At 60.1% G+C, this 57,288-nt stretch carries 50 protein-coding genes, 3 tRNA genes and 2 pseudogenes (2 of these 55 only partly in view); 24 read left to right on the forward strand and 31 right to left on the reverse strand.

Annotated features, from left to right (window positions below):
• Positions 1–536, forward strand: partial view of a sensor domain-containing diguanylate cyclase gene (locus MCB86_RS06320; protein ID WP_239610335.1) — the 3' portion only. It extends 418 nt beyond the left edge of the window; the window shows 536 of its 954 coding nt (coding positions 419–954); the start codon falls outside the window, past its left edge; the stop codon is at positions 534–536.
• A 16-nt stretch (positions 537–552) separates the two neighbouring features.
• Here MCB86_RS06320 and MCB86_RS06325 read toward each other — a convergent pair whose 3' ends face one another.
• The 7 genes from MCB86_RS06325 to MCB86_RS06355 all read right to left on the reverse strand — a co-directional run bounded on the left by MCB86_RS06325 (position 553) and on the right by MCB86_RS06355 (position 5,778).
• Positions 553–1,656, reverse strand: coding sequence for a DNA topoisomerase IB (locus MCB86_RS06325; protein ID WP_239610336.1), 1,104 nt, complete (start codon positions 1,654–1,656; stop codon positions 553–555).
• Positions 1,657–1,755: 99 nt separating this feature from the next.
• Entirely contained in the window at positions 1,756–1,920 is a 165-nt protein-coding gene (locus tag MCB86_RS06330) for a hypothetical protein (RefSeq protein ID WP_196298660.1), read from the reverse strand.
• A gap of 107 nt (positions 1,921–2,027) precedes the next feature.
• Positions 2,028–2,720, reverse strand: a complete 693-nt coding sequence (locus MCB86_RS06335) for a DUF421 domain-containing protein (protein WP_045162087.1) — start codon at positions 2,718–2,720, stop codon at positions 2,028–2,030.
• A gap of 24 nt (positions 2,721–2,744) precedes the next feature.
• Positions 2,745–3,032 carry a hypothetical protein gene (locus tag MCB86_RS06340; RefSeq protein ID WP_045162088.1) on the reverse strand — a complete coding sequence of 96 codons (288 nt, stop codon included), beginning with the start codon at positions 3,030–3,032 and terminating at the stop codon, positions 2,745–2,747.
• Positions 3,033–3,058: 26 nt separating this feature from the next.
• Positions 3,059–3,340, reverse strand: a complete 282-nt coding sequence (locus tag MCB86_RS06345) for a hypothetical protein (RefSeq protein WP_045162089.1) — start codon at positions 3,338–3,340, stop codon at positions 3,059–3,061.
• 154 nt (positions 3,341–3,494) lie between these two features.
• Positions 3,495–3,764, reverse strand: coding sequence for a hypothetical protein (locus MCB86_RS06350; RefSeq protein ID WP_045162090.1), 270 nt, complete (start codon positions 3,762–3,764; stop codon positions 3,495–3,497).
• 379 nt (positions 3,765–4,143) lie between these two features.
• Entirely contained in the window at positions 4,144–5,778 is a 1,635-nt protein-coding gene (locus tag MCB86_RS06355) for a methyl-accepting chemotaxis protein (protein WP_239610337.1), read from the reverse strand.
• Between the two features lie 288 nt (positions 5,779–6,066).
• Between MCB86_RS06355 and MCB86_RS06360 the strand changes: the two genes are divergently transcribed.
• The gene (locus MCB86_RS06360) at positions 6,067–6,897 is read left to right on the forward strand and encodes an undecaprenyl-diphosphate phosphatase (protein WP_239610338.1); all 831 of its coding nucleotides are present in this window, start codon (positions 6,067–6,069) and stop codon (positions 6,895–6,897) included.
• Positions 6,898–7,021: 124 nt separating this feature from the next.
• Entirely contained in the window at positions 7,022–7,717 is a 696-nt protein-coding gene (locus MCB86_RS06365; protein WP_239610339.1) for a DUF1294 domain-containing protein, read from the forward strand.
• 20 nt (positions 7,718–7,737) lie between these two features.
• On the opposite strand, the gene MCB86_RS06370 is transcribed toward MCB86_RS06365, so the two are convergent.
• Positions 7,738–8,625 (reverse strand): LysR substrate-binding domain-containing protein, encoded by an 888-nt coding sequence (locus MCB86_RS06370; protein WP_239610340.1) that lies wholly within the window; start codon positions 8,623–8,625, stop codon positions 7,738–7,740.
• 111 nt (positions 8,626–8,736) lie between these two features.
• On the opposite strand from MCB86_RS06370, the gene MCB86_RS06375 reads away from it, so the two are divergent.
• Complete coding sequence (locus MCB86_RS06375; RefSeq protein ID WP_239610341.1) at positions 8,737–9,345, forward strand: NAD(P)H-dependent oxidoreductase; 609 nt, start codon at positions 8,737–8,739, stop codon at positions 9,343–9,345.
• 68 nt (positions 9,346–9,413) lie between these two features.
• On the opposite strand, the gene MCB86_RS06380 is transcribed toward MCB86_RS06375, so the two are convergent.
• From MCB86_RS06380 to MCB86_RS06395, 4 genes are all read right to left on the reverse strand, one after another.
• Positions 9,414–11,000: an ABC-F family ATPase gene (locus MCB86_RS06380; RefSeq protein ID WP_239610342.1), complete on the reverse strand. Its 1,587-nt coding sequence runs from the start codon at positions 10,998–11,000 to the stop codon at positions 9,414–9,416.
• A gap of 487 nt (positions 11,001–11,487) precedes the next feature.
• Complete coding sequence (locus MCB86_RS06385) at positions 11,488–12,921, reverse strand: ATP-binding protein (RefSeq protein WP_239610343.1); 1,434 nt, start codon at positions 12,919–12,921, stop codon at positions 11,488–11,490.
• A complete protein-coding gene (locus tag MCB86_RS06390; protein ID WP_239610344.1) occupies positions 12,890–13,576 on the reverse strand; it encodes a response regulator transcription factor in 687 nt (228 codons plus the stop codon). The genes MCB86_RS06385 and MCB86_RS06390 overlap by 32 nt, the downstream gene beginning before the upstream one ends.
• Positions 13,576–14,397: a MipA/OmpV family protein gene (locus MCB86_RS06395; RefSeq protein WP_239610345.1), complete on the reverse strand. Its 822-nt coding sequence runs from the start codon at positions 14,395–14,397 to the stop codon at positions 13,576–13,578. Before MCB86_RS06395 ends, MCB86_RS06390 begins: the two co-directional genes overlap by 1 nt.
• Positions 14,398–14,606: 209 nt before the next feature.
• On the opposite strand from MCB86_RS06395, the gene MCB86_RS06400 reads away from it, so the two are divergent.
• The 4 genes from MCB86_RS06400 (at position 14,607) to MCB86_RS06415 (ending at position 21,244) form a co-directional block, all read left to right on the forward strand.
• Complete coding sequence (locus MCB86_RS06400; RefSeq protein ID WP_239610346.1) at positions 14,607–16,031, forward strand: efflux transporter outer membrane subunit; 1,425 nt, start codon at positions 14,607–14,609, stop codon at positions 16,029–16,031.
• 79 nt (positions 16,032–16,110) lie between these two features.
• Positions 16,111–17,298 carry an efflux RND transporter periplasmic adaptor subunit gene (locus tag MCB86_RS06405; protein WP_239610347.1) on the forward strand — a complete coding sequence of 396 codons (1,188 nt, stop codon included), beginning with the start codon at positions 16,111–16,113 and terminating at the stop codon, positions 17,296–17,298.
• Complete coding sequence (locus MCB86_RS06410; RefSeq protein WP_239610348.1) at positions 17,295–20,408, forward strand: efflux RND transporter permease subunit; 3,114 nt, start codon at positions 17,295–17,297, stop codon at positions 20,406–20,408. The genes MCB86_RS06405 and MCB86_RS06410 overlap by 4 nt, the downstream gene beginning before the upstream one ends.
• Positions 20,409–20,764: 356 nt before the next feature.
• Positions 20,765–21,244, forward strand: a complete 480-nt coding sequence (locus MCB86_RS06415) for a nuclear transport factor 2 family protein (protein WP_239610349.1) — start codon at positions 20,765–20,767, stop codon at positions 21,242–21,244.
• Positions 21,245–21,622: 378 nt separating this feature from the next.
• On the opposite strand, the gene acnB is transcribed toward MCB86_RS06415, so the two are convergent.
• Positions 21,623–24,232: a bifunctional aconitate hydratase 2/2-methylisocitrate dehydratase gene (acnB, locus tag MCB86_RS06420; protein ID WP_239610350.1), complete on the reverse strand. Its 2,610-nt coding sequence runs from the start codon at positions 24,230–24,232 to the stop codon at positions 21,623–21,625.
• Positions 24,233–24,630: 398 nt separating this feature from the next.
• Here acnB and MCB86_RS06425 point away from each other — a divergent pair, with 398 nt between their 5' ends.
• Positions 24,631–25,098, forward strand: a complete 468-nt coding sequence (locus MCB86_RS06425; RefSeq protein WP_045162107.1) for a DUF1289 domain-containing protein — start codon at positions 24,631–24,633, stop codon at positions 25,096–25,098.
• Between the two features lie 53 nt (positions 25,099–25,151).
• Here MCB86_RS06425 and MCB86_RS06430 read toward each other — a convergent pair whose 3' ends face one another.
• On the reverse strand, positions 25,152–26,012 hold the full coding sequence (locus MCB86_RS06430) for a universal stress protein (protein WP_045162109.1): 861 nt from the start codon (positions 26,010–26,012) through the stop codon (positions 25,152–25,154).
• 177 nt (positions 26,013–26,189) lie between these two features.
• Here MCB86_RS06430 and miaE point away from each other — a divergent pair, with 177 nt between their 5' ends.
• On the forward strand, positions 26,190–26,795 hold the full coding sequence (miaE, locus tag MCB86_RS06435; protein WP_045162111.1) for a tRNA isopentenyl-2-thiomethyl-A-37 hydroxylase MiaE: 606 nt from the start codon (positions 26,190–26,192) through the stop codon (positions 26,793–26,795).
• A gap of 5 nt (positions 26,796–26,800) precedes the next feature.
• Here the strand turns inward: miaE and lpxH are convergent, their stop codons facing one another.
• Together lpxH and MCB86_RS06445 are read right to left on the reverse strand one after the other, a co-directional pair.
• Positions 26,801–27,523: a UDP-2,3-diacylglucosamine diphosphatase gene (gene lpxH, locus MCB86_RS06440; RefSeq protein WP_239610351.1), complete on the reverse strand. Its 723-nt coding sequence runs from the start codon at positions 27,521–27,523 to the stop codon at positions 26,801–26,803.
• A 5-nt stretch (positions 27,524–27,528) separates the two neighbouring features.
• Positions 27,529–28,023 (reverse strand): peptidylprolyl isomerase, encoded by a 495-nt coding sequence (locus tag MCB86_RS06445; protein WP_239610352.1) that lies wholly within the window; start codon positions 28,021–28,023, stop codon positions 27,529–27,531.
• A gap of 388 nt (positions 28,024–28,411) precedes the next feature.
• Here MCB86_RS06445 and MCB86_RS06450 point away from each other — a divergent pair, with 388 nt between their 5' ends.
• Together MCB86_RS06450 and cysS are read left to right on the forward strand one after the other, a co-directional pair.
• Positions 28,412–30,082 (forward strand): glutamine--tRNA ligase/YqeY domain fusion protein, encoded by a 1,671-nt coding sequence (locus tag MCB86_RS06450; protein WP_239610353.1) that lies wholly within the window; start codon positions 28,412–28,414, stop codon positions 30,080–30,082.
• Complete coding sequence (gene cysS, locus MCB86_RS06455) at positions 30,082–31,467, forward strand: cysteine--tRNA ligase (protein WP_239610354.1); 1,386 nt, start codon at positions 30,082–30,084, stop codon at positions 31,465–31,467. The genes MCB86_RS06450 and cysS overlap by 1 nt, the downstream gene beginning before the upstream one ends.
• Before the next feature lie 87 nt (positions 31,468–31,554).
• On the opposite strand, the gene MCB86_RS06460 is transcribed toward cysS, so the two are convergent.
• The 5 genes from MCB86_RS06460 to MCB86_RS06480 all read right to left on the reverse strand — a co-directional run bounded on the left by MCB86_RS06460 (position 31,555) and on the right by MCB86_RS06480 (position 37,099).
• Positions 31,555–32,634 (reverse strand): ABC transporter permease, encoded by a 1,080-nt coding sequence (locus MCB86_RS06460; protein WP_239610355.1) that lies wholly within the window; start codon positions 32,632–32,634, stop codon positions 31,555–31,557.
• Entirely contained in the window at positions 32,631–33,572 is a 942-nt protein-coding gene (locus tag MCB86_RS06465; RefSeq protein ID WP_239610356.1) for an ABC transporter ATP-binding protein, read from the reverse strand. The genes MCB86_RS06460 and MCB86_RS06465 overlap by 4 nt, the downstream gene beginning before the upstream one ends.
• On the reverse strand, positions 33,559–34,515 hold the full coding sequence (locus MCB86_RS06470) for an HlyD family efflux transporter periplasmic adaptor subunit (RefSeq protein WP_239610357.1): 957 nt from the start codon (positions 34,513–34,515) through the stop codon (positions 33,559–33,561). The genes MCB86_RS06465 and MCB86_RS06470 overlap by 14 nt, the downstream gene beginning before the upstream one ends.
• A 1-nt stretch (position 34,516) precedes the next feature.
• Entirely contained in the window at positions 34,517–35,161 is a 645-nt protein-coding gene (locus tag MCB86_RS06475; protein ID WP_239610358.1) for a TetR/AcrR family transcriptional regulator, read from the reverse strand.
• Positions 35,162–35,257: 96 nt separating this feature from the next.
• On the reverse strand, positions 35,258–37,099 hold the full coding sequence (locus MCB86_RS06480) for a sigma-54-dependent Fis family transcriptional regulator (RefSeq protein ID WP_239610359.1): 1,842 nt from the start codon (positions 37,097–37,099) through the stop codon (positions 35,258–35,260).
• Positions 37,100–37,318: 219 nt separating this feature from the next.
• On the opposite strand from MCB86_RS06480, the gene MCB86_RS06485 reads away from it, so the two are divergent.
• From MCB86_RS06485 to MCB86_RS06510, 6 genes are read left to right on the forward strand one after another with little or no spacing between them, the layout of a single operon-like run.
• Positions 37,319–38,401, forward strand: a complete 1,083-nt coding sequence (locus MCB86_RS06485; RefSeq protein WP_239610360.1) for an ABC transporter ATP-binding protein — start codon at positions 37,319–37,321, stop codon at positions 38,399–38,401.
• A gap of 10 nt (positions 38,402–38,411) precedes the next feature.
• Positions 38,412–39,509 (forward strand): ABC transporter ATP-binding protein, encoded by a 1,098-nt coding sequence (locus MCB86_RS06490; protein WP_239610361.1) that lies wholly within the window; start codon positions 38,412–38,414, stop codon positions 39,507–39,509.
• Complete coding sequence (locus MCB86_RS06495) at positions 39,506–40,369, forward strand: sugar ABC transporter permease (RefSeq protein ID WP_045162124.1); 864 nt, start codon at positions 39,506–39,508, stop codon at positions 40,367–40,369. The genes MCB86_RS06490 and MCB86_RS06495 overlap by 4 nt, the downstream gene beginning before the upstream one ends.
• A 13-nt stretch (positions 40,370–40,382) precedes the next feature.
• Positions 40,383–41,183, forward strand: a complete 801-nt coding sequence (locus tag MCB86_RS06500) for a carbohydrate ABC transporter permease (protein ID WP_239610429.1) — start codon at positions 40,383–40,385, stop codon at positions 41,181–41,183.
• A gap of 13 nt (positions 41,184–41,196) precedes the next feature.
• Positions 41,197–41,469: a DUF2160 domain-containing protein gene (locus tag MCB86_RS06505; protein ID WP_045162126.1), complete on the forward strand. Its 273-nt coding sequence runs from the start codon at positions 41,197–41,199 to the stop codon at positions 41,467–41,469.
• A 42-nt stretch (positions 41,470–41,511) separates the two neighbouring features.
• A complete protein-coding gene (locus MCB86_RS06510) occupies positions 41,512–43,251 on the forward strand; it encodes an ABC transporter substrate-binding protein (protein ID WP_239610362.1) in 1,740 nt (579 codons plus the stop codon).
• Between the two features lie 102 nt (positions 43,252–43,353).
• Here the strand turns inward: MCB86_RS06510 and folD are convergent, their stop codons facing one another.
• Complete coding sequence (gene folD / locus MCB86_RS06515) at positions 43,354–44,208, reverse strand: bifunctional methylenetetrahydrofolate dehydrogenase/methenyltetrahydrofolate cyclohydrolase FolD (RefSeq protein WP_045162129.1); 855 nt, start codon at positions 44,206–44,208, stop codon at positions 43,354–43,356.
• A gap of 271 nt (positions 44,209–44,479) precedes the next feature.
• Here folD and MCB86_RS06520 point away from each other — a divergent pair.
• The 6 genes and pseudogenes from MCB86_RS06520 to MCB86_RS06545 all read left to right on the forward strand — a co-directional run.
• Positions 44,480–44,556: transfer RNA gene (locus tag MCB86_RS06520), tRNA-Arg, on the forward strand.
• A 31-nt stretch (positions 44,557–44,587) separates the two neighbouring features.
• A tRNA-His gene (locus tag MCB86_RS06525) sits at positions 44,588–44,663 on the forward strand.
• Between the two features lie 47 nt (positions 44,664–44,710).
• Positions 44,711–44,795: transfer RNA gene (locus tag MCB86_RS06530), tRNA-Leu, on the forward strand.
• Positions 44,796–44,967: 172 nt separating this feature from the next.
• Positions 44,968–45,261: pseudogene (locus tag MCB86_RS06535) on the forward strand (integrase arm-type DNA-binding domain-containing protein); the annotation flags it as partial.
• An 18-nt stretch (positions 45,262–45,279) separates the two neighbouring features.
• Entirely contained in the window at positions 45,280–45,597 is a 318-nt protein-coding gene (locus tag MCB86_RS06540; protein WP_239610363.1) for a hypothetical protein, read from the forward strand.
• Positions 45,598–45,685: 88 nt separating this feature from the next.
• Positions 45,686–45,990: pseudogene (locus MCB86_RS06545) on the forward strand (hypothetical protein); the annotation flags it as partial.
• A 15-nt stretch (positions 45,991–46,005) separates the two neighbouring features.
• On the opposite strand, the gene MCB86_RS06550 reads toward MCB86_RS06545, so the two are convergent.
• From MCB86_RS06550 to MCB86_RS06590, 9 genes are all read right to left on the reverse strand, one after another.
• Complete coding sequence (locus MCB86_RS06550; protein ID WP_239610364.1) at positions 46,006–46,323, reverse strand: DUF2149 domain-containing protein; 318 nt, start codon at positions 46,321–46,323, stop codon at positions 46,006–46,008.
• On the reverse strand, positions 46,323–46,799 hold the full coding sequence (locus MCB86_RS06555; RefSeq protein WP_239610365.1) for a MotA/TolQ/ExbB proton channel family protein: 477 nt from the start codon (positions 46,797–46,799) through the stop codon (positions 46,323–46,325). Before MCB86_RS06555 ends, MCB86_RS06550 begins: the two co-directional genes overlap by 1 nt.
• Before the next feature lie 24 nt (positions 46,800–46,823).
• Entirely contained in the window at positions 46,824–50,702 is a 3,879-nt protein-coding gene (cobN, locus tag MCB86_RS06560) for a cobaltochelatase subunit CobN (RefSeq protein WP_239610366.1), read from the reverse strand.
• Between the two features lies 1 nt (position 50,703).
• Positions 50,704–52,653 carry a TonB-dependent receptor gene (locus MCB86_RS06565; RefSeq protein WP_239610367.1) on the reverse strand — a complete coding sequence of 650 codons (1,950 nt, stop codon included), beginning with the start codon at positions 52,651–52,653 and terminating at the stop codon, positions 50,704–50,706.
• A gap of 89 nt (positions 52,654–52,742) precedes the next feature.
• A complete protein-coding gene (locus tag MCB86_RS06570) occupies positions 52,743–53,000 on the reverse strand; it encodes a type B 50S ribosomal protein L31 (protein WP_239610368.1) in 258 nt (85 codons plus the stop codon).
• A 494-nt stretch (positions 53,001–53,494) separates the two neighbouring features.
• On the reverse strand, positions 53,495–54,880 hold the full coding sequence (locus MCB86_RS06575; protein ID WP_239610369.1) for a tripartite tricarboxylate transporter permease: 1,386 nt from the start codon (positions 54,878–54,880) through the stop codon (positions 53,495–53,497).
• Positions 54,877–55,356: a hypothetical protein gene (locus tag MCB86_RS06580; RefSeq protein ID WP_239610370.1), complete on the reverse strand. Its 480-nt coding sequence runs from the start codon at positions 55,354–55,356 to the stop codon at positions 54,877–54,879. The genes MCB86_RS06575 and MCB86_RS06580 overlap by 4 nt, the downstream gene beginning before the upstream one ends.
• A 109-nt stretch (positions 55,357–55,465) precedes the next feature.
• A complete protein-coding gene (locus MCB86_RS06585) occupies positions 55,466–56,392 on the reverse strand; it encodes a hydroxymethylglutaryl-CoA lyase (RefSeq protein ID WP_239610371.1) in 927 nt (308 codons plus the stop codon).
• Positions 56,392–57,288: the 3' portion of a hydroxymethylglutaryl-CoA reductase, degradative gene (locus tag MCB86_RS06590; protein WP_239610372.1), read on the reverse strand. 387 nt of this gene lie beyond the right edge of the window; 897 of the gene's 1,284 nt are visible here — the last part of the coding sequence; its start codon lies off the right edge, out of view; its stop codon occupies positions 56,392–56,394. The genes MCB86_RS06585 and MCB86_RS06590 overlap by 1 nt, the downstream gene beginning before the upstream one ends.

Raw genomic sequence — 57,288 nt, forward strand, 5'->3', positions numbered from 1 at the left:
ACCGGCGCCAGTTACAGGCGGCCAACCAGGAGCTGCAGCGGTTATCGAGCACTGATCGCCTGACGGGTCTGTTCAACCGCGGCCATTGGGAAGAAATGCTGCGTCAGGACTATGCTCGGCACCGACGTTACGACCGTAATGCCGCACTGGTGATGTTCGATATAGATCATTTCAAGCGGATCAATGACAGCTACGGTCATCAGGCAGGCGATGCGGTCATTCAGCGGGCCGCCGAGCTCATCCGCCAAAGCATGCGAGACGCCGACATAGCCGGGCGCTACGGCGGTGAGGAGTTCGTGGTACTGCTGCCGGATACGGACAGCGAGGGGGCCGTGACCTTCGCGGAAAGGCTGCGGCAGTCCATCGAGGCGCATGAGGTCATCCATGAAGGGCGCAGCATCCATTTTACCGTCAGCCTCGGCATCGCGGATCTCAGTCAGCCCACCAGCGGCTATGCGCAGCTGATCGAGCGAGCTGACAGCGCGATGTATATGTCGAAATCGGCAGGCCGCAATCAGGTATCGCTCTACCGCTGACCAATATTCGGAGACGTCAGGTGGGATTGCGCTCGGTCAGGAAATTCAACAAGGTGGCTTCCTCGCTGCTCAGCCACTTGCGCTTTCTTGCCTTGGACAACCGGGCGAGCTCACCTGAGGTGAAGGCCTGGAGCACGTCGGGGTGGATATAGCACTGGCGGCAGATGGCCGGGGTGTTGCCAAGCTGGCGGGACACCTGGGTGACCGTCTCGACCAGATTGCGACGGGCAACGGCGTCCGGTTGCCAGTCGCGCTTGCGCAGGTAGTCCAGGGCCAGCGCACTACCGGCCCAGGTGCGGTAGTCCTTGGCAGTGAAGTCACCACCAGTCATATCTTGAATGAACTGATTCACGTCGCTGGAGCTCACCGGGTGGCGTAAACCGTCCTCGTCCAGGTACTGGAAAAGGTGTTGCCCGGGCAATTCCATGCAGCGACGCAGGATGCGCGCCAGTCGTTGATTTTTCAGCGTGACCTGATGCTTTACACCGCTCTTGCCTCGAAACTGGAAGCGGATCGCGGCGCCATGCACATCGACATGGCGTGTACGCAGCGTGGTCAGGCCGTAGGAGCGGTTTTCCCGCGCATAGCGTGAGTTGCCGACACGAATCAACGTCGACTCGAGCAGTTGCACCACCAGCGCCATGACTTTCTCTCGCGGCAGTCCGCGCAGCGCCAGATGTTGCTCCAGACCAGCACGCAACCGGGGTAATGCTGCACCGAACGCCAGAAGGCGTTCATATTTTGTGCTGTCCCGGATTTCCCGCCAGCGGGCGTGATAGCGATACTGTTTGCGACCACGGGCGTCACGCCCAGTGGCCTGAAGATGCCCTTGCGGATCGGGGCAGATCCAGACATCGGTATAGGCCGGCGGGATCGCCAGTTTATTGATCCTGGCAATCTCGGTCGCGTCGCGAATGCGCTCTCCGTTCGGTTGGAAGTAGGCGAACTTGCCCCGCAGTATCCGTCGCCCGATTCCCGGACTGCGATCATCAACGTAATGGAGATCGGCTGGAAGCGGAGGACACAGGGCGGTGCCTGTATCGGACTGCTCGTCCGTCGGTACCGGACGAATACCCTCCGCCAATGGCAGAGGAACTTCACCGCCTTGATCGATCAGCATGCGGAACACACCTCGCGATACGCACAGCTTGATGGCGCAGACTGATCTGGCCTGCGCGCTCCCCTTTCAGCATGAACCCGGCGAGTGAACGAATTGCGATCAGTCTTCGCTTTCCGGGCTGTTGCGCATCAGCAACCGTATCGCGGCTACCAGTTCGTCGATTGCTTCTCGGTAGATTGCGGGATCCGCCTTGGTTTCAGCGCTGTCAGCAAGCCTGCGTGCAGTTTCCAAATGATCATTTATCGATGAATAGTCGCCAATCATGTGAACGCTCCTGGATCGCGGAATAAAAGGCAGCCGTGGGGGGGGGGGCAGCGCGGCGCCCGTCTCTATAAGTGACCGATGTAAGCGGACGGGGTTCGCGCCGCAGATCAGCGCACACGAGGATTGCTCAGCGCAATACACCAATGCTGGTGGTGACAACGAGGACAGGTCGCCTCCCGCTGTGCTTCGATGATCTGCGGATATCCACACCGCATGCAGGCATACAGCCCGCTGGAGGGGACCTGCCGGTAAATCGTCCGAAATTGTTTGGGCAGCACAGAAAGCCCTGGGCGCACCGCCTCGGCTTCGTTGAAATAGAGGCTGACCTCTCCATCGGTCTCGAGAATGCCCAATCGAACCTGCCCCAGGTGCTCAACACCTTGCTGACGCAACTCCATGAAAAACTCGTCGGATGAGATATTTAGTTGGTCCAGGCTGTGTAGTTCGTACAGGCCATTCTGGATGATTGTGACTGGTTCGCCTTCCATCCATTTGGACAACCGTTCGTTGCGCGTCATGATCCAGACGGTGAGCCGATAGAGCAGCAACAAGGTTGCGAAGACGGCCGCGATGGGCAGCAGTGGCACATCCTCATAGAAGGAGACGTCGCCTGCTGCTGACCCCAACGTAAGAATCACTACCAGCTCGAACAGTGACAGCTGCCGAATACCCCGTCGCCCGCTGATTTTCAGAAATAGAAACACCGCAACGAAGGCAAACAACGCTCGCAGCACCACTTCTGCGATGAACAGCAATGGCAGATCGTCCAGCAGCATGCGCTGCCAATCGAAAGGAGTCATTCGCGGCCTCGATAATGGCGTCGCTTAACCAATAAGGCCCGGCTGTGCGGGCATGGACCATGCGCTCAGCGGCACGCCATCTTTGCTGAGCTGCAGCCGTGCGTTCTCAAGCAGACCGGCGAGATGCATGGGGTCCGCATACTGGGAACGAGCGATATGGGGAATCGACATGATTTCATCGCCTGCCGCGTTGGTCACCCGCAGTGAAAAGCTGGCGTCCTCGTTATTCACCTGGGTAGTCGCGTGGCAAGGTAGAAAAGCCATCTCGCTGATACGTATGGCTTCGTCGAGTGCAAGACGTAGTGCGGTCATGGTCCGTACTCCGATGTAGCGATTGCTCATTGCGCAGGGGCGACATCAAATACCAGGTCTATACCGTCGCCACTGCCATCCCCTACGACCGAACCTTCCACTGGTCTGTGCGTTACCTTTCGGTCTTTATAGAACTCGCTCAGGTGCCGCTGCGCCACCTCGCGGACATGCGTGATCAGCCCGGTGAACTGAGCATCGCGAGGGATAACGAACTTCAAGGTAATGCAATGGCCATCAGCACCCTCAGGCAGGTCTGCCAGACCGCTGCTGTGCCACTGGTCATTGACGTAGGCTTCTGCACCCTTCATGGCTTGCTCCTCTTGATTCACTTATTGCTGGGACCGTGAAACAAGCGAATGGATCAGTCCGATAAACGGAACCGGCAGGCGAGGGCCATGCGATTGCAATGAAAAAGGCCCGGTGCTTGCGCCTCCGGGCCTTGGTTCATTCGAGACGGATGTCTTATTCCGGCATCTGCCAGGGGGCGAGGTGAATACCCTGGCGGCTCAGGTCAGCGCGTGCTTGTTCCAACGATTCGCCGAGCTTGACCGGGTCGGAATAAACGCTGCTGGAGAGTTTGCAATGGCCGACGGCGCGAGACTCGCTGCCATCCACGACGGTAATGCTGAGTTCGCCGTTGCCTTCGAGCAGTGTCCAGGCGACGCACTGGAACGGCTTGAACGCACGATCAGTAATGAGAAGGGCGTCGTTGAAACGAAGGGGGCTATTCATGAGGTGTGTCTCTCTGTGTGATAACCAAGATCGGATTTAGCCTGCCGCCAGGCTGCCGGCGTTGGCCTTACATACCATTGATGTACACAGAGGACTGATAAGTCACATTGAGAGTTCGCGATTGCGGAGAATTTTTGCAATTAGCCGAAAGTATAGGATTAGTCGTGCAAGCGCATTTTGGATTAAGCGTCGGCTGAACGGCTTGATTTCCTGGCCTGCGGACCGTTCAGAGGTTCCATGGCCGCAACGATGACCGTTACTCAAGCCGCATCGCGCGTGGCGAAAAGTCGCAGCTGCCTGGCGAAATAGAACGGCCGGTCTCCGTGAGGAGGCCAGCCGTATGTATACAAAAGCCAGTCGTTGATGCAGGTTTGGTTGGCTAGACCTTGAACTGCTTGAGCAGACGGTTCAGTTGTTCTGCCAACTCGCCGAGCTGCTTGCTCGCTGCGCTCGAGTGCTCAGCGGCCTGGGTACTGTCCTGTGCCAGACCGGCGGCTTGAGTGACGTTCTGATTGATATCTTCGACGACATGAGTCTGCTGCAGGGTAGCGCTGGCAATCGAGGCGTTCAGGCCGGACAGGTTGCGCAGCGCCTGGGCGATCTGACCCAGGCTTTCACCGGCCTGGCTGGCTTGCTCGACGGTGGCCTGAGAGGCCCGACTGCTTTCCATGATAACGGTCACCGCCGCGCCCGAATTTTTCTGCAGGCGTTCGATCATCGTGTGAATCTCTGCCGTCGAGGTCTGGGTGCGCTGTGCCAGCAAACGAACTTCATCAGCCACAACGGCGAAGCCGCGGCCTTGTTCTCCGGCGCGAGCGGCTTCGATCGCGGCGTTCAGAGCGAGCAAGTTAGTTTGGTCGGCGATCGATCCGATAACTTCCAACACCGAACCGATCTGAGTGGTTTCGTCGGCCAATGACTGGATGACCCCAACTGCTTTGTTGATGGTGGTCGATAGCTGGTCGATCTGCTGAAGGCTGGCTTCGATATTACGTTGTCCCAGCCCTGCCTGCTTTTCCGCATCGCCGACTTCGTTCGATGCATGTTCGGCATTTTTCGCCACTTCCTGCACCGCGTAGGTCACCTCGTTCACTGCGGTGGCCACCAGTTCCATTTGCTGCGACTGCTGTTGGCTTTGCTTGTGTGTCCGACCGGCTAGCCCACCCAGGTCGCTGGACGACTTCGCCAGCGAGCCGGAAGTTTCGAACAGCTGAGCGATAACCGTATGGAGCTTGTGTATAAATGTGTTGAAATCGCGGCTCAGCGTAGTCAGCTCGTCATTCCCCGAGATGTCCAGGCTGCGCGTAAGGTCAGCTTCACCGCTCGCTATGTTGGCCATCGCCTGCATGGAATGGCGCAGCGGACGGGTGATGCTGCGGATGAGAACGGAAACCAGCAGCGCCATCAGCGAGGCGATGATCAAGCCAATGATGGAGAAGCGAACGAGGTAATGCAGGAACTCTGCTTCTACGTCGTCCACGTAGATGCCGGAACCGATGATCCAGCCCCATGGCTTGAACAATTCGATGTAGGAAATTTTCGGTACGGGATCTTCCTTACCCGGTTTCGCCCATTGATAGTCGACGATGCCGGCTCCCTGTAGGCGAGCTACTTTGACCATCTCGTTGAACAGCTCTTTGCCGTTCGGGTCCTTCACGTTGGAAAGATTCTTGCCTTCGAGCTCGGGCTTCATCGGGTGCATGAGCATGACCGGGCTCATGTCATTGATCCAGAAATAGTCATTTTGTCCGTAGCGGAGCAGGCGGATCTGATCCATTGCTGCTTTCTGTGCCTCGGACGTGCTCAGCGTGCCGTTTGCCTCGAGTTGTTGGTAATAGCTGAGAACACCCGTCGCCGTTTCGACGATGTTCTGGGTCATGACCTGCTTGCCTTTGTACAGGTCGGTACGCACCTGCTGGATCATCAGCAGGCCGAGAACGAATAGCATCGCAACGGCTAGCGTCGGAATCAGCCAGAGGCGCTTGCTGATAGGGAAATTTCGCAGCATATTCATCTGCTTGTAAGCTCCTGTTGAGACTTTATCTTAATTATTATTTGTTTAGCGGCTTTGGGTTGGAGCACCGCGCCTGCGTCTGCCTTGGCCGTTTGAGCTGTGGCAGTGGTTGCTTTGCTACACCGTTGAATAGCTTGTCGGCATCTGTGAAAAAAAGATGAGGATGGGCGCTTCGACTCATTGAATTTACTTGTCGCCAGCGAGTCAGAACAGCGCTCAAGTGGCTATCTGACATATACCTTCGTTGCATATTCAAATGCGGTGGTTTGCACCGCTATTGGGGATTAGATGGATTTTTGGATCGCCTTTCAGGCGTTGCTTCTAGGCGTGGTCGAAGGAATCACGGAGTTTCTGCCTATATCCAGTACCGGACACCAGATCATCGTCGCCGATCTCATCGGGTTTGGTGGTGAGCGGGCATTGGCCTTCAACATCATCATTCAGCTGGGCGCGATTCTGGCCGTGGTCTGGGAGTACCGGCGCAAGATCATCGATGTCGTGGTCGGGCTGCCCAGCGAGCGACAGGCGCAGAAATTCACCGTCAACCTACTAGTGGCATTCCTACCAGCCGTTGTGCTGGGTGTGACCTTTGCCGACCTGATACATGAATACCTGTTCAACCCCATCACCGTGGCGACCGCGCTGGTTATCGGTGGGGTGGTCATGCTCTGGGCTGAAAAACGTTCTCATCGTATCCAGGCGGAAACGGTCGATGATATGCACTGGAACCATGCATTGAAGGTGGGGTGTGCACAGTGCTTGGCGCTGATTCCAGGCACTTCGCGCTCGGGGGCTACTATTATCGGCGGGCTGTTATTTGGCCTGTCGCGCAAGGCGGCGACTGAGTTTTCCTTCTTCCTGGCGATGCCGACCATGGTGGGTGCTGCGGTTTACTCCGGCTACAAGTACCGCGATCTGTTCCAGTCGGGTGATCTTCCAGTATTTGCGATTGGCTTTGTCACTTCGTTCATTTTTGCGATGTTGGCGGTGCGTGCGCTATTGAAATTTATCGGCAACCATAGCTACGCAGCATTCGCTTGGTACCGGATCATCTTTGGCATCGCCATTCTGGCGACCTGGCAGTTCGGCTTGATCGATTGGAGCACTGCCGCAGGCTGATAACGCCATGGCTTAGGGCTGAAGAAGAAACTCCGGCAAACGCCACGAACACCGATTGAAACCGATCATTTCGTTATCGTTTTGCCGCCGATTGGAATGCCTGATTTTCACCGAGTCTTTCAACATGGAATTACGCGGTCAGCTGAAAAGTTGGGACGATCAGAAAGGATTCGGTTTCATCCGCCCTGACAATGGCAGTAACGAGGTGTTCGCGCACATTTCGGTCATGCGCGGAGCACGTCGTCCGGTACAGGGCGATCGGGTGCGGTATGGAACCGATCGCGACAGGGAAGGGCGTTTGCGTGCCTCGCATATCCGTCTGGATACGCTTTCCCTCGATGATCCGGCCATTCGCCAAAAGCCCTTGGCGCGGCGCTCACCCAAAGCTCGGCATGAGGACCATGGACCGCGCGCCCGACGAGTTGGTGCTCTTCGTCAGCATTTCTCGCTGAAGGTCTCTGCCCTTGTACTACTGTGTCTGCTACCGACGCTGGGCAGCGTGCGGTTGGTCCAGCAGGGCGTGCACTGGCCGCTAGTCGCCTATGCACTGGCGAGTTTACTGGTCTTCGGTTTGTATTTGCACGACAAGCGCAGCGCCATGCGCGGCAACAGGCGTACGCCGGAGGCGCATCTGCATCTGGTCGAGCTGCTCGGTGGTTGGCCTGGCGCGCTGCTGGCGCAGCAAGTGTTACGACACAAGACTCGCAAGCTCTCATTCCAGCTGGCGTTCTGGTTGATCGTTATGGCTCATCAGGTGGTGTGGCTGGATTATCTGTATTCCCAGCGCTTGCATGGGGTATTGCTCGGATTGAGCCGGTGAGTCTTTCGGCGTTAACACGGTCAGCCCTGACCGAATACCTTGACCATATGATCTATCCACGCCCTAACGGCAGGTAACATTCCGCGCCGATGCAGATAAGCCACCTGCAGGTGACTCCCCGGCAGCGTCCAGTCTGGCAGGACGCGAATCAACTGGCCGCTCGCCAACTCCTCTTCACAGTAGCCGCGTGGCAGCATGGTCAGGCCGAGCCCTGAAAGAGCGGCAGCCTTGCGGATCACAAAGTCATCGACCGCAAGCCGCGGTTCCAGCACGAGTTCCCGTGTCTCGCCATCATCGCTGACGAGCCGGTAGCGCACCTTGCGGTCGGGGTCTGCTGCGCCGAGCACGGGCAGCTTAGGCAGGTCTTCTGGACCGTTGATGGTGTGGTCACGAAGTAATGCGGGCGAGGCGACGAGATAGGCGACAGTCGGTTGCAAGCGCCGAACGATGAGCGAGGGGTCTTCGTCATCTGCGGTACGAACCCGCAGAGCGACATCGATGCCCTCGTTGACCAGATCTACACGCCGGTTGGTGACAATCGTTTCGAGTGTCACCAGCGGATATGTCGCAAGGAAATCCACTACCGCATCAGCGAATCCGGCCACAGCGATGGGGCAGGACACGCGCACGCGTCCCCTGGGTTCGCTGGTCAGTCTCGCTACGACCTCATCCGCCTGTTCCGCTTCCAGCAGCATCGCCTGACAATGCCGGTAGTAGCGCTCGCCGATCTCGGTGACGGATAGCTTTCGCGTCGTGCGCTGAAGCAATCGCGCACCGAGTCGCTCTTCAAGCTCGGCGATGCGGCGCGACAGTCGTGATTTGGGAATGCCGAGCTGGCGACCGGCCGCAGCGAATCCACCGCCTTCGACCACTTTGGCGAAATAGAAAAGGTCGTTGAGATCTTGCATGGCTTATCGTCCTATTTTCAGGACAATCTATCGTAAATCTCGCTACTAATCCCTTATTCGATTTGTCTGTAGGATTTCCCCATCGAAACGAACCTGAGATGGAGACCCTACATGAACATACTGCACCTGGATTCGAGCATCCTCGGCGACGCCTCGGCTTCGCGTCAGCTAACACGTGCTGTCGTGGCGACTGTGCTGGCGGCCGAGCCAGAGAGCAGCTTGCGTTATCGCGATCTTGCTGCGGACGAGCTGGACCACCTGTCTGGCGCAAGTTTGGCGGCCGCCAGCACTCCGGAAGAGCTGCGTGATGCGGTGCAGCGTCAGGCAGCGGCACTGGCCGAGGCGACCCTGAATGAGTTTCTCAAGGCGGATTTACTGGTCATTGGCGCACCTATGTACAACTTCAGCGTACCCAGCCAGCTCAAGGCATGGATCGACCGCATCGCCGTAGCAGGCAAAACCTTTCGCTACGGCCCGAACGGTGCAGAGGGCTTGGCCGGCGGAAAACGCGTGATTCTCGTTTCAACTGCCGGAGGCATTCATGGCGACCAACCCAGCGGTGTCGCGCACGAAGGCTACTTGAAGCTTGTACTGGGGTTTCTCGGCATTACCGAGATCGAGATCATTCGGGCCCATGGCCTCGCCATGGGAGGCGATGCACGGGAATCAGCGATGATCGCAGCTCAGCAGTCCATTGAGGCGCTGTACGAAACCGCCTGACGCGAAGGGCTCATACAAAAACGCCCCGTACAGTACGGAACTGACGGGGCGCGTTCGTTCCGGCGTCCTTAGATCACGCCAAGGCTACGCAGATAGTCGTCATAGGTGCCGCTGAAGTCGGTCACACCTGTATCCGAGAGCTCAATGATTCGCGTCGCGAGCGAGCCGACGAACTCGCGGTCGTGGCTGACGAAAATCAAAGTGCCCGGATAGTTCTCCAGCGCCAGGTTCAGCGCTTCGATGGATTCCATGTCCAGGTGGTTGGTCGGTTCGTCCATTACCAGGACGTTGGGCTTTTTCAGAATCAGCTTGCCGAACAGCATGCGACCCTGTTCGCCTCCAGAGATAACTCGAACCGACTTGAGGATCTCATCATTGGAAAACAACATACGGCCAAGGGTGCCGCGCACGATCTGTTCGCCGCCCTGCGTCCACTGGCCCATCCAGTCGAACAGCGACATGTCGTCTTCGAAGTCATCGGCATGGTCCTGGGCGTAGTAGCCGATATCGGCGCTTTCGGTCCACTTCACCGAACCAGCATCCGGCTGCAGTTCGCCAACCAGCGTACGCAGCAGGGTGGTCTTGCCGATACCGTTCGGGCCGATGATCGCGACCCGCTCGCCGGCTTCGACGGTGAAGCTGAAGTTCTTGAACAGCGTCTTGCCATCAAATCCCTTGGCCATGCGCTCGACGGTTACGGCTTGGCGGTGCAGCTTCTTGGTCTGCTCGAAGCGAATGAACGGGCTGACGCGGCTCGAGGGCTTGACCTCCGCGAGCTGGATCTTGTCGATCTGCTTGGCGCGCGAAGTCGCCTGCTTGGCTTTCGATGCGTTGGCCGAGAAGCGGCTGACGAAGGTCTGCAATTCGGCGATCTGCGCTTTCTTCTTGGCATTGTCGGCCAGCAGCTGCTCGCGCGACTGGGTCGCCGCGGTCATGTACTCGTCATAGTTGCCCGGGAACAGCCGCAGCTCGCCGTAATCGAGGTCGGCCATGTGCGTGCACACGCTGTTCAGGAAGTGCCGGTCGTGGGAAATGATGATCATGGTGCTGTTACGCGCCGTGAGGATGTTTTCCAGCCAGCGGATGGTGTTGATATCCAGATGGTTGGTCGGCTCGTCGAGCAGCAGCACTTCCGGATCGGAGAACAGCGCTTGGGCCAGCAGTACCCGCAGTTTCCAGCCCGGCGCCACTTCGCTCATCGGCCCGAAGTGCTGTTCGAGCGGGATACCAAGGCCCAGCAGCAGCTCGCCGGCACGGGACTCGGCGGTGTAGCCGTCCATCTCGGCGAACTCGGTTTCCAGTTCGGCGACGGCCATGCCGTCTTCCTCGCTCATTTCCGGCAACGAGTAGATGCGCTCGCGCTCGGCCTTGACCTTCCATAGCTCTTCGTGGCCCATGATCACCGTGTCGATGACGTTGAAGTCTTCGTAGGCGAACTGATCCTGACGCAGCTTACCCAGGCGTACGTTGGGTTCGAGCATGACCTGACCAGCGGACGGCTCCAGGTCGCCCCCGAGGATTTTCATGAAGGTCGACTTGCCGCAGCCGTTAGCGCCGATCAGGCCGTAGCGATTGCCGTTGCCGAATTTGACGGAAACGTTTTCGAACAGCGGCTTGGCGCCGAACTGCATGGTGATGTTAGCGGTGGAGATCAAAGCCAATATTCTCGCGGGTTTCAGAGTTGGGGATTTACGCTTGGTCCCTTTTAGGTCCCATCTGCAGCTTTTTCATTTCGTTCCCATCGCGTTCGCTATCGGCAACAGGCGTATCGAGACCGAGGGACATGTAACGATAGCCAAGCTGTTTGGCGATAAACGCGGGGCATGCCTACATCAGGCAGATGGTTGCGTATGGGTGGCGCGCATTGTACGGATGATGCTAGCGAATCCCTAATGACTTAAGCGTTGGTTGTCCTTGATGAATGCAGATCCGGCTTGCTTCGCTAGATTACAGGGCTGGTTCTGGTGATGCTGCGCCGCAATGACCGGCGTCACGGTGGGTACGTAACGATGTTGCACGGCGGCGTCAGCCGCTACATTCAAGTCCAGTGCGCTTGCATAGCCTCCCGCAGCCCGACGAGGAAGGGCATCCGCCGTTGACCTCATCGACCGAAACTATCCGCCGCGATGCAGAGCCTGTGCCTTAGCTGGGAGCAGGATCTGGTATTGGGCTCAGATGGTGCCGTTGCTGGCCTGCGGTGTCTTTGGCGCCAGGGTGCGAGAGCTGGAACAGCAGGCCTGGCTCTACCCTGAACACGGACAGCGTCCAACCGTGCGCTGTCGCTATTTCCTGGCAGATGGCGAGGCCAAGGCCCGCACCGTGATCGCGTCTATCGGCGCCACGCCAGAAGCGTGCAAATAAATGCGCCAGTTGGTCTTCGTTCACACCAGGGCCCCGGTCACGCACCGCCAATATGTTCGCGCCGACGCTCACATGAACTGCCGTCCCACGAGGCGCGTGCTGAAGCGCGTTCTCCAACAAATTTTTCAGCAAGGTGAACAGCGCACCCCGATCGGCTACCCAATCGTTCTGACGGGCGTCATTGTTCATTACCAGTCTCACACCCGCGCCATCGGCCATACGTTGCAGATAACTGATCGCTTCGCTCACAACCTCCCGGATATCCACAGCGGCAAACCGGTAGCTTTGCATCTCGCTTGCTTCGGCGAGATGCAGCAGCTGTTGCACTTGGCGCGTCATATGTTCGACATCATTGAGCAGTGAGTTCTGTCCGTCGGCATGATCGATCAACTCGATCTGAGCACGGATCAATGCAAGTGGCGTTTTAAGTTCATGGGCCGCCGTTGCGAGAAATTCCTGCTGAACGCGATAGCCCCGCTCAAGCCGCTCGAGCACGTTATTGAAGCTTTCAACCAAGGGTGCGATCTCATTTGGCGCGGCATCGGTGTTCAGGCGAGCGTGTAGCGAGCGAGGGGAAATCTTCGCAGCCGAGTTCGATATGTCTCGTAGCGGCTTGAACGCATACTTCAGTGTTACGTAAACGCATGCGCCGAAGATAAACAGCAATACCAAACTGAACAGCGTGATTCCCAGGCCGGTGAAAGGCAATGCGAACGCACGGTGCATCAGGTGCAGGAATCGGGTACTGGCCGCGAACTGAAAATACCAAGTCCGCCCCTCATGCTCGACTGCCTCGGTGGCGCCGTGCATCGTCACGCCTCTTTGCTCGAATTTAAAACTTTCGGAGCGAAGCTGGTCGGCTTCGCTACTTTCAGGCCAAATGACTTCGCTTCCAGGCCAGGACAATACAACCATCCCCGACGCGTCCAGCACCCGGTATGAGGTTTCTTGTTTCAGGCTGTCGAATACCCATTCGATATCGAATTTGGTTATGTCTATCCCGATCGGTACGCCATTGCTATCGAACACTAGGTCATCGGCCATCTCTCTCGCATTATCGGCCACCTCCGCGTCCGAGAGCATGTCACTTTGAGATGCCGTTAGCGCAAAAAGGGCCAGCACGATTATGGCTGTGGTGACCATTGCGCCGGCGATATAGGCGAGCAGTACTTTGACGGCGAGGCTATTGAGCCACGTCGTTCTCACGAAGCGCATAACCGTGCCCCCGTACGTTGACGATCTTGTGGCGCGCACCGATGGTGAGCAGTTTGCGGCGGATACGGTGAAGCGCTACATCCAGAGCATTGGGAGTGACCGCTTCACTCAGCCCCCACGCGGCTGCTTCCAGCGCCGTGCGCCGAACAACCTCATCATGGTTGCGCATCAGCAAGAGCATGACCTGAGCTTCGGTCGGCGACAGGGCTACGCTATTACCGCCGCGCCAGAGAACGCCGGCATCGACGCGTAGCGTCAGGTCCCCATAGCTGGGATCGAGCGAGCGCTGTATGACGGGGCGGCGCAGCAACGCCTTGGCGCGCGCGATCATCTCATCCATGGCGAACGGTTTGGGTAGGTAATCGTCCGCTCCGGCGTCCAGCCCTTCTACTCGATCGTGCAATGCGTCACGCGCCGTCAATACGAGGCACGGCAACCCTATCCCCGCGGTGCGCAGCCTTCGCAGCAGGATGAGCCCATCGCCATCCGGCAGGCCCCGATCCAGGATGACGGCCTGGTACGGGAGCTGCTGGATAGCGGCCCACGCAGCATCGATGCGTCCGATTACGTCGACAGCGATCCCGGCGCCCAGCAGCCCTTTGCAGATCAATCGAGCCAGGCGTTCGTGGTCCTCAACGAGGAGGATGCGGTTCATCAGAATCGGTAAAGGTAGCCAAAGGCCACGCGATTTTCGGTGGAGCTGTCTACCAGAGGGCTGTCCTTGATCTCATCAGCGAGACTTACCGCTTCGAGGTCGAGGAACACGGAGTGCTTTTTATCGAACATATAGGTTCCACGCACGCCAAACTCAGTATTGATTCCGGCCTTTCCATCATAGGCCGCCCGGTCGAAGCGAGCTTCGCTGTCGCGAACGCCGTAATAGTAGTCGACGTACTTCTTGTCCTGCCATACGGCTGCCAGGCGCGGCGTAAGCTTGATGTGGTCGCCGACCTGCCACGATCGTTCCAGGCCGAGGGTAAAGCGTTGACCGTCGCTATTACTCGACGCGTCCGTAAGCCATTCGGCGTAGACGTCCGCCCATTCGTTCTGCCATTTCACATTCGCTCCAGCCCAAAAACCGCCGTCGCGATCGTCCATTCCGTCGAGTATGCGAGCATCGCCTTCTTCATACCCGCTTGAGTCGTACCGAGCCACAATATTGAAATTGAGTTGTTCAGAATCGCTGATGCGCAGACTCGGCAGCTTGAACTCCGCGACAGGGCCGAAGATCCGCACATACTGATTTTCGTAGTAGATCAGCGGTATCGCCTTGTTGTCCCGATCTATATCGGTGTACGGCTGTTGACTGCTGGCCGCGCCAATACCAAGCCCCCAGGATGTTGGAACCTCTGGATAGGCGAACTCGGCCGCGTAGGTGGCCAGCGGCGACAAGCCACCTAAAAGAACGGAAGCAGTCGCGGCGCGCATGATTGCACTTGATGATGCGGTCAAAGCGGGTAAGCGAAAACGATACATCGAACTCTCCAGGGCGAGGTTGAAAACGCTTGCATCGTCCAGAACTCCGTCTTACTGAAAACTTACCGGCCAACCTTTATTTTCCGTGCGCCCGGTAAGGGTCTGGAAAGGTTGCCCGTCCGATAGTGACTCCCTAAGCCGCAAGTCGATGGCCAGTTCGCTGCGTGATGACGACTGGCTGCGCTCATGTAGGAAGGGAGAATGCCGCATTGAACTCATCGTTGAGTCTGACCTGGGGCGTGCTGACAGCAGCTGTGCTCGCTGGCTGCGCGACCATCGAGCAGGCACCGACACTCGGCAGCGCCGATGCGCCCGTGGCCACCCAGTGGCATGCACCCCGTGCACACGGGGGCGAGCTCGTTGATCTGGCGCAGTGGTGGGGACAATTCGACGACCCGCTGATGCTGCGCCTCATCCAGGATGGACAGGACGCCAGCGCGACGCTTTCACAGGCCATCGCACGTATCGCTGACGCCCAAGCTGCACGTGTCTCTGGGCTGGCTGCTCTGTTGCCTTCGCTGGATGGAGCCATCGAGTCGAGCCGTGGACGGTCCGAAGTGGCAGCGCCGGTGGGCTCGATGGCATCGGTGGGCCTTCAGGCCAGCTGGGAGCTGGATATATTCGGTGCCAATCGAGCTGGAGCCGGCGCTGCACAGGCGCAGCTGGAAGCCAGTTTGGCCGAATGGCATGACGCTCGGGTGTCGGTCGCCGCCGAGATCGCGACGACCTATGTCGAGTTCCGGGCTTGTGAAGCCCAGGCGGTGCAAGCCGAACTCGATGCACAGTCACGCAATGAAACCGCACGCCTGACCGATCTGATGGCCGCGAGCGGTTTTCAATCGCCGGCCGAAGCTGACCTGGCCCGTGCGAGCGCGGCCCAAGGGCGGGTGAGTCTGGCTGAGCAACATGCGCAATGCGAATATCTGATCAAGTCGCTGGTTGCGCTGACCGCCCGGAACGAGGTGGCGCTGCGACGCGACCTTGACGCAGCCAGCGCGCGGATGCCGCAGCCTGCCGAGTTTGTCGTCGCGACGCTGCCCGCTCAGGTACTGGCGCAACGCCCGGATATCTTTGCGGCTGCTCGTGACGTCGTCACCGCTAGCGCTGAGTCTGTTCAGGCGCAGGCATTGCGTTGGCCGCGCGTCACCTTGAGCGGGGAAGTCGGGCGGACACGTGTATCCGAGCAGGGCAGCGTTAGCACCAGCGGTACCGTCTGGAGCGTCGGCCCGGTTGCGGTGACGGTACCTCTGTTCGATGCCGGTACGCGTCGAGCCAACGCTGAAGCTGCCCAGGTGCGCTACGACGTTGCCAAGGTCGTTTACGCCGACCGCTTGCGTAATGCCATACGAGAAGTCGAAACGGCGCTGGTGTCGCTGCAGAGCACCGCTGCGCGAAGTGACAACGCACGCGACGCCGCCGAGGGATTCGAACGTTCGTTCCAGGCCTTCGAAGCACGGTACCGGTCGGGTAATGCCAGCCTGTTCGAACTGGAGGATGCCCGTCGCAGCAGGGTGAATGCGCAGATCTCCTTCATCGAACTGCAGCGCGAGCACGTCACCAGTTGGATCACGCTGTACCGAGCGGTTGGTGGTGGCTGGTCGTCCGCGGCGTTGGACGACATCACCGGCCTATGACCGCCACACAACCATCGCCTTATCGATCGCCGCTCCGACCACGTCCCGGCCGCAACGTTAAACCAGGATTATGACCCGTATGAAAAGGACAACTCGCCAGACCGTTTTTATCGTAACGGTAGTGGTCACCACGGTCGCCATGACGATGGGGGATATAGCCGCCTGGGACCGCCGTGACGCGATTCAGGAGGATGAGCCGGTCGCGAGGCCTGCGCTCACGGTGGCCGTTACCTCGCTCGAAACCACCACGCTGCCCAATCAGATCCCGGCGAATGGCAACATCCAGCCGTGGCAGGAGGCGAGCATCGGTACCGAGGCCGATGGCCTGCGCCTGGCCGAGGTCAGGGTGAACGTGGGCGATCTGGTCACACGCAATCAGCTGCTGGCGACCTTTGCTTCCGATACCGTCACGGCCGAACTGGCGCAGAGCAGTGCCGCCACCGCAGAAGCACAGGCGGCACTCGCCGAAGCCGAGGCCAATGCCCAGCGGGCGAGGGAGCTGCAAAACAGCGGCGCCTTGTCGGCCCAGCAGATCAATCAGTACGTGACGGCTGAGCGCACCGCGCGAGCACGCCTGAAGGCTGCGGAGGCAACCGAGCAGACCCAGCGCCTTCGCCTGGCTCAAACCCAAGTATTGGCGCCGGACGACGGCATTATCTCGGCGCGCAGCGCCACCGTGGGAGCAGTTCTGCCTGCCGGTCAGGAGCTGTTCCGTTTGATACGCGGACGGCGGCTCGAGTGGCGCGCCGAGGTCGCCGCGGCGGACTTGGCTACGTTGCGACCGGGCCAGCCCGCACAAGTCAGGCTGAGCAATGGCGAGGTGGTAGAAGGGCGGTTGCGCATGGTCGCGCCAGTGATCGACACGCAAACCCGCAATGGATTGGTCTATGTCGACTTGCCGCCAGACAGCCCGGCACGTGCTGGTATGTTCGCGCGAGGCGAGTTTGTGGTGGGCACGGATCAGGTGCGGACCCTGCCGCAGAGCGCCGTGCTGTTGCGTGACGGGTTCAGCTACGTCCTGCGCGTCGGACCTGATTCAACAGTGGCAAAGGTCAAGGTGACTGTGGGGCGGCGGGTAAAAGACCGCGTCGAGATCACGGCGGGTCTTGATACGGACGGCCAAGTGGTACTGACGGGAGGCGGGTTTCTAGGCGACGGCGATCTTGTGCGAGTCGTCGAGGAGCAGCCTGCCTTGAGTCAGGGCGAGCAGGTTTCCAGTGGAGCAGCCAAGCCCGTCAGCCTGTACATGAAGGGGGATGCCCGATGACTCTTAACGTTTCGTCCTGGTCGATCCGAAACCCGACGCCGGCCATCCTGCTCTTCATATTGCTGACTTTTGCGGGCCTGATGGGCTTTGCCTCGATGAAAATCCAGGAGTTTCCCGACATCGACTTGCCGATGATCACCATCACGGCGGAGCTGCCCGGCGCGTCCCCAGCACAGCTTGAGAACGATGTTGCGCGCAGGATCGAGGACTCGCTCGCCACCGTGCAAGGCGTCAAACACATCCAGAGCACCCTGACTGACGGTACCGCGGATATCGCGGTCGAGTTCCGCCTGGAGAAGTCGACCCAGGAAGCGCTTGATGATGTCCGTGACGCGGTGTCCCGAGTACGCGCCGACCTGCCGGCCGATCTACGCGACCCGGTGATCAAGAAGGTCGAAGTCTCGGGCTCGGCGATCCTGACCTACACAGTCGCCTCGACACGGATGGATGACGAGGCCCTGTCGTGGTTCGTCGACCATGACATCAGCAAGTCTTTGCTTGCGGTGCCCGGGGTGGGAGCGGTAACCCGGGTTGGCGGTGTCACCCGCGAGGTGCGCATCGCCCTGGATCCGACGCATCTGCTGGCTCTCAATACTACGGCGCTGGACATCTCCCGTCAGTTGCGTCAGATCCAGCGGGAGGCATCCGGCGGCCGTGTGACCCTCGGTAGCGGTGAGCAGATGGTGCGCACCATCGCTACCGTTCAATCCGCCGAGGAACTCGGCGCGCTCGAGATCACGCTCAGCGATGGTCGGCGAGTCAGGCTCGACCAGGTCGCCACGGTATCCGATACGTTCGCCGAACGCCGATCGGCTGCACTCCTGAATGGTGAGCCCGTGGTCGGTTTCGAGATTGTACGTGCGCGGGGCGCCGGTGAGGTCGAGGTGGGCGCGGGCGTTCGGGCGGCACTCGACACGCTCAAGGCCAAGCACCCGGACATCACCGTCACCGAAGCCTTCAACTCCGTCGATCTGGTGATCGAGAACTATGAAGGCTCCATGCGCCTGCTGTATGAGGGCGCTGCGCTCGCCGTGCTGGTCGTATTCCTCTTCCTGCGTGACTGGCGGGCAACGTTTGTGGCCGCCGTAGCGCTGCCGCTGTCAGCGATTCCCGCCTTCGCCGTAATGTATTGGATGGGCTTTACGGTCAATACCGTGACCTTGCTGTCGTTGTCACTGGTTGTCGGCATTCTCGTCGATGACGCCATCGTTGAGATCGAGAACATCGAACGCCATCTACGGATGGGCAAAACGCCGTACCAAGCCGCGATGGAGGCGGCCGATGAGATCGGATTGGCCGTCGTGGCGACCACCTTTACGCTTATTGCGGTTTTTCTGCCCACGGCCTTCATGAGCGGTACGGTCGGTAAATTCTTCGTGCAGTTCGGTTGGACCGCAGCCATTTCGGTTTTTTTCTCGCTGCTCGTCGCGCGCATGCTGACGCCTATGATGGCGGCGTATTTGCTCAAGGCGCCAAAGCAGCATGACGAACCCGAGCCGGGATGGATGAGCTTGTATCTATCGCTTGCGCGCTGGTGCCTGCACCACCGCGTTCTGACCGTCACAGGCGCGGCGGTATTCTTCGCGGGTGGCCTGATGCTCGCCGCCTTGTTGCCGGGTACCTTCATGCCGCCAGACGACGATTGGCAGACGCAAGTAACCCTTACGCTCGCGCCGGGAAGCACCATGGACGACACGCTGGTGCTCGCCGAGCGAGCACGCAGTATCGTGGCGCAACATCAGCACGTGCAGATGGTTTACGCCGGGATTGGCGGTGGCAACACTAGCGGTGACCTGATTGATCCGTCCGGCAGCTCGGCAGGCGATGTTCGCATCGCGGTGCTCACCCTCAATCTGACTCACCGTAACGATCGCCCCGGGCTGACCAAGCAGCAGATCGAGAGTCAGCTGCGCAAAGCGCTTGCTGCATTGCCCGGCGTGCGTATCAAGGTCGGCATGGGCGGATCGGAAAACTACGTGCTGGTGCTGGCAGGCGAAGACGGTCGGGTATTGAGCCGGCACGCCCAGCAGGTGGAGCGGGAGCTGCGCACCGTTCCCGGGGTGGGCGCCATTACCTCGACCGCGAGCCTGGTTCGCCCCGAACTGATTGTCCGGCCTGATTTCGCACGTGCTGCCGACCTGGGTGTTACGTCCACTGCCATCGCCGACACCCTGCGCGTCGCCACGACCGGGGATTACGATCAGGATCTCGCCAAGCTCAGCTTCAGCAATCGGCAGGTTCCCGTTGTGGTACGGCTGACTGACGCCGCCCGAGCAGACTTCGATACGCTCCAACGCCTTCCCGTACCCGGTGCTCGCGGACCGGTGCCCCTGGATAATGTCGCAACGCTCGAGATCGGCAGCGGCCCCTCCGAGATCACCCGCTATGATCGGATGCGCAACGTCAATTTCGAGATCGAACTCAATGGCCAGCCTTTGGGCGACATCGAGCAGGCGGTTCTGGCACTACCGAGCCTCCGTAATCTGCCAGCAGGCGTAGTCCAGACGTCGGTTGGAGACGCCGAAGCCATGGGCGAGCTTGCGAGAGGATTCGGCCTGGCGATGCTGACCGGCGTGCTATGTATTTACGTCGTGCTAGTCCTGCTCTTGAAGGATTTCCTGCAGCCGCTGACTATTCTGGCCGCACCGATGCTTTCAATTCCCGGAGCCTTCGTTGCGCTTTACCTGGGCGGAACGGCGTTGTCGATGCCGGCGATGATCGGGCTGATCATGCTGATGGGCATCGCTACGAAGAACTCAATTCTGCTGATTGACTACATCATCCTCGCACGCCGCGACTTCGGGCTGTCGCGATGGGACGCTATCATCGATGCCTGCAGCAAGCGTGCACGTCCCATCATCATGACGACGATCGCCATGGGCGCAGGGATGATGCCGGTGGCGCTGGGGTGGGGCGTCGACCCGAGCTTCCGCTCTCCGATGGCAATCGTCGTGATAGGGGGGCTGATAACCTCGACCGTGTTGAGCTTGCTGGTCATCCCGGTGTTATTCAGCTACGTGGATGACTTCGTCGGCTGCCTACGCAAACTCAAGGGCAGCCCCGATGCCGATCCGACGGGCCTCGCTGGGCCCAGCGGGTCAGTGCCGTAGCGTTGCTTACTCGGAGCATCTGGCCTCTCGATAGCTCATCCCTTGAATCGAAAAGGCGCGCGACAAAGTCTAACGAAACGGCGCGGTCACTTGAGCCGTTGTTAGGGGCGTTCTAGCATGCGTATACGCTGAGTCCGATGTTTCCCGGACATGAATGCGGAATTTGCGCTCGCAGGTTATCGAGGCTGAGCGCTACTGAATGTTTGGCGATAAGTCGGTCAGAGAAACTTTCGCAGCACGGCCGCAAAGGCGACGAGATTATAGCTTGCTGCCCGCAGCAACCCAGGCCCTGAAATCCTCACGGAGGCAGCGGCAGACATGCCTTCGGCGCAGTGATCGATCCGTAGGAGTGTGATGTGGAATCCGTAGAGCCAGAGGTATTCGTACAGGTCAATGACGTCCTGTGTAGATTTTTTCTTTGCTTCGATCAGCGTGATTGGCCCTCAATGGTCGATTGCCTTGGGCCTGAAGTGGCAATTGACTATGTGTCCTCTGGGCGGGAGCGGCCGACGACGATGACTGGTCGTGATTTCGTCAGTCGTCGGCAGAATGCCGCAGACACCTTGGCGAAACACCACAGTTTTTCCAACCTGTTAATCACTCCAGGGCCAGACGCAGGAATTGTCCGAGCGCGGTGCAACTACCTGATTCTTCGGTTTGACCTTTCCCAGGAGCGTCCGGATTCAGGCGAGGATTTCTTCCATTCATGCGGAGGCTACGAGTTCGAGCTTTCCGACCTGGAGGGCGAATGGAAAATTTCTGGCATCAAGCAGGATGCTCTTCGCAGCTGGGGTAACGCGAGCCTGCACGGTGGCTCGGCGAAGGCTAACGGCTAGATGGGATAGTGATTTCTGGATCGGAGGCCGTCATGGTTATTTTGGCTGCTGCGGTTCCCGTGTTGGCACATCACTGAGCGGCCGTTCTATCGAGCGGCGTTTGACGTATTGCCGAACCCAGGCAGGTTCGTAGGTTAGCTGGCTGAACATCTGGCCGTGCGGTTCAGCATACCGCGACGGTATGGAGCTATCTCGGGTTCGTGCTGTTGAATGCATGTCGACAGCGTGCTTGAGTAGCGCCGATAGCGCACGGCTATGGTTGCTATGCGATTCGCAGAAAAGCAAACGCCCCGAACCAGTCGGGGCGTTTGCTCATCTTCCGCTACTCATGCAGACGGCGTTAACCGTCTGTAAGGCGGACATGCATGGCTCAGCGCATCAAACCGCAACCACGTCGATCTTCGCCTTGGCCGCGGACTCACGGAACTCGGCGATCTGATCGAAGCTCAGGTAGCGGTACACGTCCGCTGCCATGGTATCGATCTGCGCGGCGTAGACCATGTACTCCTCGACGGTCGGCAGACGACCGAGAATCGAGGCGACTGCTGCCAGCTCGGCAGAGGCCAGGTACACATTGGTCGCATCGCCCAGGCGGTTCGGGAAGTTACGAGTCGAGGTGGAAACCACTGTCGAACCGGTTTCGACCCGAGCCTGGTTACCCATGCAGAGCGAGCAGCCCGGCATTTCCAGGCGCGCACCGGCGCGACCATAGATGCCGTAGTAGCCTTCTTCGGTCAGCTGATGCTGGTCCATCTTTGTCGGTGGTGACAGCCACAGACGAGTCGGCAGGGAGCCTTCGACCTTGTCCAGCAGCTTACCTGCAGCGCGGAAGTGACCGATGTTGGTCATGCAGGAACCGATGAACACTTCATCGATCTTCTCGCCCTGTACGCTCGAAAGCAGACGGGCGTCGTCCGGGTCGTTCGGCGCGCACAGAACTGGCTCGGTGACTTCGGACAGATCAATTTCAATGACTTCGGCGTACTCGGCGTCGGCGTCGGCGCTCATCAGCTTCGGATCGGCCAGCCAGGCTTCCATGGCCTGGGCGCGGCGCTCAAGGGTACGGGCGTCGCCGTAGCCTTCGCTGATCATCCAGCGCAACAGGGTGATGTTGGACTGCAGGTACTCGGCGATAGCCGCTTCCGGCAGCTTGATGGTGCAGCCTGCAGCCGAACGCTCGGCAGAGGCGTCGGACAGCTCGAAAGCCTGCTCGACGGTCAACTCGTTCAGTCCTTCGATCTCGAGAATACGGCCGGAGAAGATGTTCTTCTTGCCCTTCTTCTCGACAGTCAGCAGGCCTTTCTGGATGGCGTAGTAGGGGATCGCATGAACCAGGTCGCGCAGGGTGATGCCAGGCTGCATCTTGCCCTTGAAGCGAACCAGTACCGATTCCGGCATGTCCAGCGGCATCACGCCGGTGGCCGCGGCAAAGGCGACCAGACCGGAACCGGCCGGGAAGGAAATACCCATCGGGAACCGGGTGTGCGAGTCGCCACCGGTACCGACGGTATCCGGCAGCAGCATGCGGTTCAGCCAGCTGTGGATGATGCCGTCGCCTGGACGCAGGGAAACACCGCCGCGGGTCATGATGAAGTCCGGCAGGGTGTGATGCGTGGTGACGTCGATCGGCTTCGGATAGGCCGCGGTGTGGCAGAACGACTGCATCACCAAGTCAGCTGAGAAGCCCAGGCAAGCCAGGTCCTTCAGCTCGTCGCGGGTCATCGGGCCGGTGGTGTCCTGAGAGCCAACGGTGGTCATCTTCGGCTCGCAGTAGGTGCCCGGACGCACGCCTTTGCCTTCCGGCAGACCGCAGGCGCGACCCACCATCTTCTGGGCCAGGGTGTAGCCCTTGTTGCTTTCAGCCGGCGCTTCCGGCTTCTTGAACAGGTCGGACGGGCCCATGCCCAGCTCGGCACGTGCTTTTTCGGTCAGGCCGCGACCGATGATCAGCGGAATACGGCCGCCGGCGCGTACTTCGTCGAGCAGGACGTCGGTTTTCAGCTGGAAGGTGGTGACCAGCTCATCGCTGCCATGACGACGGACTTCGCCCTTGTAGGGGTATACGTCGATCACGTCACCCATGGCCAGATCCGAGCAGTCGAACTCGATCGGCAGGGCGCCTGCGTCTTCCATGGTGTTGTAGAAGATCGGCGCGATCTTGGTGCCGAAGCAGAAACCGCCGGCACGCTTGTTCGGTACGTTCGGGATGTCATCGCCGAAGAACCACAGCACCGAGTTGGTGGCCGACTTACGCGAAGAACCGGTACCGACCACGTCGCCGACGTAGGCGACCGGGAAGCCCTTGGCTTTCAGTTCTTCCATCTGCTTGAGCGGGCCAACGGAGCCAGGCACGTCAGGCGTGATGCCGTCGCGGGCCATCTTCAGCATGGCCAGAGCATGCAGCGGGATGTCCGGGCGCGACCAGGCGTCCGGTGCCGGCGATAGGTCGTCGGTGTTGGTTTCGCCGGTGACCTTGAATACGGTCAGGGTAACTTTCTCGGCAACAGGGGCGCGGTTCTTGAACCATTCGCCTTCGGCCCAGGATTGCAGGACGGCCTTGGCGTTCGCATTCCCGGCCTTGGCTTTCTCTGCTACGTCATGGAATGCGTCGAACATCAGCAGGGTGTGCTTGAGTTGTTCGGCGGTGGCGTCGGACAGTTCCGGGCTGTCCAGGAGGTCGACCAGCGTGACGATGTTGTAACCGCCCTGCATGGTGCCCAGTAGCTCAACGGCGTGTTGCTTGCTGATCAGCGGCGAGCTGGCTTCGCCCTTGGCGATGGCGGCGAGGAAACCGGCCTTGACGTAGGCGGCTTCATCCACGCCCGCAGGAACGCGGTTGGTGATCAGATCGAGGAGGAATTGCTCTTCGCCGGCTGGCGGATTTTTCAAAAGGTCGACCAGGCCTGCGGTCTGCTCGGCGTTCAGCGGCTGGGGCACGACGCCCTGGGCGGCACGCTCTTCTACGTGTTTGCGATAGGCTTCAAGCACAGTTTTATACCCTCATCATTGGTCCCTTGGGTGTCTCGGGACGCGCATCCGGAAGCTGTTTTCAAAGTTTTACGCCGGTTTCCGGGTGCGCAGGTTAGAGGGATCTGCGCACCCGGTAGGTAGCCGGTCAACTGTGCTCGTGACGCTTTGAAAACAGCTTCTTGCGGATTGTTGCGCCTAAAACGGCGGGCCGATTCTACTGGAACAGGCCCGCAAAGTTAAGTGAAACGCCGTGACCATCGAATCTGGTGCGTCCTGCCGGGCTGTTGCGAAAACGCGCTGGAGTACCGCAGGGCGCGGGATGCACGGCCATGGGCGGGTGCCCAGGTGGATTCTTCCGTGACCCGGCTTGGACAAAAGTCTAAGATGCGGCGCTGTTCTCCGATCCACCGCCCGTTATGTCCAATCAGCGCATCAAAACCCCTTGTGTGGGCCTCTGTTCCACTGTTTACGGTGATCTCGTCTGCCGTGGCTGCAAGCGTTTCCATCACGAAGTGGTCAGCTGGAATGCCTATGACGAGGCGAGCAAGCGCTCCGTATGGCTGCGGCTGGAACAGCTCCTGGCGCAGGTGATGGCTGCCAAGCTGGAAATCTTCGATGCGGAGCTGTTGCGCCGCCAACTGGAAAGCCGACAGATCCGCTTCGTTGCGGAACAGTCACCCTACTGCTGGGCTTATCAGCTTATCGCTAGGGGCGCGCGGGTGATTCAGCAGCTCGACGCCTATGGCGTAGTCTTGCTGCCTGAGTTTCGCGACTGGTCTCTGCCCGAGCTTCGCGATGCTATCGACCGGGAGTTTTTTCTTCTCTCAGAGGCGCACTATCAGCGCTATATCGCGCCAGGGTTTTTGGGCGAGATCAGCGGCTAGCGGCCGCAGCGGCGGTAGCACTGCTCTCGCCGGGGATGGGCGCGCCGGGCCGGTTACCGACGTGCCAGTTCTTCCAAGTGATCGATGATACCTTTCGGCTTGAGCACCAGGACGTCACTTTCCAATGTATCGAGCACCACTTCTGCCGTATTGCCCATCAGTGCGCCGGAAAAGCCCGTGCGGGCTACCGTGCCGATAACCGTCACAACGGCTTGCAGCTCGTGGCAAACGCGAGGAATCAAGGCATCGGCCGGACCCTCCTCGATATGGAGATGGCTATCCGGAATGCCGAACTCGGCCTGGAACTGCTTACAGGCATCGCGATAGCGCGCTTCGATGGTTTCCTTGAGCTGGAAAGCGGGATCGGCCGCCGAGAGCATGGCCGACGGGTGGGCACTGATGACGTGCAAGCTGCCTTCGGCAAGTGAGGCGATATCGTAGCCATGATTGACGATGCTGGCATGGAGCGTGCGATGTTCGAGATCGGCGTTGCCGACGTCGACCGCGGCAAGCACCGTGCCGCCGGTCCAGGGCGCTTCGGTCTTGGCCATCAGCACAGGGCAGGGGCAGTAACGCAGTAGTTTCCAGTCGTCCGGCGTCAGCAGTGCGCGCTTCAAAGGAGAGTCCGCGATGTGCTGCTTGATCACCAGATCACAACCTTCGGCTTGCTGTACCGCAATGATCGTCTGGTGAAGATTTTCATGCCAGGCCTGATGAACGGCTACGGTCTGCCCCTGATCTTCCAGTTCTGCGCGAAGCCTGGCGAGGTATTCGCTGTGTTCATGCTTGCCATCGCAGACCAGCAGATGCAGTTTTGCCTGACTGACGCTGCCGATCAGGCGCGCTCGTTTCAGTGCCAGGTTGTCGGGCAGGTTTGGGTCGATTATTACGAGGATGCTGCGAATGGCTTGCATGATCGGCTCCGTTTCCGGTTTCGTAATGTCTTCACTATAGCTAAGGCAACCCATTTGGTTGTGACGCAAATCAACCCGCACTGGCCGCAGGAAATTCGGCTCGTATAATGCCCGTCGTCCGCGGCTTCGAATCGCGGTATCGCCGCCGTTCACCTCTTATTGCGAATACACCTCACCATGCTTCCCGAATTGAACGAGTTTCTGGGCTGTGCAACGCCTGCCGCCTGGGTCGATGTTGCACTGCAGAACCAGGACGTAATGCTCATCGATCACGGCAACTGCGAGAAAAAGGCCGCTGGCGCGGCCTTCCAGCTGATGTTCCGCTATGTCGACAAGCCCGATCTGCAGAACAAGATGTCGCGCCTGGCGAGAGAGGAACTGCGACACTTCGAGCAGGTGCTGTCGATCATTCGCAAGCGCGATATCGGCCTGCGCAACATCGGCTCATCACGTTACGCCGCCGGATTGCGGGAGTTGGTTCGCAACCATGAACCTTATCGGCTCACCGATACCCTGGTGATCGGGGCCTTTATCGAGGCGCGGTCTTGCGAGCGCTTTGCGATGCTGGTGCCGCACCTGGATGAAGAGCTGGGCAAGTTCTATCACGGTTTGCTGAAGTCCGAGGCGAGGCATTTCCAGGATTATCTGAAGCTGGCGTATCTCTACGGCGATGCGTCAGATATCGACGCGACCATCGTTCGGGTCCGTGAGCGCGAGCGCGAGCTGATCGAAAGCCCGGATGACGAGTTTCGCTTTCACAGCGGTGTACCGAGCGCCGCCTGATTCGCTCAGTCCAAGTCGAACGGAGCTTGGTGAAAGCCTGAGTCATCGATCTGCAGCGCCCAACCCTGGCGATCCCAATCACCTAGCACTATACGTCTGGCGGCTTGATCGTCGACTTGGAACGAGTGCGTAGCGGGGCGGTGGGTGTGGCCATGAATCAACGTGCGGACCTTGTGTCGTTGCATGATCCTGACTACCTCGTCGGGCGTCACGTCGACGATGTCGCTGGCTTTCATGCGTGTCTCCTGCTTGCTGCTGGAGCGCAGCTTCTGCGCCAACCTCTGACGCTTGGCCAGGGAGAGGTTGTGCAGGATGAACAGGCTGATCGGGTTGCGCAGCCAGCGCCGTAGCCGCATGTAGCCTTCGTCTCGCGTGCACAGACTGTCGCCGTGCATCAGCAGTACTCGCTCTCCGCCAAGCTGCGCGATATGCGGATCGGCCAGGAGCGTACACCCGGCCTCTCGGCTGAACGCCTTGCCGATCATGAAGTCACGGTTGCCGTGCATCAGATAGATTTGGGTTCCCCGCTGGCTCAAAGCCTTCAGCGCTCCGGCTATGTCGTGCTGATAGGGCGTCATGCCATCGTCGCCGACCCAGACCTCGAAGAAATCACCCAGGATGTAGAGCGCCTCGGCCTGGGGCGCTCGTGTGTCGAGGAAGCGAAGAAACGCCCGGGTGATATCCGGGCGTTCTTCTTCCAAGTGCAGGTCGGAAATCAGCAGGATCAATGCGATTACTCGACGATCTCGGCTTTCTCGATAACCACGTCGTCCACCGGCACGTCCTGATGACCTGACTTCATCGTGGTGGGAACGCCCTTGATCTTTTCGACCACGTCCATGCCTTCGACCACTTCGCCGAACACGGCGTAGCCCCAGCCTTGAACGGTTGGCGCGGTGTGATCGAGGAAGTCGTTATCTTTGACGTTGATAAAGAACTGCGCGGACGCCGAATGTGGCTCCATGGTGCGGGCCATGGCTAAGGTGCCCGTCTTGTTGGAAAGGCCATTGTTGGCTTCGTTCTTGATCTGGCCACGGGTAGTTTTTTGCTTCATGCCTGGCTCGAAGCCGCCGCCCTGAATCATGAAGTTGCTGATGACGCGGTGGAAGATGGTGCCGTCATAGTGGCCGGTCTTCACATATTCCTTGAAGTTGGCGGTGGTTTCAGGAGCTTTGTCTTCGAACAACTTGACGGTGATGACGCCATGATTGGTGTGGAGTTTGATCATTGGAAGCCTTCCTTATGATAAAGAGTTAGAAATTGCGTTGCGATTGCGCAATTGGCGCGGTCGCCCCGGAGACTCGCTGCTGCGGCGCAGTGCGCAGCAGGGCGCTTTGCGCTGTCAGGGGGTTGATGGGTCCGCTATGATAGGTGCTTTGTTTTGGCCGGCCTACCCTGAGAGAGCGTTTACAAATTACTGCGCTCGGCCATGCTGCGTTGAAATCAGCCTCAAATGCTCGTGTACTACTTGTACATTCCGCTTTTTCGACTGATTGATTCGCGGCGCTCACCCTTCGGGCCAGCCTTTGGCTGTTACTCCCGATGGTCGTTGCGCCTTGCCCGACTATTTTTGTAAACCTCTCTGAGCCGCACACTCGCAGATCGTTAAGGACACCATGAGCAAGCCTGAGACTACCGCAGCCACCAACTTTCTCCGCCCGATCATTCAGGCCGACCTGGAATCGGGCAAGCATGCCAAGATCGTCACGCGCTTTCCGCCCGAGCCCAACGGTTATCTCCATATCGGCCACGCCAAGTCGATCTGCCTGAATTTCGGCCTGGCCAAGGAGTTCGGCGGCGAGTGCAACCTTCGCTTCGACGACACCAATCCGGCGAAGGAAGATCAGGAGTACATCGATGCGATCAAGAGCGACGTCCAATGGCTCGGTTTCCAGTGGGCGGGTGAAGAGCGCTATGCCTCCAACTATTTCTCCCAGCTCCATGAATGGGCCATCGATCTGATCAAGGCCGGCAAAGCCTACGTCTGCGATTTGACCCCCGAGCAGGCTCGGGAGTATCGAGGCAGCCTGACCGAACCGGGCAAAAACAGCCCGTTTCGCGATCGCTCGGTGGAAGAAAACCTGGATTTGTTCGCTCGGATGAAGGCCGGTGAATTTCCGGAGGGCGCCAAGGCGCTGCGCGCGAAGATCGATATGGCCTCGCCGAACATGAACCTGCGCGACCCGATTCTCTATCGTATTCGTCATGCGCATCATCACCAGACCGGCAATGACTGGTGCATCTACCCCAGCTATGACTTCACTCATGGCCAGTCGGACGCCATCGAGGGCATCACTCATTCGATCTGCACCCTGGAGTTCGAAGATCACCGGCCGCTCTATGACTGGTTCCTCGAAAACCTCCCGGTTCCTGCGCGCCCGCGGCAGTACGAATTCGCCCGGCTCAACCTGAACTACACCATCACCAGCAAGCGCAAGCTCAAGCAATTGGTAGATGAGATGCACGTGAACGGTTGGGACGATCCGCGCATGTCGACGCTCACCGGCTATCGCCGACGCGGTTATACCCCGGCGTCGATTCGTTCCTTCTGCGACATGATCGGCGTGAACCGTGCCGGTGGTGTGGTCGACATCGGCATGCTCGAATTCGCAATCCGCGAGGATCTGGACGCCAACGCACCACGCGCCATGTGCGTGCTCAAGCCACTGAAGGTCGTCATCACCAACTACCCCGAAGGTCAGGTCGAGAATCTCGAGCTGCCTCGCCATCCCAAGCAGGACATGGGCGTACGCCAATTGCCGTTCTCCCGCGAGATCTACATCGACGCCAGCGATTTCGAAGAAGTCCCGCCGGCCGGCTTCAAGCGCTTGATTCCGGGCGGCGAAGTGCGTTTGCGAGGCGGCTACGTTATCCGTGCCGATGAAGCGGTTAAAGACGAGCACGGCCACGTCGTCGAGCTGCGTTGTTCCTACGACGAAAACACGTTGGGCAAGAACCCGGAGGGCCGCAAGGTCAAGGGCGTCATTCACTGGGTTCCGGCCGCCGAGAGCCTCGAGTGCGAAGTGCGTCTGTACGACCGTTTGTTCCGCTCGGCCAATCCTGAGAAAGACGAGGAGGGCGGCAGCTTCCTCGACAACATCAACCCCGAGTCGCTGGTGGTGCTCAAGGGCTGCCGTGCCGAGCCCTCGCTGGCCTCGGCCCAAGCCGAAGACCGTTTCCAGTTCGAACGCGAGGGCTATTTCTGCGTCGATCGCAAGGACAGTCACCCGGGCGCCATGGTGTTCAATCGGACCGTGACGCTGCGTGACTCCTGGGGAGGCCAGTAATGGCGTTGTCCATCTACAACACCCTGACCAAGGCCAAGGAGCCCCTCAAGCCGCTGGTCGACAACCAGGTACGCATGTACGTATGCGGCATGACGGTCTATGACTTCTGCCACATCGGTCACGCGCGCGTCATGGTGGCGTTCGACGTGGTCTCGCGCTGGTTGCGCCAGCGTGGTTATGAATTGACCTACGTGCGCAACATCACCGATATCGACGATAAGATCATCCGGCGTGCTCAGGAAAATGGCGAGGCCTTCGAGGCGTTGACCGGACGCATGATCGCCGCCATGCATGAGGACGAGGCACGACTCAGCGTCCTGCGGCCGGATCTCGAGCCGCGTGCCACCGAGCACATCGCCGGCATGCACAGCATGATCCAGACCTTGATCGACAAGGGCTTCGCCTACGCGCCGGGTAATGGCGATGTCTATTACCGAGTCGGCAAGTTCGTCGGCTACGGCAAGCTGTCACGCCGAAAGATCGAAGATCTCAAGATCGGTGCGCGCATCGAAGTCGACGAGGCCAAAGAAGATCCGCTGGACTTCGTGCTCTGGAAAGCGGCCAAACCGGGTGAGCCGAGCTGGGATTCGCCGTGGGGAGCGGGGCGTCCGGGCTGGCATATCGAATGCTCGGTGATGTCTACCTGCTGCTTGGGGGAGACCTTCGATATCCACGGCGGCGGTCCCGATCTGGTGTTCCCCCATCACGAGAACGAGATTGCGCAGAGCGAAGCGGCAACCGGCAAGCAGTACGCCAACGCCTGGATGCACGCTGGAGCGGTGCGTGTCGATGGCGAGAAGATGTCCAAGTCGCTGGGCAATTTCTTCACCATTCGCGAAGTGCTGGAGAAATACCAGCCGGAAGTGGTGCGCTACCTGCTGGTGTCAAGCCACTACCGCAGCCCGATCAACTATTCCGAAGACAGCCTGAAAGAAGCCAAAGGCGCGCTCGAGCGCTTCTACCATTCCTTGAGGGGCATGCCTGACGCGGCGCCTGCAGGCGGTGAGGCTTTCGTTGAGCGTTTCTCGGCGGCGATGGATGACGACTTCAATACCCCGGAGGCCTGTGCTGTGCTCTTTGAGCTGGCCCGCGAGGTCAACCGCCTGCGCCCGTCCGATCCGCAAGCCGCTGCCGGTCTGGCGGCGCGTCTGAAGGAGCTGGCCGGGCCGCTAGGTGTGTTGCAGCTGGAGCCGGACGACTTTCTGCAGGCCGGTGCCGCAGGTAAGGTTGACGCAGCTGAGGTGGAGGCGTTGATCGCCGCTCGCCTGCAAGCTCGTGCCGAGAAAAACTGGGCCGAGTCCGACCGCATCCGCGATCAGCTCACCGCCATGAGGGTCGTCCTGGAAGACGGCAAAGGTGGGACGACATGGCGGCTGGCTGACTGATTGCTGTCAAAAGGACAAAGGCCGCGTGTGCGGCCTTTTTCATTTGGGGCAACGACGCCTTCTGGCGGGCTCGTTGCTGCGCAGCGTTCAATCTAGGCGCTTCTGAATGCGGGATACCGAAAGGCCCAGCAGAATGGCGCAGAATACCAGCAACCACAGGGCTTCGTTCCATAGCTCGCCCATGCCGGCCTCGCGCAGCATGATGCCGCGGGTGATGCGCAGGTAATGAGTCAGAGGCAAGAGCTCGGCGATCCACTGGGCGGCTTTCGGCATGCCGGCGAAGGGAAACATGAATCCCGACAGCAGAATCTGCGGCAGGAATGTGAAGAACGCCATCTGCATAGCCTGGAACTGCGTACTGGCCAGGGTGGAAAGAAACACGCCAAGCGACAAGCTGGCGACGATGAACAGTAGCGAGGCGCCATAGAGCTCCAGCAGCGAGCCGCGTACCGGCACGGCGAACAGCCAGTGACCGACCAGTAGGATGACGCTGACTTGGATCAGGCCGATGCCCACGAAGGGCAGGACCTTACCGACGGTCAATTCCCACGGCGAGACTGGCGTGGCGATCAGCAATTCCAGATTTCCGCGCTCGCGCTCGCGTACCAGAGCGACCGCGGTGAATAGCACCATGGTCATGGTCAGGATCACGCCCAGCAGTCCCGGTACGGTGTTCAGAGGTGCCAGGCGTTCCGGGTTGTAGAAGTTGACCACCTCCACGGCTTGGCGGTTGCTCCAGCCAGGCAGCGGGTAGGCTGCCAGTTGGCGGGCCGAGGCTTGCACGCTCTGATCGGAGCCGTCGACCACCAGTTGCAGCGGAGGGCGGTCCTTGCGCTGCAGGCGTGCATTGAAATCCACTGGGACCACCAGGGCAGCGCTGATCCGGCCTTCGCGCAGCAATTGGTTGATCTGTTGCGGGTTGTCCAAGTGGTAGCGCAGTTCGATCACCTGGCTGGAGGCCAGTTCGGCGATGGCTTCGCGGGAGCTGGCGGTATTGGCCTGGTCAAGCACCGCCGCTTGGATGCCGCGCACGTCCATATTGATGGCGTAACCGAACAGCACCAGCTGCAAGAGAGGAATGCCGGCGATCATTGCGAAGGTCAGTCTGTCGCGGCGCAGTTGACGCAGCTCCTTAAGCACAATGGCGCCCAACCTGCGCAGGTTCATGGCGTGGCCTCCACGGGCTTGCGGGTGACGCTGACAAAGACATCTTCGAGATTGGCTTCACCGTCCCGCAGCTCGGCGGGTATGCCAGCACGCTGTAGCGTGGCTGCGATGGCCTCGCGCGTATCGCTGCCAGCACAGAGGACGCGGAGCACAGCACCGATCTGCGCCATTGCGAGCACTTCTGGGTGCCCTTCGAGCGCTCGCTGGGCTTGCCGTGGCTGGCGGCATTCGATCAACAGCGGGTGGCTGGGTAGCGCGTCCATCAGCTCTCGCGGGCTGCCGTCGGCAACCAGCCGGCCCGCGTCGAGAATGCCCAGGCGGGTACAGCGCTCGGCTTCATCCATGTAGTGCGTAGAAACCAGCAGTGTGGTGCCGGCATCGGCCAGTTCGAACAGTGATCCCCAGAACTCTCGGCGCGATTGCGGATCCACGGCGCTGGTGGGTTCGTCGAGCAGCAGCAAGTCGGGTTTGTGCAGCACGGCGCCGGCCAGTGCCAGACGCTGCTTCTGCCCACCACTCATGGTGCCGGCCATTTGCGAGCGCTGGTCGGTCAGCCAGTAGCGCTCCAGCAACTCCTCGGTACGCTGGTGGGCGTCCCGACGGCTCAGGCCATGGACGGCGGCGAGGAACTCCAGGTTTTCCATGACGGTAAGGTCGTCATAAAGGGAAAACTTTTGCGTCATATAGCCGATGCGGCGCTTCAGTGCTTCTGCGTCTCGAGGAATCTGGTAGCCGAGCACTTCGACTTCTCCCTCGCTGGGCTGCAGCAGGCCGCAGAGCATGCGAATGGTGGTGGACTTGCCACAGCCGTTGGGTCCGAGGAAACCAAACACTTCGGTGCGGCGCACGTTGAGCTCAAGATGGTCGACGGCGGTCAGCGTACCGAAGCACTTACTCAGGCCTCGGGCGCGTATCACCAGATCGTCATTGTTCATCATTCAACCGTTCTGCCCGTAGAGGCAGCCCGGCCGGTAGCCGCTGCGCCTCGGCACCTTCGAGCACCAGTTCGGCGCGGTAGGACAAGCGACTGGCGTCATCGCCCGTGAGTGCGTAGTAGGGCGTGAAGCTCGCCTCGCTGCGAATGCTACGCACATGTGCGGCGAACGGCTGGTCGACGCCTTCAACCCAGACCTGCATGCCGTCTCCAATGTGGATCTGCGCCCGCTGACTCGCAGGTATGAATACCCTCGCATAGGGCGCATCGCCCACCAGTAGACGGACCAGTTCGGCCCCAGCAGGCGGTTGGTCGCCTGTCTTGAAGGGCAAGGCATCCACCAGACCGGCACGGGGCGCTCGCAGGCTGAGATGCTCACGGCCAATCTGCAGGAGGTTCAGATTCGCGCGCGCGGCGTCTAGCGCGGCAGTGGCTTGGTCCAGGCGTTCCGTCCGTGTGCCGTTGGTCAACTCGCTCAGTTGCGCCTCGGCGCTGCGCACGGAGGCCCTGGCTTGATCCCGGGCGGCGCGCGAGCGATCCAGCTCGGCGATGGCGACCTGCTTGCGTTGATAGAGTGCAGCGATGCGCTGGAAGCTACGCTCGGTATCGGTCTGTTCCGCACGGCTCCTCGCCAACCGTGCGCGGGCCGCTTCGATGGTCTCGCTACGGGCGCCATTGCTCAATTCAGCGAACTGGGCGGCGGCCTGATCGACCTGTCCCCTGGCCTGGGCGATGCGGGCATCGTGGCGGCGCGCATCCAGCTCCAGCAGTAGCTGGCCGGCTGCCACATGATCGCCTTCGTTGACGTTCACGCTAAGCATGATTTCCGAGGCCTCGGCGGGCAGGCTGATCGAATCCCATTCCAAGGTGCCGAGGAGTTTGTCGTTTTTAGCTTCACAGCCGATAAGCCCGAGGAGTAACAGGGCGACAAGTAGTACACGGCTCATGTCAGACCTCCATGCCGCGTTCCATTAGGGCTAGGGTATGGTTGACGAGGGCTTCGTGGCCAACCTCCGGATTGGCAAATATGCCCCGCCAGATGGACTCGGCGGCATAGGGCAGCATGGTTACGCCAATCAGGGAAACCACCAGCAGGCGTGGGTCCAGCGTCGGATTGAGCGCTCCACGCGCCTGGGCGGAGGCAAATCGCTGAGCCAGCAGCAACGGCACCATAGGCGCGATCCGGGTGGTCAGTTGTGCGCGCAGCAGGCCGCCCTCGCAAAGGATCTCGCGCACCCACAACGGTGGTATCCATGGGTTGTGTCGCACCATTTCGCTCATGCTACGGACGAAGGTGCGAACCAGGCGCTGCGGGTCGTCGTCCGTGGATCGCAGCTCTTCGGCGATTTCCTGGACCAGTGGCAAAAAGCGTTCCTCGACCATGGCGTCGACGAGTTGCTGCTTGTTGCCAAAATAGTAGTTGAGCAACGCGGGAGTCACCCCGGCAGACTCGGCGATCATGCGCAGGCTACTGGCCTTGATGCCAGTGTGGGCGAACGCCTGGGTAGCAAGATCGAGTAATTGATCGCGCTGTACCTGTTGGTGCGAGGCCGGACGACCAGCAGTGCGGCGAGCTTTATGAGCTTTTGGCATATTTAATTAATCAGGTAATTAATTAATGTCGATGAAAGCATCATTCGCTCGATTGAACAAGCGTTGTGTATTTCGCTAGAGGCAGCGTTCAGGCTTTTATGCTTTCAGCCCTTGTTCACGTAGACGCTTGTAAAGAGTGTTGCGACTCATCCCGAGGTTGCGGGCCAAATGCGAAATGTTTCCGCGGCACGCGTGGTAATGGCTGGCCAGATCGTCGCTGGGGGAGGGAGTGGCTTCCACAGAGCGTGGCGTCGGTTGGGTCGGAGCGCGTTCCAGATCGTCGAAGAAGTCGTCGGGTAAGTGCTCGGGGCGGATCGGCTGATCGTCGGCCAGGACCAACGCAACCTGGATAACACTGCTCAGCTGCCGGATATTTCCCGGCCAGGGATGGCTGTTGAATAAGCGCTGCACTTCGGCGCTCAACCCGGCCCACTGCTGCGGTTCTCGATACTGTTCCCAGATTCGCTGGAACAGCGCCTGCTTGTCGCGGCGATCTCGTAAAGGCGGCAGTTCCACGCTGAGTCCGCTGACGCGGTAGAACAGGTCCTGGCGAAAGCGGCCATTCTCGACCTCCTGGCGTAGCGAGCGGTTCGTTGCGCAAATCAGGCGAAAGTCGACGGGGAAGGGCTCTCCGCCACCGAGCGGCTGGACGCTGCGGTCCTGCAACACGCGTAGCAGGCGCGCCTGGAGATTCAGCGGCATATCACCGATTTCGTCTAGGAACAGCACGCCTCGATCTGCCTTGCGGATCAAGCCGAGGCTGCCTTTCTGATGGGCACCGGTGAACGCACCTTTCTCGTAGCCGAACAGTTCGGATTCGATCAGTTCGCCGGGTATGGCAGCGCAGTTTACGGCGATCAATGGTGCCTTGGCCCGCGAGCTGGATGCATGCAGCGCCTTGACCAGGACTTCCTTACCGACACCCGTTTCACCGTGCACCAGAATCGGAACATCCTTTTCCAGCATGAGTCTGGCCTGGCGAATCACCTTGTTGACTTGCGGGTCGCCCTGGTCGATGCCAGCCAGGTCGATGGGTTGCTCCGGTCGAGCCATCGTGCGGAAGTCGCGCGGCTGCATGCGGGGTTTCTGCGGACGTCGCACGATGCCGTGAAAGCGATGGCGGCCCATTGCTCGCAACAGCAAGGGCTGGTCTTCGGGTTGATTGAGCAGTTGTAATAAGGGGACATCAAACAGCGTGTCGATGCGGGTCCGCGCCAGTGTCACCCCGAGCAGATTGTCGGCACGCCGGTTGGCCGAGACGACCAGACCGGACTCGTCGAATAGCAGTAGCCCGGCCCACTGGCTGTCGAGATTGTCCTGTCCGGTATTGAAGGTCAGCTGGAAATAGTCGTCATGGAACAGATTGAGGATCAGCCGATTCTCCACCGACTGGCTCATCATCTTGACCATGCCGAGCGTGTGCGAAGGGGGAAGATAGCTGTCGCTGGAGACGTCGAGTACGGCGATCAGCTGGCGCTGCGCATCGAAGATGGGGGAAGCCGCGCCGGAAAGATAGCGATTGGCCTTGAGGAAATGCTCGTCGCGCTGAATGTGTACGGCCTGCCCGCTGGCCAGTGCAGTGCCGATCGCATTGGTTCCGGTGTCGCGCTCCATCCAGCTCGCGCCAGGCTTGAATCCGCGCTGCTGTGCGGGTTCTACAAAGCGTCGATCGCCCCAGGATTCGAGCAGCTGCCCGCCACTGTCCGCCAAGAGAATCAGGCAGCTCGAATTCGAAAGGATGTTTTCGTAGTAGGGGAGCACTTCGCGCTGGGTGGTTTGCACCAGGCTGCGCTGGCGTTCCAGCAGCGCATCAATGTCCTGCTTTGCGGGTTGGCCGAAGCTGGGAATGCTGAGCGGGTTCAACCCGTAGCGCTCGCAGCGGTTCCACGAATCTTCCACCAGAGCCTGATGTGAGATGGACTGGGCTGGATCGGCCATGTTGCCTCTCTGAATGTGCAATTTATTGTTGTTATCGACGCTGACGCGGCTATCGGCTTTGAACAGTCTTGTTCATTTCTGTTCACTGTCAATGTTCACAAATGTTCATTTTGAACACTTGAGAACAACGTTTTCTGCGGAAAATAACGAACTAGAGCGTTTTCCGGCGCTGGCACGGATATCGCTCTTCATCCTTCCATAACAATAGAAGGATGCGACATGTCCCTCACGCTGGAACACGTCACCAAGTCCGTCGATGGGCAGCTGCATATCGACGACGCCAGCCTGAATTTCGAGCCAGGCTCATTCAACGTTCTGATCGGGCGAACGCTGTCGGGTAAGACCTCGCTGATGCGACTCATGGCGGGACTCGACAAGCCGAACCAGGGACGGATCCTGATGAACGGCGCCGATGTAACCGGCGTACCGGTGCGCAAGCGCAATGTGTCGATGGTGTACCAACAGTTCATCAACTATCCGACGTTGAGCGTCTTCGAGAATATTGCTTCACCGTTGCGACAGGCTGGCATGAGCAAGGCGGAAATCGAGCGCAAGGTTCGCGAAACCGCTGAGATGCTGCACATCGAAGGCTTTCTTCAGCGGCACCCGCTAGAACTCTCGGGCGGGCAGCAGCAACGCACTGCGATGGCCCGGGCGTTGGTCAAGGACGCAGATTTGATCCTGTTCGACGAGCCGCTGGTCAATCTCGACTACAAGCTGCGTGAAGAACTCCGCCAGGAGATGCGCGAGCTATTCAAGACGCGGCGCAGCATTGCTGTCTATGCCACCACCGAGCCCAACGAGGCGCTGGCGCTCGGTGGAACGGCCACTGTCCTGCATGAAGGTCGCGTGATTCAGAGCGGACCGACGTCCGAGGTTTACCACCGGCCGAGTCAGATGCTCAGCGCCGAGCTGTTCTCCGAGCCACCAATCAACCTGTTGCCGGGACGGATCGCCGCCAACGAGGTGAGCTTCCAGGAATGTATGCACTTTCCCCTTAATGCCGACCTGCGTGCACTTAACGAAGGGGAATACCGGTTCGGCATCCGCCCCAGCCATATCGGGCTGGTGCCGTCCAATGACGACGACCTCGAGGTGTCCGGCATGGTCGAGCTGGCGGAAATCAGCGGTTCGGAAACCTTCCTGCACGTACGCAACGAACATTTCAGCCTAGTGCTACATCTGCAGGGTGTGCACGACTACGCCGTTGATTCGCCGATCCGGGTGTACATCCCGACCCACAAGCTGTTTGTGTTCGATGCTGGTGGGCAGTTGGCCCAGGCACCGGCCCGACGCGTCTGAGGAGAGCGCCATGGCGGAGATTCGCTTGCAGAACCTTGCCCATAGTTACAACCCGCAGCCGAATGGTGCGGCGGACTATGCCATTCGCGAGATGGACCACGTGTGGGAGCAGGGTGGCGCCTATGCGCTGCTGGGCCCTTCCGGCTGCGGCAAGTCGACTCTGCTCAACATCATTTCCGGATTGCTCAGCCCATCCGAGGGGCAGGTGCTGTTCGACGCGCGAGAAGTCAACAGGATGTCGCCAGAGCAACGCAACATCGCTCAGGTTTTCCAGTTCCCGGTCGTCTACGACACCATGACCGTCTTCGATAATCTGGCCTTCCCGTTGCGCAATCAGGGCGTTCCGGAAGCGCGGGTTGCCAGCAAGGTGCACGAAATCGCCGAGGTGCTCGATCTCCATCCGCTACTCAAGCGAAAAGCCCGCAACCTGACCGCGGACGAGAAACAGAAAGTGTCCATGGGACGTGGCTTGGTACGGGACGATGTGTCGGCAATTCTCTTCGACGAGCCGCTCACCGTCATCGATCCTCATCTGAAATGGAAGTTGCGGCGCAAGCTCAAGCAGATTCACGAGCAGTTCAATATCACCATGATCTACGTCACCCATGATCAGCTGGAGGCATCGACCTTCGCTGACAAAATCGCGGTGATGCATGGTGGGCAGATCGTTCAGTTCGGCACGCCACGGGAACTGTTCGAGCGTCCACAGCACACCTTTGTCGGCTTCTTCGTCGGCAGTCCGGGAATGAACCTGATCGACGTGCGGGCCGAAAAGGGCGGTGTCGGGTTCGGCGATCTGCATCTATCTCTTTCCGATACCTTGCTCGGGAGATTGCCCGATGTAGCTGGGTGTCGCTTGCAGATCGGCATTCGTCCGGAGTTCGTTCAGGTTTCCGACGAGGCCGCAGTAGGCGGGATGCAGGCCGACGTGGTGCGAGTGGAAGACCTGGGCACCTACAAGATCGTCACGCTTCGCCTGCAAGAACATTTGCTCAAGGCGCGACTGCCAGAGGATCAACCCGTCCCGAGAGGCGAGGCCTGGGTAGGCTTCCCTGCCCAGTGGCTGATGCTCTACGCCGATGATCGGCTGGTGGAGGAGGCACCATGACCAAGGTCCAGAACAACCGTGCCTGGTGGCTGGTGCTGCCGGTATTTCTGCTGGTCGCCTTCAGTGCGATTCTGCCGATGATGACCGTGGTGAACTACTCGGTTCAGGACATCTTCGATTCCTCGACGCGGTTCTTCGTGGGTGCGGACTGGTACCGCCAGATCCTTCATGATCCTCGACTGCACGACTCGCTGCTGCGGCAATTCATCTTTTCCGGCTGCGTGCTGCTGATCGAGATCCCGCTGGGTATCGCGGTTGCTTTGACCATGCCGACACGTGGCCGCTGGGCGTCGCTCTGTCTGATCGTGATGGCGATTCCGCTGCTCATTCCATGGAACGTAGTCGGCACCATTTGGCAGATCTTCGGGCGTGCCGATATCGGGCTGCTGGGGTACGGCCTGCGTGAGCTGGGTATCGACTACAACTATGCCTCCAATACACGGGACGCGTGGGTGACGGTACTGGTCATGGATGTCTGGCACTGGACGTCACTGGTTGCGTTGCTCTGTTACTCGGGGTTGCGGGCCATCCCCGACGCCTATTACCAGGCCGCGCGCATCGACAGGGCGTCGTCCTGGGCGGTGTTCCGCTACATACAGTTGCCGAAGCTCAAAAGCGTGCTGCTGATCGCCGTGATGCTGCGCTTCATGGACAGTTTCATGATCTACACCGAGCCGTTCGTGCTCACCGGCGGCGGGCCGGGCAACGCCACCACCTTCCTCAGTCAGACGCTGACCAAGATGGCGGTGGGCCAGTTCGATCTAGGCCCGGCGGCGGCGTTCTCGCTGATCTATTTCCTGATCATCCTGCTGGTGTCCTGGCTGTTCTATACAGCCATGACCCATGGCGACCAGAAATGACAAGGGCCTGCTTATGAACCTGCGCAAGCGAGCGGTATTGATCCTCTACATCGTCTTTCTGATGGTGCCGATCTACTGGCTGGTCAATATGTCATTCAAGAGCAACACCGAGATTCTCGGCGGCCTTACGCTCTGGCCTCGGGGCTTCACGCTGGACAACTACCGGGTGATCTTCACCGATCGCAGCTGGTACAGCGGCTACATCAATTCGCTGTATTACGTTTGCCTGAACACAATCATTTCGCTGACCGTGGCGTTGCCGGCTGCCTATGCTTTTTCCCGCTTCCGCTTTCTCGGCGACAAGCACCTGTTCTTCTGGCTCTTGACCAACCGCATGGCGCCTCCGGCGGTTTTTCTGCTGCCGTTTTTTCAACTCTATTCGTCGATCGGGTTGTTCGACACGCATATCGCGGTGGCGCTGGCGCACTGCCTGTTCAACGTACCTCTGGCGGTCTGGATTCTTGAAGGCTTCATGTCTGGTGTGCCCAAGGAGATCGATGAAACCGCCTATATCGATGGTTACAGCTTTCCCAAGTTCTTCGTGAAAATTTTCGTCCCGCTGATTGGCTCGGGTATTGGCGTGACGGCCTTTTTCTGCTTCATGTTTTCCTGGGTCGAGCTGTTGCTGGCTCGCACGCTGACCTCGGTAGACGCCAAGCCCATTGTTTCGGTGATGACGCGGACCGTTTCCGCTTCAGGAATTGACTGGGGTGTGCTGGCAGCCGCCGGCGTGCTGACCATCCTGCCGGGCATGCTGGTGATCTGGTTCGTCCGCAATCACGTGGCCAAGGGCTTCGCCCTCGGACGGGTATAGGAAGGAGATCACCATGAATTGGATGGCTTGGACCACCCCTACTGCAGCCTTCTTCGCGGTAATTGGCGTGATGCTGGCGCTGATGAGCGCTTGGGAGCTGAGGCGGCCTTGTGTGCCACGCAAGGGGTTCCTGCCTATCGTCACCACGCGCGGCGATCGATTGTTCATTGGACTTCTGGGCAGCGCCTATTGGCACCTTCTGCTGATAGGGCTGACCGACTGGAGCATCTGGATAGCGTCCGCGCTATCTCTCGTCTGGTTGTTTGCAGTGATGCGCTGGGGTTGAGCCTCGCGGCCCATCCCTCCGAAAAACCCAAAGGAGGTGTTTATGTTCGAGAATAAAAACAACACCCGACATGGCATGGCGATCGCGGCCTTGCTGACGTTGTCCGGCATTGCAGGAACGGCATGGGCTGATGCCTATGAAGATGCGGCTAAGAAATGGGTCGAGTCGGAATTCAATCCTTCGACCCTCTCGCCGGAACAGCAGATGGAAGAGTTGCGCTGGTTCATCAAGGCCGCCGAGCCCTTCCGTGGGATGGAAATCAACGTCGCTTCGGAAACCATCACGACCCATGAATATGAATCCAAAACCCTCGCACGGGCGTTCAGCGAGATTACTGGCATCCGCCTGCGCCACGACTTGATGCAGGAGGGCGACGTCGTCGAAAAACTGCAGACGCAGATGCAATCCGGCAAGAACATTTACGATGGCTATATCAATGACTCCGACCTGATCGGCACTCACTTTCGTTACGGCAAGGCGATCGCCATCGGCGACATGATCAAGAACGAGGGCAAGGACGTTACCTTGCCGACGCTCGACCTCGATGATTTCATCGGGATTTCCTTTACCACCGGCCCAGACGGCAAGCTCTACCAGCTACCCGACCAGCAATTTGCCAACCTCTACTGGTTTCGCGCCGACTGGTTCGAGCGTCCCGAGCTGAAAAAACAGTTCAAAGAGCGTTATGGCTATGAATTAGGCGTGCCGGTGAACTGGTCCGCCTATGAAGACATCGCCGAGTTTTTCAGCAAGCACGTCAAGGAAATCGACGGTCAGCGCGTCTATGGCCACATGGACTACGGCAAGAAAGATCCTTCGCTGGGCTGGCGCTTCACCGATGCCTGGTTCTCCATGGCGGGAGCTGGTGACAAGGGGCTGCCAAACGGCTTGCCGGTGGACGAATGGGGCATCCGCGTCGAGGATTGCCATCCAGTCGGCTCGAGCGTGGCTCGTGGCGGCGCAACCAATGGGCCAGCGGCTGTCTACGCGACGCAAAAATACGTCGACTGGATGCGTGAATACGCCCCGCGTGAAGCCCAGGGCATGACGTTCTCCGAGTCCGGGCCGGTACCGGCGCAAGGCAATATCGCGCAGCAGATATTCTGGTACACCGCCTTCACAGCCGACATGACCAAGCCGGGTCTACCGGTCGTCAACGAAGACGGCACGCCTAAGTGGCGGATGGCGCCATCTCCCAAAGGGCCATATTGGGAAGAGGGCATGAAGCTCGGCTATCAGGATGCTGGCTCCTGGACCTTCCTCGACTCGACGCCCGAGAAGCGCCGTCTGGCTGCATGGCTCTACGCGCAGTTCACCGTGTCGAAAACCGTGTCGCTGAAGAAGACTCTGGTCGGCCTGACGCCGATCCGTGAATCCGACATCAATTCCGATGCCATGACCGAAGCGGCACCGAAGCTGGGAGGCCTGGTCGAGTTCTATCGCAGCCCTGCGCGGGTGCAGTGGACGCCAACCGGAACCAATGTGCCGGATTATCCACGTCTGGCGCAGCTCTGGTGGCAGTACATCGCCGAAGCGGCCAGCGGCGACAAGTCCCCTCAAGAGGCGCTGGATGGTCTTGCCGAAGCGCAAGACACCATGATGGCGCGACTGGAGCGGGCCAACGTCCAGTCCAAATGCGGTCCGAAACTGAACGAGCCGCGTGACCCGGAGTACTGGCTGAAGCAGCCTGGTTCACCGAAACCCAAGCTGGAAAATGAGAAGCCTCAGGGCCAGACCATCAGTTATGACGAGCTGATCAAGTCTTGGGAACAGGAGCGCTAAGCGCCGACACGTTCGTTAAAAGCGCAAAAAAACGGCACCTCAGGGTGCCGTTTTTTCATCACGCTGGCTCAGGGAGCGCCCGACGACCAGGCTTCGTTCAGGTCAGCTATGCAAATGTTCCGCGGCGTGCAGCGTATTTTCCAGTAGACAGGCGCGGGTCATCGGACCCACACCGCCAGGCACCGGGGTGATCCAGCTGGCGCGTTGTACCGCCACCTCGAACTCGACGTCCCCGACCAGTTTGCCGTCGGCTTGACGGTTGATCCCGACATCGATGACGACTGCGCCTTCCTTGATCCAGTCGCCTTTTACCAGGCCTGTAATACCCGTCGCGACCACGATCAGATCGGCGCGCTTGACGTGATCGGCCAGATCATGGGTAAAACGATGGGTGACGGTCGTCGTGCAGCCTGCCAGCAGCAATTCCAGCGCCATGGGCCGCCCTACGATGTTGGACGCGCCCACAACCACGGCGTTGAGCCCGTGCAAATCTATGCCGGTGCTTTCAAGCAGCGCCATGATGCCTTTCGGCGTGCACGGACGCAGTAGCGGCATCCGCTGAGCGAGTCGGCCGATGTTGTACGGATGGAAGCCATCGACGTCTTTGTCCGGGCGGATGCGTTCAAGCAACTGCGAGGCGTCCAAATGCTTGGGCAGTGGTAGCTGTACGAGAATGCCATCGATGAGCGGATCCTCATTGAGCTGATCGATAAGTGCCAGTAGGTCCTTCTGGCTGGTCGTTGCCGGTAGATCATGGGCGATAGACTTGAATCCGACTTCCTCGCAGTCCTTGCGCTTGTGTGCCACATAGACCTGAGACGCCGGGTCCGTGCCCACGAGAATCACTGCCAGTCCCGGTATCCTGAGGCCCTGCCGAGATCGCTCGGCAACTCTGCCTGCAATCTGTTGGCGGATGTTGGCAGCGATCTTTTTACCGTCGATCAGTTTTGCGGTCATGACGCTTGATTAACCATCGAGAAGGATTGAAAAAGGAGGCGCATTCTCGCACGGTGACACCGTCCGGCAAAGGCAATGCGACGGCGGAATCCCGTAACTCCTTTACCAGGCTGAATTTTTTTCGGTTTGGCTGTTGACGGCATGCCGGCAGGCCATTAAGATTCGCCCCGCTTGTCGAGCACAGCTTGCTGCTGGGTAAGACGGCTTTTGAAGGTCGAGGCCTTCATTGGCTGAAGCTTGAAGTCTGCGCTCTGATAGGTTGCAGATAAAAGCGCCCGTAGCTCAGCTGGATAGAGCATCCGCCTTCTAAGCGGATGGTCGCAGGTTCGAGTCCTGCCGGGTGCGCCATTTCGGGCTCTGGCAAAAGCAAGGCAATATGGTGGGCGTAGCTCAGTTGGTAGAGCACAGGATTGTGGCTCCTGCGGTCGTGGGTTCGAACCCCATCGTCCACCCCATATTCCGAAACGCCAGGCACTGCCTGGCGTTTTCGTTTAGCAGATTTGCGGACGTGGTGAAATTGGTAGACACACCAGATTTAGGTTCTGGCGCCGCAAGGTGTGAGAGTTCGAGTCTCTCCGTCCGCACCATTACATGATTTTGAGACCTCTCTGGAGCAATCGAAATCCCTGAAAGCCCCGTAATAGGGGTTTTTTTGTGCCTGGAAGATTCCTGGCTGGCCTCAAAACGCCCGGTACCAGCGTCGATATTTAGGTACATAAATGTGTACATCACGGGCTCGGGCGGCCCAGCGTCTCGCTAGGTACCTATCCGGAAGTCTCGCTTAAAGAAGCTCGGCTGCGCCGGGAGAAGGCTTGGCGTAAAGTGGCGGCCGGGGCTGATCCGAGAGAAAGTCGGAAGAGTCGCCACGTTTGGTGTCCTTTCGACAGGTTGCCAACGAGTGAGACGCCTTTCGAGAGGTCAACGTCCTCAGCCGGCCTGACCGGCGCTATTACGTGGCGGCGCGGTTCAGAAGCGAGGCTTCATCACATCCAGAACAGGCTGCCGCCTCGGACAAACATGAAGCGGTCGCGGCGCCCCTCATGCGAATCATGACTTCACAGGAGAATTGTCATGGTCATCTTCGTTGAGCGCAGGTTCGAATTGGACGACGACATGAGCATCATTGCCCGTTTTGGCAAACCCAAGAAGGCAGTCGGGGGCGAGTTCCAGTGTCACTACGTGCTGGGTTGGCCGGTTCATCAGGAGCGCGGCTACGCCTGCGGCGAGGACGGCATCCAGGCACTAATGCTCGCCATGAAGAAAGTGCACATCGCCTTGATCGAAAGCGATGCGTATAAGCAGGGGCGGCTGAAACTGTGGGGGCAGGCGGATCTCGACCTGCCGCCAACCTGGGGCGCCGGGCCGCTCTATTACGTTGCACCTCGATAAAACGAGCTTCAAGTGGAGGCGCATGACTGCGACCTGAAAGGCAAGTGCCACTGCCGTAACCTATGACGGATTCGAAATGCGCTAGCCTCCCGAAGTGCTGCACTGGGGTAGCCAACAACCGGGGTGGCGCTTCGCGAAGGTATGGTGTTCACCATCGAACTGATGACTAACCAGGGCCGCTGTGCAAGCCAAACGGAGGATGATGGTTTGAACGTCGTTACCTGCGATGGGAAACTGTCTGTGCAATTCGAGCATACGGTGGCGGTGACACGAAACGGCGTACCGGTGTTGACGCTACGCCTTGAAGGGCTCCGCCAAAGCAGCAGGCGCACTTCATACATAGCGATCCGTTCGGGCGCGACTCCGCTTCGATATATGCTCGCTTCGAAGTGAGGGTGCCGCTTGACGTCAGTCCGCCCGGCGCTCTGGTACATAGATCATTCGTCCGTCGTTCAATCGGTACGTAACGCCTGCCTTAGCGCCGTGACCGTCACCAATCTCTCCGCTGGATTCGTACTGCTTCAACTCCTGCCCGTCCTTGATCAGCATGCGCATGTTCGCTTCGCCCGGATTCTCGACGACCACAACCCTGTCCTGTCGGAAAGGGTTGAGCGGGTTTTGCACGATGACGATGAGCAGGATGCCGATCACCACTAGGAGCAGGTCGATCAGGTTGACCACCGAGAGCAGCGGATCGTCTTCGTCGTCATGCTCAAGGAAGCGCATCAGCTTTGCTCTCCCGTGCGTTCGATTGCGCGCAACTCCTGAAGCAGCCAGCGGCGGCGCACGGTGAGCACAAAGAATGCGATGCTCGAGGCGACCAAGGCCAGAATCACGGCCGAGAAGGCGACCACCAGGTTTTCGCCGATACCCTTGGCGTCGCTTTCGGTCAACGCCAGCAAGGCTGGCCCCATGGGAATCATGGTAGCGACCAGCCCCAGCATTGGCGTGCTGCGCGAGATTACACGCAGCCATTCCAGGCGCTGCATGATCCACAGCTCGAGATCGTCACTGGTACCGCCACAGGAGCGCTGATGCGCGGCGAGCGCCGAGCGATAGCGTCCACTGCGACGCTGCCAGGCTTCCATGGCGAAGCTGCCCAACGCGAGAAACGCGTAGACCAAGGCGGCGAGGATGAGCAGCAGAACGGGTACCAGAAAGATGCGGGTAAGCTCGTATAGACTGGTTTCAAGTGTATTCATGAGGTTCGTTTCGTTTCGTTTCGTTCAGGAGGGTGCGGCAAGGTGGCGATTCGCCCGTTGCTGATGTAGCGCGCCGATGAGTGAAAGCAGGACGAGGGAAAAGGTGCCTGCCAGCAGCCGCCAGCGCTCATGCTCTTCTGCTGGTTGGTCGGGCACTGGCTGCATGACCTGCCCGCGTACCGTTTCGCTAGCTGCAGGCGCGTCGGATGTCGACGCCGTCTCGGGTTCTGGCTGCGTCGAGGTAAGCGCCAGACCGAAGCCGGAGGCCAGTTGCTCGATGAACTCGCGTGTTACCGGCTCGCCTGCGTCGGCGCCGCGCTCGGTGGTCAAGGCTTGCCAGCGCTCGACCAGCTCGCGCCGGGTTTGCGCGGGCGCATCCCAATAGCCCTTGCGGATCGCCTCGACCATGCGCTCGATTAGCTGGGCCTGGGCCGTGGGGTTGTGCGCCTCGAACCACTCGTTGATGCCGAGATCACGCTGGTCATTTACAAACGTTTCATGCAGTGACTGCCACTGGTCGGCGCGCACCATATTGGCGTCGGTCGCCTGCCATCCCCACAGGTTGTTAGCCACGTTCAGAACTTCCAGCGTGCCGGCGTAGCCTTCCTGCTGCATGGCCTGGATCCATTGGGGATTCAAATAGCGGCTGCGCAGCTCGGTCGCAAGGTAGCCTGCGGCACCGGTGGTGCGCGGTTCGCGCTTGCGCAGATCGGAGATGTAGAGCGACGGACTCGCGCCATCCAGATGGCGAACGGCCGAGGAAAGCCCACCGAGGAACTCGAACGGATGGTCGGTGGAAAGCACACCATTGAGCTCGCTGGAGCGTGCCATGACCGCCGCCTGCACGCCCTTGAGCTGTTCGGCGAAAAGGTTCTGGCCTTCGATTTTCTCGCCCCAACTACCGGTGCCGTAGCCGAACTGCAGGCGGGACAGGAACTGCTGCGCCAGCTCCGATTCGTTGTCCCAATTCGTCGAATCCATGGTCAACTGGGAAACCCCGGTGCCGTAATCGCCTGGCTCGTTGCCGAACAGCCGCAGCTGCGACAGGCGTTCTGCGTCGGCCGCCTCAAGGCCCTGGCCGCGCAGCCGGAGGGCCAACGCGCGGCTGTTGCTGGCCAGGACATTACCCGGCTCGTCCAAGTGCGAGAGCCGTTCCACCACATCGGCAAGATGGCGCATGAAGCCGTCGAACTGGTCGCGATAGACACTGGTGACCTGTACCACGACGTCTACGCGCGACCGGCCGAGTTCCGCTGCCGGGATGATCTCAAGTGCCTGCACACGCCCGCTCGAGTCCCAGACGGGACGTACGCCAAGTGCATGCAGAACCTGGCTTTCGAGAATGCCCAAATGACGCATGGCTTCGGACGACCACAGGCTGAAGGCGAGCTTTTCGGGTAAGGCGCCTTCGTGGTCATTCCGGTAAGTGTCGAGCAGCTGCTCGAATGCCCGGCCTCCCGCCTCGTAAGCCGCGCTAGTTGGCAGCTTGTCCGCCTCGAAGGCATAGAGATTGCGCCCACTGGGTACGTTCGGATTGCGCACCGGGTCGCCGCCCGGGCCTGGGGCTACGAAGCCGCCAGAAAGCCCTTCGAGCAGCGCCTCGAGTTCGCCCGGCTCGGCCAGTTGCGCATCCAATACCAGGGCCCGTTCGATCTGCTCGCGCAGCCGACCATCATCGATCGTGTCGAGGCTTTCGCCGTCGCGCAAAAAGCGCTGCAGGGTATGGTAGGGGAGGCTTGTCTGCAGCCCGGCGAAGTCCTCGGCGACTGGCTCCTCTTCGCCGAGGCCCAGCGTCTGAAGATAAGGCTGTCCCAGTTGCTGCAGCACCGTGGCAAGGCGATGCTCGGGCTTCGCTGGTTCCCCAAACGTGTGCAGCCCCAGAGGCACGTTCGCCTGCGCCACCTCGTGCAGATGATCATGCAACGCCTGCATGAACCCCTCAGGCTCGGTGCGCATGCGGGCTTCATCCCAACCCAGGTCCGCCAGCATGCCGCTCTGCAGGGCGCCTTGGCGAATGTGCTCGACGGTCGCCTCACGCACCGCACCCACGTCGAGCTGCATGTACTGGTGGATCAGCGCGTGTAGGTCGCGCAGCTCGTCGTAGAGCCCGGCCGGTGCGAACGGTGGCGTCTGATGGCTGACGACCACGGCGCGACCCCGGCGGCGAGCCTGGATGGCTTCGCCGATGTTGTCCTGGATGTAGGGGTAGAACACAGGAAGGTCGTCGAGGGCAAGGAAGGGGTAGTCGCCCACGGCGAGGCCCCGATCCTTGCCTGGCAACCACTCCTGGGTGCCATGGGTGCCGAAGTGGATCAGCGCGTCGGCCTTGAAGCCCTCTCGCAGTGCCTGGTAGGCGGCCAGATAGAGGTGGTCGGGCGGAATTTTGCTGTCGTGATAAGCCTCGCCCGGCCGACCTGCGCGTGGCGGTTGTGGCAGCAGCAACAGGGCACCCAGACGGGCAGCGGGTATGACGAAGTGCGGCTTTCCTGAGACCTGACGCAGTGCCCAGTGGCCGGCAGGATCGCCCCAGCGCTCGATCAGGGCCCGCCGACGCGGCTCCGGCAGGTCCGTTATCCAATGTTGGTAGTCGGTCAGCGGCAGCGAGATCGCAAGGTTGTCGGCGAGCAGGGCGTCGAGGGTCTCGGGGCGGTAGTACCCGCCCAACAGGCGCTGGGCAGTTTCGATCAGATCAGCCTCATTGCGTTCCGGTACAGCATAGCCCGCTTGATGCAGCGTGGACGTCAACTTCGCAACGCTGAGTGGCACGTTGAGGTTGGATGCGGCGACGTTCTTTTCGCCGTCGGGATGGTTCCAGAACATCAGCGCCAAGCGCTTCTCGGACGCGGGCAGGCGGCGAAGACGGGCCAGGCGATCGACCTTGGCCAGCAGGGCGTCGAGCTGGTTAGGAAGGGGCATCGGCTCGCCATCCTCAATAGCGGCGATGACCAGCGGATCGGTCATGCCCCAACTTTCCGGAACGGTCAGCATGGTCGCCGCCGCTCTTGGCGCGACCCCCCTGGCCGAGGCCCTCCAGTGGTTTCGATCGCCTTCGCGCCAGGTGAGCGTGGCTAGCACCGGGATGCCAAGCTCCAGGAATTCCGCCTGCCGCGCCGGCCCGTTTTGCATATGCTGGAGGTTGACGAGCACCTCGCTATGCGCTGGACCGAGCACCTTGGTCAGTGCCTGTGGGTCCCTGTCCTCCATCCAGAAGGCCATGGGCGCCTGGCCACGGGCTTCGCTGCGAGCAATCAACGCATCGATCAGCCGAAGCTGATCGTCGACCAGCGCACCGCGATGAATCGCAAAGGCCACTCGCGGCGCGTCGGGGGCCCAGCGTTCGCCCCCCCAGGCCAGATAGTCTTCCACCCGCTCGAAGGGGCCCGGTGCCGCGGGGTGGTAGTAGCCGGATTCCGCCAATTCGGTGGGCGGAGCAATCGTGTCGGTAGGCTTGCCGCCATGCCAGGCACGCAAATAGGCGAAGAGGTGCTGGTAATTCTGCTGGCCGCCATTGGCGTAATAGCCGATCAGCCGCCTGGCCACCTGCTCAGGCAGGTTACCAAAGGCGGGTGGACCGCCACCCACGCGTATCCAGGACGCGCGTGTGTCGCGAAGGTGCTCGCCGAGCGCACGCTGCACCGCGGCGAGATCTGCCGGACGAGGCGTATCGAGGATGAGCAGATCGGGCGTATCGGTGGACAAATCCGGTGAGTTCAAAAAAGCGCGACTCAACCCGACGCCCGACTCGCCTGCCAACCGTGCGAGCCGGTCGATCTTTCCTTGCAATACGAACTCGGTCGCGACGACCTGCACCTCAGGGGCATCCGGCGGCAACGCGGCGACAGCGGACATGCTTGCGTCCGTCATCACTAGGACGGTGAGGCCGATGTAGATCAAACCACGCATATCAGAAACTCAGGCTCACACCGACATGATAGGTCCGTCCGGGTTCGGCGAACGTATAGTTGTCCGGCGCATCGCTGAAATCCCTGTCCGTCAGATTCTCGATGCCGCCGCGAATGCTCAACGCGTCGGTAAGGTGCTGCGTCAGTTCCAGGTGCCAGAGACTGTACGCCGGCACCGCATAGGCCGTGTTGCTTGAGTAGGTGAGTTGGCTGCCGACGTACTCGCCGCGCAACTGTCCGGTGAAGGTAGCCGTTGGCGTCCATTGCAGACGGGTGTTGGCCAGGTGACGGGCACGGTCGCCCAGGCGGCGATCGGCGCTGCGATCGATGGCATCGAGGTAGGTGTAGTTCAGCTCCCAACGAAAATCGGCGAGCAGGTCCAAGCCGCCACCAACCTCTAGACCCCGGATGCGTGCCTCGTCGACGTTTTCGTAGTTGCGAACCTCTCGGCCGCGAAGCCCGCAGTTGACGACGCACACGGTCTGGATCAGCCCGCGCACGTTGTTCTGGAACACGCCAGCGTCGAGCGTCCAGCCATCGCCCTGGTAGTTTGCGCTGAGTTCGTAGGTGGTGTTGATCTCCGGTTCCAGGTCGGGGTTGCCGTAGATGGTGAACATCCCTCCGCCGCCGATGGCCGAGTAGCCGGGAGAGAGCTGCTTGAGCGTCGGCGCCTTGAAACCGCGTCCTCCGCCGCCCTTGATCGTTAGCGCATCGGTGACGTGGTGCACCAGGTAGGCGCGCGGGCTGCTGTGCCAGCCGTATTCCTCGTGCCGATCGAAGCGATTCCCGACGACGAGCGACCAGGACGGGGCGAGCTCGGTCTCGTCCTGCAGGAACAGGGCGCGATGGATGCTGCTGGCGTCACCACTGGCAAAGCCGATGTCCTCCAGGTGCTCCTTGCGCCACTCACCGCCGAGGGTGAACAGGTGAGCGTCGGCGCGGAGGCTTGCGCTGCCGTCGACGACATCATCGGTGAGCTCCTGGCGCGGCGATGTGGGGACGACCCCTTTGGTGTAACGATTGTTGCGCTCCAAGGAATTGCGATAGGCGCGCAAAGAGCTTTTACCCCAGGACCATTCGCCGCTGTGTGCAAGGGAAAAGCGCTCACGCTCGATACGATCATGGGACTCGTACTCGACCGGCGCGCGGCCGGCGCTGCGTGTATTGCGCCAGCGGTCTTCCAGGCCGCTCGCGAAGCCGATGTCGATGCGTTGCGCAGCATCCGGCGTCCAGCTGAGCGTTGCGCTCGCGCTCTGGGCGTCACGGCCTTCGATCTCGGACAGAGGCGCGTCGCGATGCAACGGTGTTTCCTGGCGACGACGCGTCTCGCCTGTTAGCGACAGGCCAAGCGCGCCAGGCACCAGCGGGCCTCCAGCATAGACGCCCAACTGATGGGTCTGGCCACCCCGGTCATCTTCGCGAACCCCGCCGTTGACCTGCGCTGCACCATGCCAGGCATCGGTACTGCGGCGGGTGATGATATTCACCACGCCGCCGAGCGCTTCGGAGCCGTAGAGCGAGGACATCGGGCCGCGCACGACCTCTATGCGTTCGATGGCCTCGACCGGTACCCAGCCCAGATCGAAATCGGCGTGCGCCACGGCGCCGGCTGCGTTGCCGATGCGCTGACCGTCAATCAATACCAGTGTGTGCTCGCTTCCCATGCCACGGATGCTGACGCCCCGGCGCGTCATGCCGGGGCCGGTGAACTGCAGCCCGGCGGTACCCCGCAGCGCATCTTCGAGGTCCTGAACGGGCCGCAATGCCAGCTCGTCCCGGGTGATCACCGACACGCTGGCGGGCGCATCGTCAAGCTGCCGGACGGTCGAGGTGGCGGTTACGACGGTCGGTTCGATATGCAATGCTTGGTCGGCGAAGGCCGATAGCGGCACGAGGGCGAGGGCGGGGATGAGCCGGGCGCGGGGGCACGCATGATGGTTACGGCGGGGCATCGAACGTCTTCCTTGAAGGCACGGGGGAACGCGCACAGCGGCGCTGTCCGCCCGGGAGGAACGGATCGGGTCGCTGTGACGAGGTGGACTTACTTCTTCGTAGTGAAACCGGCGAAGCGCTTGTTGAAGCCGGCGATGCGGCCTTCGGTCGTAGTCTTGCGCTGCTTGCCGGTGTAGATCGGATGCGAAGCACTCGATACGTCGAGGGCGATATAGGGATAGGTATTGCCGTCGGTGTGCTGGTGGGTGCGCGTCGTTTCAGCGGTCGAGCTGATCAAGAAATAGACGTCGGCTGCCGTGTCATGGAACAGCACCGGGCGATAGTCGGGGTGGATACCGGGCTTCATATCGGGTTCTCCATCATAGGATTTGATAATGATGTTATATCGTAACGTTAAGCGCAAGTACCTAAGGTCTACGGTTGTTACGGCATCCGCGTTTCCGAGCGAGGGGCAGCACGGCGTAGAATAGGAAGCGGTTACACGGCTGACAGTTCGCATAGCGCAAAGGCGGTAAATTGGCCGTAACGTGTGAACGGCCCACACGTGCGGGATGCCCCATCGACAGCGCGAAACAAGGGTGACGAAGCTTTCCCGTCCATGCCTCTCTCAGGCACGCCGATCGAGCGGAGTGATGGCCGCGTCTGCAATCCACGGCCGGGGCAAGCTCACTGTCTACGGTGGCTTTTGAACGAACATTGTCGCCAGTTTGGAAACTTAGACGGGGATCGTGCCGCCATCAGATGTTGCGCCGGTCTGGCGACATGGGTTTGAACGGGCCGAACGCCCGTCCAAACAGCCACCCAGGTGGGTGGTTTTTCATGTCCAGCGTGTGCGGCTTGTCATCCCCCCAGTGCAAGGAGGGCTGGGACGGTGAGCACGGCAGTGTAGAAACCCATGAACTGCACGCCCACGGTGAAACCCAGGAAGCGTGAAAGGAACCCCCCGAGCAGCCCCACGGTGAGGATCACCATCAGACCGAGTAATCCGCCTTCCCAGATGCCGATCACTAGGATCAGCCCAACGAAAGTCGCAATAACCGCCTCGTGGCTCACCTTACGGGATACAAAGGATGCTGCACGGTGCGCGAAATTCATCGCGAACGGATAAGCGACCAAAATGGCGGTGATCACAGCCAGCATGCCGTAGCCGAAAAACTCCCACGTGCTCAACAAGGTGTGCAGGTTGTTGATTTCGCCGGTCGCGCTGTCGACGGAAAAGCGTGGCGGTGCATTGAACAACGGGGCCGCTGGACCCGCGGCAACCGGACTCAAAGGCAGGCCAAAAGCGATCAACGGGATCAACGCCTCGGCGATGTATGTCGCCTCGGTGACACCGTTGCGCGCTGTAATAACGGTCGTCAGACGGTGATAGGCGTGCTTGATCCGCGCACCGACCACCTCACCCAGAATCACAGTCATCGCCACCGGGCTGAACACGAAGGTCGCGCTCGATACAGCTGCGGTCGCCAGGGTCATGTGCGTCTGGCGCTTGTCCAGAACCTTAAGCGGGTTGGGAAAGTAGCCACCCCAGCTTTTTACGTCGGGCGACAGCGAAAACACGCGGACATTTTCGCGCTGCATCCGGATCCGTTCACCGGGGGACGTGAGTGCGAACAGCGACGCGATAAGCGGTCCAATGGCAATGCCAAGGAAGTAGCTGACGCCCAGCTTCACGCCATGCTGCGCGGTCAGGCTCTGTAGCGCGACGATTACCAGAACGAAGGGCACCAGGGTCAATACCGAGGCCCAGCGACCCGCCGAGAAGTACGCAATCAGGAGCGCGGCGCACAAAAATACCCATGGCGCGAACTCCTTGATGACGTCGCCGAATGGTGCAAGCAAAAGCGCAAACAGCACCGACAACGGCACGGCAACAAGCGCTGCGACGGCACCACCGGAGATCATCTTGCGAAGCGCGATGTGGGGAACGCCCAGTTTTCGCAGATAGTTGGCTTCGGCCATCAAGGGCGTCGCCATGGTGTCGCCCGGAATGCCGAGCAGGGCGGTTGGAACGGCATGGGTCATATGCTTGGCCACGGCGCCGGCCAGGAAGAAGGTGAACACGCCTTCGGGCGGAACGCCAAGCAGGACCACCAGCAGCGTCAGTGGCGCCAGTGTAGTGGTTTCGTCGCTACCGGAGATCAGGCCGATCCCAGCAAACACGACAGCACCGATAAGCCCCATGCCAAAGGCCACGAGTATCTGATCGAGTAAGGCTTCCATCATGCATGTCCTCCGCTCAAGGAGGCTCGAGTCGCACCCACATCAGTGGCAGTAGATGGATCTGAAGTTCTTCGGGTCTCGGTAATCTCGGCGTCGCGGAATAGGTCATACAGAGCCAGTTCTCGAAGCTCAGCTACAACTTCTGCAGGCAGATCGTCGAGCTTTCCGAGCGTGCCATGCTCAGCCGTGAGCTCGACAAGTACCGCCTCACGGAACGTGGGGTCGACCGTGCCCTCGACGACGTCGCGCTTGGGTCTGAACAGCATGGCGCAGATCACACCTCCGGCAAGGCAGCCCAAAATGCCGGTGAGCATTGCATAGGCCCGGGCCATCTGAGTCGATTCGACGAACCCGACGAGCAGATGCTGCGCGAGGTAGAAGGTGCCTAGACTGACGCAGGCGCCGATTATGATTGAGATGACCAGGTGGCTGCCATTGACGGTGTCTCCCCAGACCTCGTAGAGCTCAGGCTTCTTCATGGCCGGTGCCTCCTGCCTGGCGGCGCGGGAACACGGGATTTGCTCGGTTGGTAGTCCATGATGTTTCTCCTGCCCTGATGGGCTCTTGTTGTTATCGAGAAAAAAGGCGTCAGTTCGGTATGCGCTCGCCGGTTCGCCCCCGTCTGGCAATGACGGCACGAGCCGTACGCGAAGCGGTGGCGCGACCCAACTGCAGGTCGATGAAGCGCCCCGTGTCCACCAACGCCTCGAGTTTTATGCCAGTTTGCAGCCCCAGTTCGCCGAGCAGGTAGACAACGTCTTCCGTTGCGACATTGCCGGTTGCGCCTGGCGAATAGGGGCAGCCGCCAAGGCCGGAAACGGAGCTGTCGAAGACACGAACTCCTGCTTCGAGCGCGGCGTGCAGGTTGGCGACCGCCATGCCGTAGGTGTCGTGAAAATGGCCGGCCAGCGCCGTTACCGGTATCTCGCTGGCGCAGGCTTCGATCAAGTCCTTCGTCTTTTTCGGCGTGCCGGTACCGACGGTGTCGCCGAGGCTGATCTCATAACAACCCATCCTATAGAGCTCGGTGCTGATCCGAACCACATCGGCGAGCGCAACATCGCCACTTAGGGGGCAGCCCAGCGCGCAGGAGACATAACCGCGGACCGCGACGCCTGCTTCCCGTGCTTTGCTGAGCACCGGCTCAAACCGTTCGAGGCTCTCGGCAATGGAGCAGTTTATGTTTCGTTGCGAGAAGTCTTCAGAAGCTGCCGCAAATACGGCTACCTCGCGGCAGCCGCTCGCCAGTGCCGCATTCAGGCCTCGTTCATTGGGAACCAGGGTGCTGTAGGTCACGCCGGGCAAAGGTGCGAGGCAGCGCATCACCTCGTCGGAGCCTGCCATCTGCGGGACCCACCGAGGCGAGACGAATGCGCCGACCTCCAGGTGGCGCAGGCCAGCGGCGACCAGGCGCTCGATAAGCTGGATGCGCGTCTCGGTAGGCAGTACGCGCGGCTCGTTCTGTAAGCCGTCGCGTGGGCCAACCTCGACCAGCCTGACCGCGTTGGCAGTCATTAGCCGCGCTTCTCGACCAGCAGCGCTTCGGCGCGATCGGCACGTACGTCGCGGGTCTCGACCATGCGCATGACGACCCAGTCGACCTCTTCACCACGCGCACCAGCTGACAGCGCAATATTGCGCGCGTGCAGCGCCATGTGGCCCCGCTGAATCCCTTCGGTGGACAGCGCGCGCAATGCGCCCAGGTTCTGCGCCAGGCCTACGGCGACCGCGATCTCCGCCAGGTCCTGAGCCGTTTTTACGCCAAGGATGCGCAGGGAAAGCTGCGCCAGTGGATGGGTTTTGGTCGCCCCACCAACCAGGCCCAGCGGCATGGGCATTTCGATGGTACCAACTAGATCGCCGTTACCGTTCTTCTCCCAGGTGGTCAGCGAACCGTAGTGGCCGTTGCGGCAGGCATAGGCGTGTGCGCCGGCTTCGACTGCGCGCCAGTCGTTACCGGTGGCCACCACCAACGGATCGATGCCGTTCATGATGCCCTTGTTGTGGGTCGCGGCCCTGTAGGGGTCGATGGCAGCGAAGGTGTAAGCATCAATGATGCCTTCTATGACATCCACGCCCTTGTAGTCGGCCGTATCCAGCTGTTCGGGCGCGATCCGCACCTGGGCGCGGGCGAGGCGCAAATCGGCCAGGTTCGACAAGATGCGCAACCGAACCTTGCCGCCGGTGAGCTGCTCGATCAGCGGGGCGACGGCTTCAGCCATGGTGTTGACCGTATTGGCACCCATCGCATCACGGACATCGACGATCAGGTGCGCGACCAACATTGGCCCGCGCGGGCTGTCGATGAAGGTATGCACCTCTATATCGCGACATCCGCCGCCCAGCTTGTTCAGCAACTGATCCTTGCTGTTGGCCAGTGCAATGATTTCGTCCTTGTTGCGCAGCAGGCT

The organism is Pseudomonas sp. KSR10 (assembly GCF_022355455.1).
GTDB classification, from domain to species: domain Bacteria; phylum Pseudomonadota; class Gammaproteobacteria; order Pseudomonadales; family Pseudomonadaceae; genus Stutzerimonas; species Stutzerimonas stutzeri_E.

Coding starts and splice junctions, on each gene's coding strand:
- MCB86_RS06325 (WP_239610336.1), bottom strand. CDS start 1,656: ATGCTGATCGATCAAGGCGGTGAAGTTCCTCTGCCATTGGCGGAGGGT.
- MCB86_RS06540 (WP_239610363.1), top strand. CDS start 45,280: ATGGTCATCTTCGTTGAGCGCAGGTTCGAATTGGACGACGACATGAGC.
- MCB86_RS06445 (WP_239610352.1), bottom strand. CDS start 28,023: ATGATCAAACTCCACACCAATCATGGCGTCATCACCGTCAAGTTGTTC.
- MCB86_RS06410 (WP_239610348.1), top strand. CDS start 17,295: ATGACTCTTAACGTTTCGTCCTGGTCGATCCGAAACCCGACGCCGGCC.
- MCB86_RS06330 (WP_196298660.1), bottom strand. CDS start 1,920: ATGATTGGCGACTATTCATCGATAAATGATCATTTGGAAACTGCACGC.
- MCB86_RS06430 (WP_045162109.1), bottom strand. CDS start 26,012: ATGCAAGCCATTCGCAGCATCCTCGTAATAATCGACCCAAACCTGCCC.
- MCB86_RS06390 (WP_239610344.1), bottom strand. CDS start 13,576: ATGAACCGCATCCTCCTCGTTGAGGACCACGAACGCCTGGCTCGATTG.
- MCB86_RS06475 (WP_239610358.1), bottom strand. CDS start 35,161: ATGCCAAAAGCTCATAAAGCTCGCCGCACTGCTGGTCGTCCGGCCTCG.
- MCB86_RS06405 (WP_239610347.1), top strand. CDS start 16,111: ATGAAAAGGACAACTCGCCAGACCGTTTTTATCGTAACGGTAGTGGTC.
- MCB86_RS06425 (WP_045162107.1), top strand. CDS start 24,631: ATGTCCAATCAGCGCATCAAAACCCCTTGTGTGGGCCTCTGTTCCACT.
- MCB86_RS06580 (WP_239610370.1), bottom strand. CDS start 55,356: ATGAAGAAGCCTGAGCTCTACGAGGTCTGGGGAGACACCGTCAATGGC.
- MCB86_RS06565 (WP_239610367.1), bottom strand. CDS start 52,653: ATGCCCCGCCGTAACCATCATGCGTGCCCCCGCGCCCGGCTCATCCCC.
- MCB86_RS06480 (WP_239610359.1), bottom strand. CDS start 37,099: ATGGCCGATCCAGCCCAGTCCATCTCACATCAGGCTCTGGTGGAAGAT.
- MCB86_RS06365 (WP_239610339.1), top strand. CDS start 7,022: ATGGAATTACGCGGTCAGCTGAAAAGTTGGGACGATCAGAAAGGATTC.
- MCB86_RS06575 (WP_239610369.1), bottom strand. CDS start 54,880: ATGATGGAAGCCTTACTCGATCAGATACTCGTGGCCTTTGGCATGGGG.
- MCB86_RS06350 (WP_045162090.1), bottom strand. CDS start 3,764: ATGAATAGCCCCCTTCGTTTCAACGACGCCCTTCTCATTACTGATCGT.
- MCB86_RS06490 (WP_239610361.1), top strand. CDS start 38,412: ATGGCGGAGATTCGCTTGCAGAACCTTGCCCATAGTTACAACCCGCAG.
- MCB86_RS06450 (WP_239610353.1), top strand. CDS start 28,412: ATGAGCAAGCCTGAGACTACCGCAGCCACCAACTTTCTCCGCCCGATC.
- MCB86_RS06510 (WP_239610362.1), top strand. CDS start 41,512: ATGTTCGAGAATAAAAACAACACCCGACATGGCATGGCGATCGCGGCC.
- MCB86_RS06355 (WP_239610337.1), bottom strand. CDS start 5,778: ATGAATATGCTGCGAAATTTCCCTATCAGCAAGCGCCTCTGGCTGATT.
- cobN (WP_239610366.1), bottom strand. CDS start 50,702: ATGCGTGGTTTGATCTACATCGGCCTCACCGTCCTAGTGATGACGGAC.
- MCB86_RS06345 (WP_045162089.1), bottom strand. CDS start 3,340: ATGAAGGGTGCAGAAGCCTACGTCAATGACCAGTGGCACAGCAGCGGT.
- MCB86_RS06460 (WP_239610355.1), bottom strand. CDS start 32,634: ATGAACCTGCGCAGGTTGGGCGCCATTGTGCTTAAGGAGCTGCGTCAA.
- MCB86_RS06550 (WP_239610364.1), bottom strand. CDS start 46,323: ATGCGCTTCCTTGAGCATGACGACGAAGACGATCCGCTGCTCTCGGTG.
- MCB86_RS06340 (WP_045162088.1), bottom strand. CDS start 3,032: ATGACCGCACTACGTCTTGCACTCGACGAAGCCATACGTATCAGCGAG.
- MCB86_RS06505 (WP_045162126.1), top strand. CDS start 41,197: ATGAATTGGATGGCTTGGACCACCCCTACTGCAGCCTTCTTCGCGGTA.
- MCB86_RS06335 (WP_045162087.1), bottom strand. CDS start 2,720: ATGACTCCTTTCGATTGGCAGCGCATGCTGCTGGACGATCTGCCATTG.
- miaE (WP_045162111.1), top strand. CDS start 26,190: ATGCTTCCCGAATTGAACGAGTTTCTGGGCTGTGCAACGCCTGCCGCC.
- MCB86_RS06385 (WP_239610343.1), bottom strand. CDS start 12,921: ATGCGCTTCGTGAGAACGACGTGGCTCAATAGCCTCGCCGTCAAAGTA.
- MCB86_RS06395 (WP_239610345.1), bottom strand. CDS start 14,397: ATGTATCGTTTTCGCTTACCCGCTTTGACCGCATCATCAAGTGCAATC.
- MCB86_RS06585 (WP_239610371.1), bottom strand. CDS start 56,392: ATGACTGCCAACGCGGTCAGGCTGGTCGAGGTTGGCCCACGCGACGGC.
- MCB86_RS06495 (WP_045162124.1), top strand. CDS start 39,506: ATGACCAAGGTCCAGAACAACCGTGCCTGGTGGCTGGTGCTGCCGGTA.
- MCB86_RS06485 (WP_239610360.1), top strand. CDS start 37,319: ATGTCCCTCACGCTGGAACACGTCACCAAGTCCGTCGATGGGCAGCTG.
- MCB86_RS06500 (WP_239610429.1), top strand. CDS start 40,383: ATGAACCTGCGCAAGCGAGCGGTATTGATCCTCTACATCGTCTTTCTG.
- MCB86_RS06555 (WP_239610365.1), bottom strand. CDS start 46,799: ATGAATACACTTGAAACCAGTCTATACGAGCTTACCCGCATCTTTCTG.
- MCB86_RS06370 (WP_239610340.1), bottom strand. CDS start 8,625: ATGCAAGATCTCAACGACCTTTTCTATTTCGCCAAAGTGGTCGAAGGC.
- cysS (WP_239610354.1), top strand. CDS start 30,082: ATGGCGTTGTCCATCTACAACACCCTGACCAAGGCCAAGGAGCCCCTC.
- folD (WP_045162129.1), bottom strand. CDS start 44,208: ATGACCGCAAAACTGATCGACGGTAAAAAGATCGCTGCCAACATCCGC.
- MCB86_RS06360 (WP_239610338.1), top strand. CDS start 6,067: ATGGATTTTTGGATCGCCTTTCAGGCGTTGCTTCTAGGCGTGGTCGAA.
- MCB86_RS06570 (WP_239610368.1), bottom strand. CDS start 53,000: ATGAAGCCCGGTATCCACCCCGACTATCGCCCGGTGCTGTTCCATGAC.
- MCB86_RS06375 (WP_239610341.1), top strand. CDS start 8,737: ATGAACATACTGCACCTGGATTCGAGCATCCTCGGCGACGCCTCGGCT.
- MCB86_RS06465 (WP_239610356.1), bottom strand. CDS start 33,572: ATGATGAACAATGACGATCTGGTGATACGCGCCCGAGGCCTGAGTAAG.
- MCB86_RS06470 (WP_239610357.1), bottom strand. CDS start 34,515: ATGAGCCGTGTACTACTTGTCGCCCTGTTACTCCTCGGGCTTATCGGC.